Annotated in this window: 46 protein-coding genes and 2 tRNA genes (2 of these 48 running past the window's edge); 12 read left to right on the top strand and 36 right to left on the bottom strand. The window is 63.9% G+C overall.

The genetic code is table 11. The features are described 5' to 3' along the window. Positions 1 to 616: the end of a glucose-6-phosphate dehydrogenase gene (locus AB0N65_RS05550; protein ID WP_364158769.1), read on the top strand. The gene continues 785 nt to the left of window position 1, outside the view; 616 of the gene's 1,401 nt are visible here — the last part of the coding sequence; its start codon lies beyond the left edge, outside the window; its stop codon occupies positions 614 to 616. A gap of 105 nt (positions 617 to 721) precedes the next feature. Here AB0N65_RS05550 and AB0N65_RS05545 read toward each other — a convergent pair whose 3' ends face one another. Both AB0N65_RS05545 and AB0N65_RS05540 read right to left on the bottom strand, forming a co-directional pair. Next, entirely contained in the window at positions 722 to 1,060 is a 339-nt protein-coding gene (locus AB0N65_RS05545; protein ID WP_017199639.1) for a P-II family nitrogen regulator, read from the bottom strand. Beyond that, complete coding sequence (locus AB0N65_RS05540) at positions 1,057 to 2,388, bottom strand: ammonium transporter (RefSeq protein ID WP_364158766.1); 1,332 nt, start codon at positions 2,386 to 2,388, stop codon at positions 1,057 to 1,059. Before AB0N65_RS05540 ends, AB0N65_RS05545 begins: the two co-directional genes overlap by 4 nt. A gap of 226 nt (positions 2,389 to 2,614) precedes the next feature. On the opposite strand from AB0N65_RS05540, the gene AB0N65_RS05535 reads away from it, so the two are divergent. Then, the gene (locus AB0N65_RS05535; RefSeq protein WP_364158763.1) at positions 2,615 to 3,841 is read left to right on the top strand and encodes an MFS transporter; all 1,227 of its coding nucleotides are present in this window, start codon (positions 2,615 to 2,617) and stop codon (positions 3,839 to 3,841) included. Between the two features lie 74 nt (positions 3,842 to 3,915). Here AB0N65_RS05535 and ftsY read toward each other — a convergent pair whose 3' ends face one another. Further along, positions 3,916 to 5,124 carry a signal recognition particle-docking protein FtsY gene (gene ftsY / locus AB0N65_RS05530; protein ID WP_364158760.1) on the bottom strand — a complete coding sequence of 403 codons (1,209 nt, stop codon included), beginning with the start codon at positions 5,122 to 5,124 and terminating at the stop codon, positions 3,916 to 3,918. Positions 5,125 to 5,144: 20 nt separating this feature from the next. After that, entirely contained in the window at positions 5,145 to 8,729 is a 3,585-nt protein-coding gene (smc, locus tag AB0N65_RS05525) for a chromosome segregation protein SMC (RefSeq protein WP_364158757.1), read from the bottom strand. A 349-nt stretch (positions 8,730 to 9,078) separates the two neighbouring features. On the opposite strand from smc, the gene AB0N65_RS05520 reads away from it, so the two are divergent. Beyond that, a complete protein-coding gene (locus AB0N65_RS05520; RefSeq protein ID WP_364158755.1) occupies positions 9,079 to 13,968 on the top strand; it encodes a DUF4082 domain-containing protein in 4,890 nt (1,629 codons plus the stop codon). A gap of 89 nt (positions 13,969 to 14,057) precedes the next feature. Here the strand turns inward: AB0N65_RS05520 and AB0N65_RS05515 are convergent, their stop codons facing one another. The 8 genes from AB0N65_RS05515 to coaD all read right to left on the bottom strand — a co-directional run bounded on the left by AB0N65_RS05515 (position 14,058) and on the right by coaD (position 20,346). Beyond that, entirely contained in the window at positions 14,058 to 15,086 is a 1,029-nt protein-coding gene (locus AB0N65_RS05515; protein ID WP_364158752.1) for a hypothetical protein, read from the bottom strand. Continuing rightward, entirely contained in the window at positions 15,083 to 16,318 is a 1,236-nt protein-coding gene (locus tag AB0N65_RS05510) for an MFS transporter (protein WP_364158879.1), read from the bottom strand. Before AB0N65_RS05510 ends, AB0N65_RS05515 begins: the two co-directional genes overlap by 4 nt. An 87-nt stretch (positions 16,319 to 16,405) precedes the next feature. Then, a complete protein-coding gene (locus AB0N65_RS05505; RefSeq protein WP_364158749.1) occupies positions 16,406 to 17,203 on the bottom strand; it encodes a hypothetical protein in 798 nt (265 codons plus the stop codon). Between the two features lie 21 nt (positions 17,204 to 17,224). Further along, a complete protein-coding gene (gene mutM, locus AB0N65_RS05500; protein WP_364158747.1) occupies positions 17,225 to 18,181 on the bottom strand; it encodes a bifunctional DNA-formamidopyrimidine glycosylase/DNA-(apurinic or apyrimidinic site) lyase in 957 nt (318 codons plus the stop codon). A gap of 2 nt (positions 18,182 to 18,183) precedes the next feature. Then, positions 18,184 to 18,891, bottom strand: a complete 708-nt coding sequence (gene rnc / locus AB0N65_RS05495; RefSeq protein WP_364158745.1) for a ribonuclease III — start codon at positions 18,889 to 18,891, stop codon at positions 18,184 to 18,186. A 23-nt stretch (positions 18,892 to 18,914) separates the two neighbouring features. Then, positions 18,915 to 19,118, bottom strand: a complete 204-nt coding sequence (gene rpmF, locus AB0N65_RS05490) for a 50S ribosomal protein L32 (protein WP_011775139.1) — start codon at positions 19,116 to 19,118, stop codon at positions 18,915 to 18,917. Between the two features lie 33 nt (positions 19,119 to 19,151). Beyond that, positions 19,152 to 19,679, bottom strand: a complete 528-nt coding sequence (locus AB0N65_RS05485; RefSeq protein ID WP_364158742.1) for a DUF177 domain-containing protein — start codon at positions 19,677 to 19,679, stop codon at positions 19,152 to 19,154. A 190-nt stretch (positions 19,680 to 19,869) separates the two neighbouring features. After that, complete coding sequence (gene coaD / locus AB0N65_RS05480) at positions 19,870 to 20,346, bottom strand: pantetheine-phosphate adenylyltransferase (protein ID WP_364158739.1); 477 nt, start codon at positions 20,344 to 20,346, stop codon at positions 19,870 to 19,872. Between the two features lie 35 nt (positions 20,347 to 20,381). Here coaD and AB0N65_RS05475 point away from each other — a divergent pair, with 35 nt between their 5' ends. After that, positions 20,382 to 21,620: an aminotransferase class I/II-fold pyridoxal phosphate-dependent enzyme gene (locus AB0N65_RS05475; protein ID WP_364158736.1), complete on the top strand. Its 1,239-nt coding sequence runs from the start codon at positions 20,382 to 20,384 to the stop codon at positions 21,618 to 21,620. Then, positions 21,617 to 22,411: a fused MFS/spermidine synthase gene (locus tag AB0N65_RS05470; protein WP_364158876.1), complete on the top strand. Its 795-nt coding sequence runs from the start codon at positions 21,617 to 21,619 to the stop codon at positions 22,409 to 22,411. Before AB0N65_RS05475 ends, AB0N65_RS05470 begins: the two co-directional genes overlap by 4 nt. Positions 22,412 to 22,414: 3 nt before the next feature. Here the strand turns inward: AB0N65_RS05470 and rsmD are convergent, their stop codons facing one another. From rsmD to thiL, 4 genes are all read right to left on the bottom strand, one after another. After that, positions 22,415 to 22,981 carry a 16S rRNA (guanine(966)-N(2))-methyltransferase RsmD gene (gene rsmD, locus AB0N65_RS05465; protein ID WP_364158734.1) on the bottom strand — a complete coding sequence of 189 codons (567 nt, stop codon included), beginning with the start codon at positions 22,979 to 22,981 and terminating at the stop codon, positions 22,415 to 22,417. 63 nt (positions 22,982 to 23,044) lie between these two features. After that, on the bottom strand, positions 23,045 to 25,300 hold the full coding sequence (locus AB0N65_RS05460) for an ATP-dependent DNA helicase RecG (RefSeq protein ID WP_364158731.1): 2,256 nt from the start codon (positions 25,298 to 25,300) through the stop codon (positions 23,045 to 23,047). Continuing rightward, positions 25,290 to 26,336: a DAK2 domain-containing protein gene (locus AB0N65_RS05455; protein ID WP_364158729.1), complete on the bottom strand. Its 1,047-nt coding sequence runs from the start codon at positions 26,334 to 26,336 to the stop codon at positions 25,290 to 25,292. The genes AB0N65_RS05460 and AB0N65_RS05455 overlap by 11 nt, the downstream gene beginning before the upstream one ends. 22 nt (positions 26,337 to 26,358) lie before the next feature. Then, complete coding sequence (gene thiL, locus AB0N65_RS05450) at positions 26,359 to 27,384, bottom strand: thiamine-phosphate kinase (protein WP_364158726.1); 1,026 nt, start codon at positions 27,382 to 27,384, stop codon at positions 26,359 to 26,361. A 138-nt stretch (positions 27,385 to 27,522) separates the two neighbouring features. On the opposite strand from thiL, the gene AB0N65_RS05445 reads away from it, so the two are divergent. Further along, positions 27,523 to 28,029 carry a DUF3515 domain-containing protein gene (locus tag AB0N65_RS05445; RefSeq protein ID WP_364158723.1) on the top strand — a complete coding sequence of 169 codons (507 nt, stop codon included), beginning with the start codon at positions 27,523 to 27,525 and terminating at the stop codon, positions 28,027 to 28,029. A gap of 42 nt (positions 28,030 to 28,071) precedes the next feature. Here AB0N65_RS05445 and AB0N65_RS05440 read toward each other — a convergent pair whose 3' ends face one another. From AB0N65_RS05440 to leuC, 6 genes are all read right to left on the bottom strand, one after another. After that, the gene (locus AB0N65_RS05440; protein WP_364158720.1) at positions 28,072 to 29,211 is read right to left on the bottom strand and encodes a D-alanine--D-alanine ligase family protein; all 1,140 of its coding nucleotides are present in this window, start codon (positions 29,209 to 29,211) and stop codon (positions 28,072 to 28,074) included. After that, positions 29,211 to 30,263, bottom strand: a complete 1,053-nt coding sequence (locus AB0N65_RS05435) for an NAD(P)H-dependent glycerol-3-phosphate dehydrogenase (RefSeq protein WP_364158718.1) — start codon at positions 30,261 to 30,263, stop codon at positions 29,211 to 29,213. Before AB0N65_RS05435 ends, AB0N65_RS05440 begins: the two co-directional genes overlap by 1 nt. Next, on the bottom strand, positions 30,260 to 31,072 hold the full coding sequence (locus AB0N65_RS05430) for a lysophospholipid acyltransferase family protein (protein WP_364158715.1): 813 nt from the start codon (positions 31,070 to 31,072) through the stop codon (positions 30,260 to 30,262). The genes AB0N65_RS05435 and AB0N65_RS05430 overlap by 4 nt, the downstream gene beginning before the upstream one ends. An 11-nt stretch (positions 31,073 to 31,083) precedes the next feature. Next, positions 31,084 to 32,409, bottom strand: coding sequence for a UDP-N-acetylglucosamine 1-carboxyvinyltransferase (gene murA, locus AB0N65_RS05425; RefSeq protein WP_364158713.1), 1,326 nt, complete (start codon positions 32,407 to 32,409; stop codon positions 31,084 to 31,086). A gap of 206 nt (positions 32,410 to 32,615) precedes the next feature. Further along, positions 32,616 to 33,215 (bottom strand): 3-isopropylmalate dehydratase small subunit, encoded by a 600-nt coding sequence (gene leuD / locus AB0N65_RS05420; RefSeq protein ID WP_364158710.1) that lies wholly within the window; start codon positions 33,213 to 33,215, stop codon positions 32,616 to 32,618. A gap of 9 nt (positions 33,216 to 33,224) precedes the next feature. Next, the gene (leuC, locus tag AB0N65_RS05415) at positions 33,225 to 34,676 is read right to left on the bottom strand and encodes a 3-isopropylmalate dehydratase large subunit (RefSeq protein ID WP_364158708.1); all 1,452 of its coding nucleotides are present in this window, start codon (positions 34,674 to 34,676) and stop codon (positions 33,225 to 33,227) included. Positions 34,677 to 34,853: 177 nt separating this feature from the next. Between leuC and AB0N65_RS05410 the strand changes: the two genes are divergently transcribed. After that, complete coding sequence (locus AB0N65_RS05410; protein ID WP_014922101.1) at positions 34,854 to 35,573, top strand: IclR family transcriptional regulator; 720 nt, start codon at positions 34,854 to 34,856, stop codon at positions 35,571 to 35,573. A gap of 11 nt (positions 35,574 to 35,584) precedes the next feature. Continuing rightward, positions 35,585 to 36,127, top strand: coding sequence for a DUF1697 domain-containing protein (locus tag AB0N65_RS05405; protein WP_364158705.1), 543 nt, complete (start codon positions 35,585 to 35,587; stop codon positions 36,125 to 36,127). On the opposite strand, the gene AB0N65_RS05400 is transcribed toward AB0N65_RS05405, so the two are convergent. From AB0N65_RS05400 to AB0N65_RS05355, 10 genes are all read right to left on the bottom strand, one after another. Beyond that, the gene (locus AB0N65_RS05400) at positions 36,124 to 37,743 is read right to left on the bottom strand and encodes a GTPase (RefSeq protein ID WP_364158702.1); all 1,620 of its coding nucleotides are present in this window, start codon (positions 37,741 to 37,743) and stop codon (positions 36,124 to 36,126) included. The two genes, AB0N65_RS05405 and AB0N65_RS05400, sit on opposite strands and share 4 nt — an antisense overlap. After that, positions 37,740 to 39,467 (bottom strand): dynamin family protein, encoded by a 1,728-nt coding sequence (locus AB0N65_RS05395; RefSeq protein WP_364158873.1) that lies wholly within the window; start codon positions 39,465 to 39,467, stop codon positions 37,740 to 37,742. Before AB0N65_RS05395 ends, AB0N65_RS05400 begins: the two co-directional genes overlap by 4 nt. 152 nt (positions 39,468 to 39,619) lie before the next feature. Further along, positions 39,620 to 39,695: transfer RNA gene (locus AB0N65_RS05390), tRNA-Glu, on the bottom strand. Between the two features lie 128 nt (positions 39,696 to 39,823). After that, a tRNA-Gln gene (locus tag AB0N65_RS05385) sits at positions 39,824 to 39,895 on the bottom strand. A 126-nt stretch (positions 39,896 to 40,021) separates the two neighbouring features. Continuing rightward, the gene (locus AB0N65_RS05380) at positions 40,022 to 40,762 is read right to left on the bottom strand and encodes an HAD family hydrolase (protein ID WP_364158699.1); all 741 of its coding nucleotides are present in this window, start codon (positions 40,760 to 40,762) and stop codon (positions 40,022 to 40,024) included. Positions 40,763 to 40,778: 16 nt separating this feature from the next. Further along, on the bottom strand, positions 40,779 to 42,299 hold the full coding sequence (gene gltX, locus AB0N65_RS05375; RefSeq protein WP_364158697.1) for a glutamate--tRNA ligase: 1,521 nt from the start codon (positions 42,297 to 42,299) through the stop codon (positions 40,779 to 40,781). 114 nt (positions 42,300 to 42,413) lie between these two features. Next, complete coding sequence (locus AB0N65_RS05370; protein WP_364158694.1) at positions 42,414 to 43,190, bottom strand: fumarylacetoacetate hydrolase family protein; 777 nt, start codon at positions 43,188 to 43,190, stop codon at positions 42,414 to 42,416. A 36-nt stretch (positions 43,191 to 43,226) separates the two neighbouring features. Beyond that, a complete protein-coding gene (locus AB0N65_RS05365; RefSeq protein WP_364158692.1) occupies positions 43,227 to 44,015 on the bottom strand; it encodes an MBL fold metallo-hydrolase in 789 nt (262 codons plus the stop codon). A 229-nt stretch (positions 44,016 to 44,244) separates the two neighbouring features. Then, positions 44,245 to 45,357 carry a branched-chain amino acid aminotransferase gene (locus tag AB0N65_RS05360; protein WP_364158689.1) on the bottom strand — a complete coding sequence of 371 codons (1,113 nt, stop codon included), beginning with the start codon at positions 45,355 to 45,357 and terminating at the stop codon, positions 44,245 to 44,247. Positions 45,358 to 45,478: 121 nt separating this feature from the next. Further along, positions 45,479 to 46,531, bottom strand: a complete 1,053-nt coding sequence (locus AB0N65_RS05355; protein ID WP_364158686.1) for a 3-isopropylmalate dehydrogenase — start codon at positions 46,529 to 46,531, stop codon at positions 45,479 to 45,481. A 123-nt stretch (positions 46,532 to 46,654) separates the two neighbouring features. Between AB0N65_RS05355 and AB0N65_RS05350 the strand changes: the two genes are divergently transcribed. From AB0N65_RS05350 to AB0N65_RS05335, 4 genes are all read left to right on the top strand, one after another. Further along, positions 46,655 to 47,839: a sensor histidine kinase gene (locus AB0N65_RS05350; protein WP_364158684.1), complete on the top strand. Its 1,185-nt coding sequence runs from the start codon at positions 46,655 to 46,657 to the stop codon at positions 47,837 to 47,839. A 3-nt stretch (positions 47,840 to 47,842) separates the two neighbouring features. Beyond that, the gene (locus tag AB0N65_RS05345) at positions 47,843 to 48,556 is read left to right on the top strand and encodes a response regulator transcription factor (RefSeq protein WP_364158681.1); all 714 of its coding nucleotides are present in this window, start codon (positions 47,843 to 47,845) and stop codon (positions 48,554 to 48,556) included. Positions 48,557 to 48,656: 100 nt separating this feature from the next. Next, positions 48,657 to 49,433: an ABC transporter ATP-binding protein gene (locus AB0N65_RS05340; protein WP_364158678.1), complete on the top strand. Its 777-nt coding sequence runs from the start codon at positions 48,657 to 48,659 to the stop codon at positions 49,431 to 49,433. 3 nt (positions 49,434 to 49,436) lie between these two features. Beyond that, entirely contained in the window at positions 49,437 to 51,911 is a 2,475-nt protein-coding gene (locus AB0N65_RS05335; RefSeq protein ID WP_364158675.1) for an FtsX-like permease family protein, read from the top strand. Between the two features lie 114 nt (positions 51,912 to 52,025). Here the strand turns inward: AB0N65_RS05335 and metG are convergent, their stop codons facing one another. From metG to serA, 4 genes are all read right to left on the bottom strand, one after another. Next, on the bottom strand, positions 52,026 to 53,585 hold the full coding sequence (gene metG / locus AB0N65_RS05330; RefSeq protein ID WP_364158672.1) for a methionine--tRNA ligase: 1,560 nt from the start codon (positions 53,583 to 53,585) through the stop codon (positions 52,026 to 52,028). Positions 53,586 to 53,689: 104 nt separating this feature from the next. Continuing rightward, positions 53,690 to 54,445 (bottom strand): ATP-binding cassette domain-containing protein, encoded by a 756-nt coding sequence (locus AB0N65_RS05325; protein WP_364158669.1) that lies wholly within the window; start codon positions 54,443 to 54,445, stop codon positions 53,690 to 53,692. Then, entirely contained in the window at positions 54,442 to 57,252 is a 2,811-nt protein-coding gene (locus AB0N65_RS05320; RefSeq protein ID WP_364158666.1) for an FtsX-like permease family protein, read from the bottom strand. Before AB0N65_RS05320 ends, AB0N65_RS05325 begins: the two co-directional genes overlap by 4 nt. A gap of 210 nt (positions 57,253 to 57,462) precedes the next feature. After that, a protein-coding gene (gene serA / locus AB0N65_RS05315; protein ID WP_364158663.1) for a phosphoglycerate dehydrogenase crosses the window boundary here: on the bottom strand, positions 57,463 to 57,671 show its 3' end. It continues 1,387 nt past the right edge of the window; 209 of the gene's 1,596 nt are visible here — the last part of the coding sequence; its start codon lies beyond the right edge, outside the window; its stop codon occupies positions 57,463 to 57,465.

Here is a 57,671-nt window from a genome sequence, read left to right as displayed (position 1 = left end):
CCTGCGCGCCAGCAATATCAAGGCTCCCTACCGTGACTCCACCCGGCGGGCCCGCTACTCCTCGGGCAGGCTTGCGGACCGAATGGTGCCCGACTACACAGCGGAGGAAGGCGTCGATCCGGCGCGCAATACCGAGACCCTCGCCGAGGTCCGGGTGGACATCGACAACTGGCGGTGGAAGGACGTCCCCTTCATCCTTCGCTCCGGGAAGGCCATGGGGCGACGGCGCAAGGAAGCCGTGGTTACCTTCCGGCCAGTGCCGCATCTGCCTACCGGCTTCTCCGGAGTGGACTCACCCAACCAGCTCCGGATCGGATTCGGCCCGGATGTGCTGCGGCTTGATGTGGACGTCAATGGACCCGGCGATATCTTCACCCTGGACCGCGCAAGCCTGGTAGCCGAGCTCAGTGCGGCCGGTATGCTGCCCTACGGTGAAGTGCTGGAAGGCGTCATCACGGGAGATCCCCTGCTGTCCGTGCGGGGCGATACCGCCGAGGATTGCTGGCGGATCATCGAACCGGTCCTGCGAGCCTGGGAGCGCGGTACCGTCCCCTTGGATGAGTACGACGCCGGCAGCGCGGGGCCGGCGGGATGGCCCACCGACGGCGACGGTTAGGCAAGCGCTGCTGCCTAACCGTCGCTGTCCTCGCCCGCGGTGCGGGCGCACGCACAAGGGGCCGGATACCTGTGAGGTATCCGGCCCCTTGGGCTTGGTCAGGACCTAGATTGCGGCGGCGCCGCGTTCTCCGGTCCGGACCCGGACTGCTTCGTAGACGTCCACCGTCCAGACTTTGCCGTCACCGGCGCGGCCTGTGTTGGAGCTGGCGATCAGGACGTCCAGGATGTCGTCGGCTTGCTCATCCGTGGCAAGAACCTCGATGCGGATCTTGGGCAGCAGGTCTACGTTGTACTCGGCCCCGCGGTACACCTCGGTGTAGCCACGCTGCCGGCCGTAGCCGCTGGCCGCGCTGACCGTCAAGCCTTGGACGCCGTAGGCTTCAAGGCCTTCCCGGACTGCTTCAAGCTTTTCCGGTCGGACGATCGCTGTGATGAGCTTCATGCCTGGACACTCTCCTTGCCTGCTGCGGGGGTCTTGCCTTCTGCCGGGGTGTCCGACTTGCCGGTCACGATGTCGTGAAGCGGCTGGAAGCTGCCGCCGTGGCCACCGACGCCGAACTCGTAAGCGGTTTCAGCATGGAGGCTGAGGTCCACACCCACGTTTTCCTGCTCGGTGGAGACCCGGAAGCCCATGGTCTTGTGGATGGCGAAGGCGATGATCGCCGTCATGATCGCCGAGAAGGCAATGGCGATACCGGCTGCGGCCAACTGTGCCCACATCTGGGCCATGCCGCCGCCGTAGAAGAGGCCGCCGCCCACGCCGTCCGTGGGGAGGGCGATGAAGCCCAAGGCCACGGTGCCGATGATGCCGGACACGAGGTGGACGCCGACAACGTCCAGGGAGTCGTCGAAGCCCCAGCGGAACTTGAGGCCGACTGCCAAGGCGGAGGCTACACCAGCCACGACGCCGAGACCGAGGGCACCTACCGGGCTGACGTTGGCACAAGCCGGAGTGATGGCCACGAGGCCGGCGACAACACCGGAGGCAGCGCCGAGCGAGGTCGGGTGACCATCGCGGATGCGCTCAGTAACGAGCCAGCCGATCATGGCGGCCGCGGGGGCTGCGAGGGTGTTGATCCAGATGAGGCCGCCCTGCTCGGCAGTAGTTGCCGCGCCGCCGTTGAAGCCGAACCAGCCGAACCACAGGATTGCGGCGCCGAGCATGACGAACGGGATGTTGTGCGGGCGGTGGTTCGGGTCCTTGCCGAAGCCGCGGCGGTTACCGATGATGAGGACGAGCACCAGGGCGGCCACACCTGCGTTGATGTGGACCACCGTGCCGCCGGCGAAGTCAATGGCCGGGCCGAGTGCCTTGCCGATTGCGCCCTCGGGTCCGAACAGGCCGCCGCCCCACACCATGTATGCGAGCGGGCAGTAGACCAGCGTGACCCAGACAGGAACGAACAGGCTCCAGGCGCCGAACTTGGCACGGTCGGCAATGGCGCCGCTGATGAGTGCCACTGTAATGATGGCGAAGGTTGACGCGTAGCCGATCTTGATCAGGCCGTCGGGGGTGTCGATGCCCTCAAGGCCGAACGTGGCAAACGGGTTACCCACAATCTGCATGAACCCTTCACCAGAGCTCATGGATGCCCCCCACAGCACCCACACAACGCCGACGATGCCGATGGAGATGAAGCTCATCATCATCATGTTCAGGGCGGCCTTGGCGCGCGTCATGCCGCCGTAGAAAAATGCCAAACCGGGAGTCATGAACAGCACGAGTGCCGCCGCCACCATGACCCATACGTGACCTGCGGTAAGTTCCATGGTGCACGTTCCTCTCTTGCTAGTCCCGCGGTTAGACCGCTGTCCTGACGCCGTTTGCGTCCTGCTTAAGAGTTTTGTGCCGCTGTGTTTCACCTGCGCAGGTTTTACATTGCGGGCCGGTTACAACAACCTCCCCAACGTAAATGGTGCATATCTCCGCTGTTACAGATATGTTTCAGGCGTCACACTTCCCCGGAAAATCACAGAAAACAAGGATCCCCGCTTCATGACGCAGTCCCCCGAATCCCAATCCCTTGACGAGCCAAGGGTGCAGCCGGAGAAGGAGCCCTTGCCCCGCGACATCAAGGTGATGTTGGCAGCAGCCTTCCTGATTGCTTTGGGCTTTGGCCTGGTCGCCCCCGTGTTGCCGCAATTCGCCACGACGTTCGACGTCGGTGCCACAGCCGCGGCGGTCATTGTCAGCATCTTCGCCTTCATGCGGTTGGTGTTCGCACCAGCGGGCGGATCGCTGATCGGACGTTTTGGAGAGCCCAACGTCTACGTCACCGGGCTCCTGATAGTCGCCGTCTCAACCGCAGCCTGCGCCTTCGCCCAGGACTATTGGCAACTGCTCATCTTCCGGGGCCTCGGAGGTGCAGGATCGGTGATGTTCACAGTTGCCGCCATGGGCCTGCTCATCCGGCTCGCACCCCCGGAGCGCAGGGGACGCGTTTCAGGGGCATATGCCTCAGCCTTCTTGATCGGCAGCGTGCTGGGTCCTGTCGTGGGCGGCCTCCTGGCCGGTTTCGGGCTCCGGGTCCCGTTCCTCGCCTATGCTGCCGCCCTGCTCATCGCGGCAACGGTGGTCCGGACCATGCTCAGCGGCTCAGGGACTGCGCGGCAGGACGATGCACCAACGGCTCCCATGGCTTTGAAGGAGGCGATCGCTGATTCGGCGTACCGGGCGGCTGTGCTTTCAAGCTTCGGCAATGGCTGGGTGACGTTCGGTGTCCGAATGGCAACGATCCCGCTTTTTGCCGTGGCAGTCCTCCAGTCGCAACCCGAGACCGCGGCGTGGGCACTTGCTGTCTTCGCGGTCGGCAATGCCGTGGCTCTCACGTTCTCCGGGCGCCTGGCCGATGCCTGGGGCAGGAAACCACTCCTCATTCCCGGCCTCGTGATCACGGGCGTCGCCACCGGCGTCATCGGACTGACGGCGGACCTGCCTTGGTTCTTCGCAGCTTCCGCCGTGGCGGGTTTCGGCTCCGGCCTGCTGGGCCCGGCGCAGCAGGCCGCCGTCGCCGACGTCATTGGCCGGGGACGCTCCGGCGGCAAGGTGCTGGCCGTCTTCCAGATGGCGGCAGACACCGGCGCGATCATTGGCCCTGTGGTGGCGGGGCTGATCGCGGACCGTTTCGGCTACGGTCCCGCATTCGCCGTGACCGGCGGCGTGCTCCTGCTGACCGCTGTGGGATGGCTGCTCGCGAGGGAGCCCCTAAAACGCCAAAACTGACCGGTGGCAGGGGCTCCCCTGATGAATCAGGGCAGCCACTGCCGCCAGCCAGTTGAACGGCATGCGCCGCGGGGTTAGTTCAACAACGCGTCCACGAAGCCTTCAGCTTCAAACGGCGCAAGGTCGTCAGGACCTTCGCCCAGGCCGATAAGTTTGACCGGCACGCCGAGCGACTTCTGGATGGCGACCACGATGCCGCCCTTGGCAGTACCGTCCAGCTTGGTGAGCACGATGCCGCTGATGTTGACCACTTCCGCAAAGACACGGGCCTGGTTCAGCCCGTTCTGCCCGGTGGTGGCGTCCAAAACCAAGAGGACCTCGTCCACCTCGGCGAGCTTTTCAATGACACGCTTGACCTTGCCAAGCTCGTCCATCAACCCCGTCTTGTTCTGCAGCCGCCCTGCAGTGTCCACCATGACGACGTCGACTTCCTGGTCGATGCCCGCCTTGACGGCTTCGTATGCAACCGAGGCGGGGTCTGCGCCGTCGAGGTCCGATTTGACCGTGGGCACGCCAACCCTCTGCCCCCAGGTAGCCAGTTGCTCGGCCGCGGCGGCACGGAAGGTATCCGCCGCACCCAGCAGCACATCCTTGTCCTCAGCCACCAGCACGCGCGCGAGCTTGCCTACCGTCGTCGTCTTGCCGACGCCGTTGACACCGACAACAAGCACGACGGCGGGACGGTCACCCTTGCGTTGTACGTTCAGGGAACGGTCCATGGTGGGATCGACAAGCTTGATAAGTTCTTCCCGCAGCATGGTCTTTACATGCTCGGGATCACGGGTGCCCAAAACCTTGACCCGCTCACGCAGCGCCTCGACCAGCTGCACGGTGGGCTCCGTGCCAAGGTCTGCGAGGAGCAGCGTTTCCTCCACCTCATCCCAGACGTTCTCATCGATTTTGTCACCGGACAGGAGCGCCAGCAGGCCTTTGCCCAGGATGTTGTTCGACTTCACCAGACGGGCACGGAGGCGGTTCAGTCGGCCTTCCACGGGTGCCGGCGTTTCCACCGCGATGGTTTCCAACCCTGCGGCGTCATCCGGGACGTCAGCGCCCTCGACTGTCCCGTCAAAGGTGGGAGCCGGTGGTGCCGTGACCTCGCCGGGCCGGTCCTCCACCAGGGTTCCGCCGCCTGCTGCCGGCGACTGGAGGGGGTCGTTGGCATCCCGGGTCCCCGGGTACTTGGCCCCAGATTTGCGGGCCTTCATCAGCACCGGCACGAGTCCGCCAACCACTACGAGCGCAGCGACAATGGACAGAATTATGGGTAGGAAATCGTTCACTCCCCTACCTTCTCATAAAGCTATGCCCCGGCACCGAGCCGCTGGCTGATGACGGTGGACACTCCGTCTCCGCGCATCGTGACGCCGTACAGTGCGTCCGCCACCTCCATGGTGCGCTTTTGGTGCGTGATGACGATGAGCTGGCTGGACTCCCTCAGCTCTTCGAAGATGGTGATGAGCCGTCCAAGGTTGGTGTCATCCAAAGCGGCTTCCACCTCGTCCATGACGTAGAAAGGCGACGGCCTGGCCTTGAAGATTGCCACCAGCAGTGCCACGGCGGTGAGGGACCGCTCGCCCCCGGACAGCAACGAGAGCCTTTTGATCTTCTTGCCCGCGGGCCTTGCCTCCACTTCAATGCCCGTGGTCAGCATGTCGTCGGGGTCGGTCAGGACCAGCCGGCCTTCGCCACCCGGGAAAAGCCGCGCGAAGACGTGGTCGAACTGCTTGGATGTATCGGCAAACGCTTCGGTGAACACCTGCTGGACACGGTTGTCCACTTCCTTGATGATGTCCAGCAAGTCCTTGCGGCTGGACTTCAGGTCTTCAAGTTGGGAACTGAGGAACTGATGCCGCTCTTCCAAAGCGGCGAACTCCTCGAGGGCAAGGGGGTTGACCTTGCCCAACGCTGCGAGCTCCCGTTCGGCCTTCTTCAACCGCTTCTCCTGCTCGGCGCGGACAAAAGGAGTCCCTTCCACCAGGGGCTCTCCGTTTTCGTCCACCGGCGCGCGGAGCTCAGCCCACTTATCCGCGCTTGCCCCGACCGGCGAGGGCACCAATTGGTCCGGCCCGTAGTCGGCCACGAGTTGCTCGGCCGAAAGCCCCAGTTCCTCGATGGCACGCGCTTCGAGCGCTTCAATCCGGAGCCGTTGCTGCGCCCTGGCCATCTCGTCCTTATGCACGGAATCGGTGAGGTCCGTCAGCTCTTTCGCCAGGAGCTCGTTCGAGGACCGGACGTCCGTGAGTTCCTTCTCCAGCTCCGCACGTAGTTCCTCTGCAAGGTCACGTTCCTGCGCGGCGACGTCGACGGAGATGTCTACCCACCGAAGAACGTGCTCCACCCCGGAAGCCACAGCCGCGGCCCGTTGTGCCTGGGCCTGCCGCCTCCGGGCCCGACGGGCCGCCTCTTCGCGGGCCCGGCGTTCCGTGGCTGCTGCCCGTTCCAAGGAGGCCGCCCTGCTGCTGATGGCCCCTAACTGCTCTTCGGCAGTCCGGAGGGCGAGCCGGGCTTCCATCTCCAAGGCACGGGCAGACCTGGCCTGAAGGGCAAGCTCGTCCCGCTGGTCCGTGGACGGTTCATCGTCCGGGGCTTCCTGCTCGGCAGCGAGACGCTCTGCCGCAACCTCAAGGTCCAGGCTGGCCTCGGCGATGTTCGCTTCCGCCCGGGCAAGTGACGACTCGAGCCGTTCGCTCTCCCCCACTGCGCTTCGCAGGACAGAGTTCACGTGTCCAAGGCGCTCCGCTACTGCGGCCAATCGGGCATCCGATTCATGGAGCTTTTCCAAGGCAGCGTCGGCCCGGTCCCGCGCTTCAGCGCGGCGGGCTTCTGCGCGGGCCAGGGCGAACCGTCCGCGTTCGATTGCCGCGGTGACCTCCTGGAGGCGGGCCACGGCGTCGTCCACAGCTGCTTGGATTTCCAACAGCGACGGCGCCGTTGCCGAGCCGCCCAGCACAGTCAGCGCGGTGAAGACGTCCCCGTCGCGGGTCACCGCCGTTACCCCGGGAAAGTCGGTCATGAGGCCTGCCGCGGTGATGGCGTCGTCGACGACGGCGGTCCCCGCCAGGAGGGCAAGGGCGCCTTGGGCAGCGGGGTCCGTCACCCTGACGACCTCCCGCGTCCATCGACAGCCTGCCGGAAGATCCGGCGAGGCCGGACTCGCGCTGTCAGGGGACGAACCGGTGGCCAGAAGCAGTGCCGCCCGGCCGGCGTCGTCGTCTTTCAGTAGCTGGATCGCGGAAACGGCGCCCTCGGCGTCCGCAACCACAAGCGCTTCAGATGCGGACCCGAGCGCAGCAGCCACCGCCGTCTCGAAACCCTGCTCGACGGCCAACATCCCGGCGAGCGGACCGAGCACCCCCTCAACGTCTTCCCTGAGCAGGCGTTCCGAACCGTCCTTGCGGTTCAGGCCCAGCTGAAGGGCGTCCCGACGGGCAGTGAGGGCATCGCGCTCCCGCAGCGCCTCCCGTTCAGCGGACTTGAGTTCCTCGATCTCGGCGAGGACCGCATCCAGAACGTCGTTTGCTTCCTCATACTCTGCGTCGAGGCCCTCTTCCCCGTCCTCCACTCCCGCAACCTGGGCTTCGAGTGCAGTGAATTCGCCCTGTGCCTGGCGGCGCCGGTCATTACCGGCCGCCAAGGACTCCCGAAGGCGCCCGCGTTCGGCTTCCGCTGCCTCCACACGGGACCGGGCGGCAGCAACCTGCCCGGCGAGCCTGGCCAAGCCCTCACGGCGATCGGCAGCCGCCCTCAGCATCGCCGTCAGGCGTTTGTCTTCCGCGGCCGCGAGCGCCTCGGCAGCGTCCTTCGCCACCGTGGCCTCCAGGAGCCCTGCCTGCTTGGCAAGGATGTCGTGCTCGAGGGCGGCTTGTTCCTCACGGACTTTTGCGGCCTGGCGCTCCAGCTGGTCGGGGTCGCGTCCGGAATGCTGGGCGGCTTCGGCAGAGCCAAGGAGCCGGCGGCGCTCTGCCGCCAGGGAGCCCAGCGAGCGCAAGCGTTCCCGGCCCGCTGAGAGCTGATACCAATTCTCGCGGGCAGCATTGAGGCGGGGTGTCGCTTCGGCGGCCCGATGCTCCAAAGCGGCTTGGTGACGGCGGCCCCGTCCGAGCTCGGATTCGACGATGTGGCGGCGTTCCTTGAGTGCGGCTTCGTCGGCTACATCCTGTTCAAGCGCGGTGGTGAGCTGGACGAGGTCGTCGGCGAGGAGCCGCGCACGCGCGTCCCGGACATCGAACTGGACTGTCTGGGCACGGCGCGCAATTTCCGCCTGCTTACCCAAGGGGGTCAGCTGGCGGCGGATCTCTGCCGTGAGGTCACCCAGCCTGGCCAGGTTGGCCTGCATCGCTTCCAGTTTCCGGACCGTCTTTTCCTTGCGGCGGCGATGCTTGAGGATTCCCGCGGCTTCCTCGATGAAGCCGCGGCGATCCTCCGGTGTGGCGTGCAGGACCCGGTCGAGTTGCCCCTGGCCGACAATGACGTGCATCTCACGGCCCAGTCCGGAATCGGACAACAACTCCTGGATGTCCAAAAGCCGGCAGGGCGCACCGTTAATGGCGTATTCGGAGCCTCCCGTGCGGAACAGCGTGCGGGAGATCGTCACTTCGCTGTATTCGATGGGAAGGGCGTTGTCCGCGTTATCGATGGTCAGGGAGACGTGGGCGCGTCCCAAGGGCGGCCGGCCGGAGGTGCCTGCGAAGATGACGTCTTCCATTTTGCCGCCACGAAGCGTCTTGGCGCCTTGTTCCCCCATGACCCAGGCCAGGGCATCCACCACGTTGGATTTGCCTGAACCGTTCGGTCCGACAACGGCGGTGACTCCGGGCTCAAAGTCGAACGTCGTGGCCGACGCAAACGACTTGAATCCGCGGACAGTCAAACTTTTCAAATGCAAGGCGCTTCGGTTCTCCTGGGTGGCCTGGTGCTTTATTCTCCTAAATCTAACGCTGTTTGCGGCGAAACCTTGGATCCGTTGCCGGAAAGCCTTGCGGGGCAGCAACGCCCACCCCTACACTCCTGCCAAGGGTTACTTGGCGGAATCGTTCCGGTGATCCGGCTTTCGCCTGATTGGTCTTTTGGTGGAGCCGGGTCCGGTCCAGATGTTCGGAACGACCAACCATGTACGTGACCCTGATGGTCCACAACTGAAGATCTTGGTTTGACCCTGGCTGGGGAGCGGCAAGCAGGGACCGTGCGAGAGCGCGGACCCACACTCGCAATGGCGTACCAACCCAGGAGTTCCGATGCCCGGTCTTTCAGCCACCCGGCCCCAGCTACTCGCCAAGGGCTTCCTTGTGCCCTTGGTGGTTGCCATGGTTGCGGCGTTATTGCCTTTGACTGCGCCGGCAGCCTTCGCGGCCGGACCATGCGACCCCGTGGTGAATCCGGTGGTCTGCGAAAATTCGAAACCCGGCAGCCCGCCGTCGGAGTGGGATATCAGCGGCGCCGGTGATGCCGGGATCCAGGGCTTTTCCACGGAAATCAGCGTCAACGCAGGGCAACCGATCCGTTTCAAGATCGACACCAACGCCACCAACTACAAGATCGCGATCTACCGCACAGGCTGGTACGGCGGCAACGGTGCCCGCAAGATAGCCGACGTCACGCCGTCGGTATTGCGGCAGAACCAGCCGCAGTGCATCCGCGACGTAGCTACGGAACTCTATGACTGCGGGAACTGGGCCGTTTCCGCCACCTGGCAAGTACCGGCGACCGCGGTGTCCGGCGTCTATATTGCTCTCCTCACCCGTCCCGATACGGGAGACCAGAGCCACATCACCTTCATCGTGAGGTCGGACGGCAGCCGCTCGGACATCGTCTTCCAGACGTCCGATACGACGTGGCAGGCGTACAACGGCTACGGAGGCTCCAACTTCTACCAAGGTGCGGCAAACGGCAGGGCCTACAAGCTCAGTTACAACCGCCCCATGGACACCCGGGGCGGAATTGGAGGGCGGGACTTCTACTTCGCCAATGAGTACCCGATGGTGCGGTTCCTGGAGCAGAACGGTTACGACGTCAGCTACATCAGCGGCCTGGATACAGACCGCAACGGAGCCCAGTTGCTCAACCACAAAATCTTCCTCTCCGTGGGCCACGATGAATACTGGTCAGGCGCGCAGCGGGCGAACGTCACTGCGGCGCGGGACGCCGGCGTCAATCTGCAGTTCCTGTCCGGCAACGAGATGTACTGGCGGACACGCTTCGAGCCCTCCCCTGTTGACGGGGGCGCCGGCCGGACCCTGACCTCATACAAGGAGACGTGGGCCCACAGCAAGATCGATCCGAGCCCGCAATGGACGGGAACATGGCGTGACCCGCGCTTCGCTTCGCAGAGCAATGGAGGCGGGCTGCCGGAAAACGGGCTGACCGGAACCCTCTACATGTCCAACTACACCGATCTTCCGGTCACTGTTTCGGCGGAGGAAGGCAAAACGCGGCTTTGGCGCAACACATCATTGGCGTCCATGCCTGCAGGCTCATCGGCCGCGCTTGCCCCTCACACAGTGGGCTATGAATCCAATGAAGACCTGGACAACGGCTTCCGCCCTGCCGGGCTGATCCGGCTATCCACCACCGTGGGCAACGTCGATCAGTATCTTCAGGACTTTGGAAACACCGTTAAACCCGGTACCACCAAGCACCATGTGACTCTTTACCGCGCGGCCAGCGGCGCCTTGGTATTCTCCGCCGGCAGCGTCCAATGGACATGGGGCCTTGACCAGGTGCACGACGGCGGAGGGGCTCCGGCCGACTCCCGCATGCGTCAGGCCCAGGCGAACCTTCTGGCGGATATGGGGGCCCAACCCGCTTCAAGGGCAGCAGGGATAGCGGCCGTCACTGCCAGCAGCGACCGTACGGGCCCCACGGTATCCATTTCCACTCCGGCCAATGGTGCCACCATAGCCCACGGCACGAACGTCACCGTCAGCGGCACGGCCGTGGACACAGGCGGGGTAGTGGCCGGCGTCGAGGTTTCCACAGACGGTGGTACCACCTGGCACCCGGCCCAAGGCAAGCAAAACTGGACTTACAGCTATATCCAGAAGGGCCTTGCCGCAGCATCGGTGCAAGTGCGGGCCATTGATGACAGCGCCAACATCGGCCAGGCGTCCACACGCACTCTTTCGTTGAACGGCCCGTACAGCATTTTCGGCCAAACAGTTCCCGCAATTCCGGACTCCGGCGACGGTGGATCCTACGAAATGGGGCTCAGGTTCACGCCCAGCGTGGATGGATTCATCACGGGCGTGCGCTTCTACAAGAGCGCGGCCAATACGGGCACGCATACCGGCTCCCTCTGGAGCGCCACCGGCGAGCGCCTGGCCACAGCCACTTTCACGAACGAAACCCCGACCGGCTGGCAGCAAGTGCTGTTCAACCAAGCGGTACCCGTGGCTGCGGGGGTGAAGTACACGGTGTCCTACTACGCCCCGAACGGTCACTACGCAGCCAAGGAACACCAGTGGGCCTACTCCGGTTCCACCGATGCCCCGCTGAAGGTCGCCGGCGGCTTTGGAGCCGAACCGGCAGGCGTGTACAGCGGTTCCGGGTTCCCGATCGCCAGCTACAACGGGGGCAACTACTTCGTCGACGCCCTCTTCAGCACCGTCGATACGACCCCCATGACGGTGTCGGGGCATACCCCGTTCCCCTCGTCCTCGAGCGTCAACGTGAACACCAAAGTCAGTGCAGTGTTCTCCAAGCCCGTCACGGCCTCCAGTGTTCAACTCACGCTCCGCTCTTCGGCGGGTACTGTGGCCGGAACCACCGTTTATGACCCCGCCACACGCAGGGCAACATTCACCCCGTCCGCGGCCTTGGCTTTCAGCACCCAGTACACCGCCACCTTGGCCGGAACGGACTCGATCGGTGGCGCGGTTACAGCGGGCGGAACCTGGTCATTTACGACGGCGGCCACCTTGCCGGTGCCGGGCGACTGCCCGTGCAGCCTTTTCGATGACAGTGTGACGCCCGGAATCGCGGAGATCCGCGACGGCGTACCTTTGACGCTCGGCGTACGTTTCTCGAGCGTGCGGGCCGGCGAAGTCACCGGTGTCCGCTTCTACAAGTCGGCCGGCAACACCGGCACGCACAATGGCGCCCTCTACACGGCCACGGGTCAGCAACTGGCGACCGTCGGTTTCACGAATGAGAGCGCGACCGGCTGGCAGACAGCCATGTTCAGCCAGCCTGTGCACATTGACGCGAACACAGAATACGTCGTGTCCTACACTTCACTGACGGGCACCTATTCCGCCACGATCAATGGCTTCGGTTCGGGCATGAGTGTCGGGCCGTTGCGGGCAAGCTCGGATGCCGGCATGTACACGTACAGCGGCGGCTTCCCGGGTACCCGTTCCAATGCAAGTTACCTGGTTGACGTCATCGCCATGATTCCGCCGCCTGCCTTCATCGCAAGCGCGCAGTCTCCGTTGCCCAACTCTTCCAGCGTTCCGTTGGACACGGGCCTGAGTGCGGTGTTGTCCGAGGCAGCTACGGCCTCGAGCGTCACGTTCAATTTGAAGGCCACGGGAGGTGCCGCCGTAGCTGGTTCCATGAGCTACAACGAGCAAACGCGCACGGTATCCTTCACGCCTTCTGCTCCGCTGGCGGCTGGAACGGCCTACACGGCGACGGTCACGGCAACCTCCGCGAAGGGCCAGCAGTTGTCGGATGGCGGCACGTGGTCCTTCACCACGGTTCCGGCGCCACGGACCCCTGGCACGTGCCCGTGCACGCTCTTCCAGGACAGCGTGGTTCCGACCACCGCGGAAGTGGACGACGGCGTGCCCCTCACCTTGGGCGTACGGTTCTCAAGTGAGACTGCCGGCCAGGTCACCGGTGTCCGCTTCTACAAGTCGGCCGGCAACACGGGAACCCACACCGGCTCCCTCTACACAGGCGCCGGACAGCTGCTGGCTACGGTCACCTTCACCAATGAGACAAGTATGGGCTGGCAGACGGCCACCTTCAGCCAACCAGTGAATATCACGGCCGACACAGAGTACGTGGTTGCCTACAGGACACCCACCGGAAAGTACTCATATACGGCGGGCGGATTCGGTGAAGGACTCAGCAGCGGGCCCCTCAGCGCAGGCTCGGACGCCGGCTCCTTCTCCTACAGCGGAGACTTCCCGAACTCGCCGTCCACAGCCAACTACCTTGTGGACCTGGTGCTGACGGTACCGGAACCAACGCTCACAGTGACCGCCCAGGTCCCGGCTCCGGGAGCCACTGGAATAGCCACGGACGTCAAGCCTTCGGTGACATTCTCCGCAGCGATCCGCCCGGGCGCGACCTTCAGTCTGACCACCAATGGGACAAGTGTTGCCGGCACGGCCGCCTTGTCCGCCGATGGCAGGACACTAACCTTCACGCCGGCGTCCCCGTTGCCCGGCACTACGGCGGTGTCCGCCAGTGTGGCCAACGTGGTGTCGCAACAGGGCCAGACCCTGCTGCCCATCAACTGGCAGTTCACGACGGGCAGCCAGACCATGCAACAGTCCACCATCTTCGGGAACCTGCAGCCGCAGATAGCCTCGGCCAGTGAGACCAAGGCAGTGGAACTCGGCACGGCCTTCAGTGTTTCGCAGCCCGGCAACGTGACAGGCATACGTTTCTACAAGGGAACAGGCAACACCGGAACCCACGTCGGGTCATTGTGGAACAGCGCCGGCACCCGCCTCGCCCAAGTGACATTCTCCAATGAGACTGCCACCGGCTGGCAAACCGCGACCCTGTCCACACCGGTGGCACTGTCAACGGGCCAGACCTACATAGTGTCGTACCGGGCACCCAACGGCAGGTACTCCTACACCGCTGGCTTCTTTAACCAGACGTGGACCAGCGGGGTCTTCACGGCCAGCGGACCCAACAATGGCCTGTACCGGTATGGGGCTTCGGGGTCGATGCCCACGAACTCCTGGAACGCAACCAACTACTTTGTTGATGTCGTGTTCTCCACCGCACCGTCACAAACGCAGGCTCAAACCCAGACACAGACAGCTACCGCAACACCCACGGCTACGGCAACACCGACCGCAACGGCTTCGCCGAGTCCCTCACCGAGCCCGTCACCCACATCAACGCAATCGGGCGGGCTGCTCTGCGGGCTGCTGGGAACCTGCTGACCCGCACCGTCCTCCAAGACTGCCGGCGCCCGGCCCCCTGAACTCCAGGGCCGGGCGCCGGCATGGCGTTTGGCCCGGGGAGCATTGGCTTAGCGGACCACGCTGGGTGACCAGGCGTGCCGGATGAAAAGGCCCGGCTTCGACGACGGGTCGGTTCCCAGCTTCCAAATATTGCTGTCTCCGGCAGTGGCCTCATCCACCAAGCCGTAAAGCACGCTGTGGTTGTCCAGCCACTCGATCTGGTCATCGACGCTGCGATCCTCCGAGAGAACCGTCTCATGGCCCGTCGCCAGGTCAAGAATGGCGACTTTCCAATGCGCGGCCAGCGGACCGCCGTCGTTCTTTTTGTACGCAATCCGGGTTCCGTCGGGTGAGATGGAAGGACACTCCACATTGTCGTGAATGGCGGTCAATGTCCTCGCCGACAAGCTTCCGCGGACCAACCAAATGCGCCCCGACGATGCCGCCGTAGCGTAGAAGACATCGCTCTGCCCGGGCGCGAACGTCACGCCCCAAATATTTCTGTCCGTGGCCAGCAACCGTTCACCGTTGACCATGAGGGCGAAGTCCTCCAGGTTGCCCGTGCTACCGGCGGGCAAGCTGATTTCGGTAGCCGTGGAAAAACCCGACGTCGCATACGAGTGCCCCGTGACAAAGACCGTGGTGGCGATCATGGACCCGTCCTCGCTGATCCGCGTCCGGCTCGGGATGCCCGGCAGGGGCCAGGTTCGTTCCTGCTCCCAGTTGCGGTTCAGGACGGCAACCTCGAATGCCGTTACGAGCCCCCTGTTGGTCTTGAGGCATACCACTGTGGCAGCCGTGCCATAGACGCGGTCGCACGCCTGGTCACTAACAGCCCGGTCACCGTCGGGCTGGGAGACGGGCACCGTGGCCGCGTTGCCATAGCCCTGCCCGCCCGCCGTATTCCGGAAGAGGACGAACGGAACGTCAGGCAGCGACTGGCCCGCCGTCACGCCAACCGACGGGGCCGCTGTACGGCTCTCTTCGAAGCGCTGGTAGGCATTCACGGCATAGACGCCGGCCGCGGCGAGGACCAGCGCGGTGACCGCAAGGAGGATACCCCACCGAAGCTTCCCGTCCGTGAGCGTGCTGCTCATACGCCGGCCCGCCGGGGCCGTGCCCCCGGCAGAATGAAGATGACGGCCACCACGGCTGCAGCCAGCAAGCACCCTGCCAGGACCATGGCGGTGGAAGCCCCGACCGCGTACCAGAGCACCCCGAATCCAGCCGAAGCCGTCATCCTGCTCAACGCAACCACCGTTTGCGCCGAGGCGATGCCCATGGCGAGTTTTCCTTGCGGGGTCAACTGGCTGGCCAATGCGGCCAGCACTCCGTCAGTGGCGGCATAAAACATGCCAAGGAGCACCAGGCATCCGGCAATGCTCCAGAGCCCGCCCCAAGGTGCTGCTGCCAGGAAATAGCAGGCAAGCAGCCCAACATGACCGCCGACAAATACCGGGACCTTACCCACGCGGTCAGCCAGCCTGCCAAGAGGGATCGCCAACACAAGGAACACTACGTTGGTAGCCACGAAGAGCAACGGAAACCACTGCACGGCAAAGGAATCCCGTGCCTGCAGCACAAGGTAAATGAAACCGTCGCCAATGGTCAGCAGTCCAAGGATCCCGGCTGCGACGAGCAGCTTGCCCAGCCCCGGCTCCTTCAAATGGCTCCACGAAAAGGCGAACAGCTTCCGCCGTCCTGCGTCCCCGGTCCTTTCCTGGCTCTTGGACCGGCTCCTGTCCCTCAGGCCCGGCGCCTGCAGGTCCGGCACCACCAGCGCAAGGACCGCCACCCCAATCACTGCGAAGGCCAAGGACACCACAAAGACGGTGCTGAAGCCATTGGGAATCATGAGCAATACAACGAAGGCAATCATGGGCCCGGCGGCCGCACCGATGTTGTCCAGCATCCTGTGGACACCAAACGACCGGGCAAGATGCTCCGGCTGGGCCGACACCGTGATCAGTGCATCCCGTGGCGCGGTCCGGATCCCCTTGCCAATACGGTCTCCCGTCACGATGGCGGCGATGGCCCAAAAGCCTCCTGCGAACAGGAAGCCGATCCTCGCCAGCATCGACAAGCCATAGCCCGCCAACGCAATCCTTTTGGGATGGCCCGTGCGATCCGCAGCCCAGCCGGCGGCGATCCGCACGATTGCGCTGGCGCCTTGGTTGATGCCGTCGATGAAACCGAATGCGATGGTGGAAAGGCCAAGGAAACCGGTCACGTACAGCGGAAGGATCGCAGTCACGGATTCGGAGGAAACATCCGTGACCATACTGACAATGCCCAGCCACAAAATCACCGGGGACAAACGAAACGGCACTTCGCTCGATAGTGCCGCTGCGGCGCCGGAGGATTTGTCCCGTTTACCGCCGTTACGATCCGAAAGGGAAATATACATGCATGGCCCCTAGTCCGCCGCCGTGCGCAGGCTGCCCAACAACTGAAAGCGTGAGCTTCCGGTTCCGGTCAGGGACACCGAAACCGTCACCGTGTCCGCCCCGCGGACAAACCTCTGGGCCACCGATCCCTCGGGAGCCGAAGCGTCCTCGGACCAGAAACCGTGGCCGGTCAATGACTGGCGGAAGTCGGCCAGGACATCGGCCTGGGATTTATTGACTATCCCGTCTGCCGTCAACTGCAGGATGTCCCCCGACACCGAGATGCTGGTGGATCCCACCGTGGTCCCCTGCGGCAGGGTAAGGATGTCTCCCGGCCAGCCATCCACCACTTCACCCCGCGCGCTGCCGGCGGCAGGCAACCCACCGGTGATGAGGGGAGCCGGAGACGACGGGGCGGGCAGCCCGGTGGGCGTCGAGGTCACGGGCGGCAGGACTTCGAGCGGCTTGGCAGTGGAGGTCGCGCCGTCGCTTCCTTCCGGTGTGGTGCCGGCAGTAGCCCCCGGCGTCGGGCTGCCGGACGCAGTCGCTTCCGCGTCGCCCGTAGCGGTTCCGGTTGAAGCATCGGATGTCGGGGACGAAGATGCCGGACTTTGGGCGGAAGTGCTCCCCTGCCTCGCGAGCTGGTCGAAAATCACGGCGGCGGCAGCGATCACCAGAGCCAGGCACAGCCCAATGATCACCAACCGCCGCGCCGTCATGGCATGTCCAGGGAAACCGCGGCCCTGCGAACCAAGCTTTTCATGGGGACAGTCTGCCAGTTGCCACCCCGGATGCGGAACAGTTTGGGTGGCACGGAAATTGCCCACCACTGCATTGTTCCCCGGCTGTTACCAGCGTCCGTTGCGGGGCCTGGGCTGGCACACAGGACAGGTGTAGGAAGAGCGGTTCATGAACTGCTCCCGCTTGATGATGCTGTGCAGCCCTGACGATTCGCATCGGCTGCACAATTCACCGGCGCGACCATAGGCATTGAGCGAACGGGCAAAGTAGCCGGAGTCTCCGTTGACATTGACATACAGGGAATCGAAGCTCGTTCCCCCTGCCGCCAATGCTGCATCCATGACGTCTTTCACAGCGTCCACGAGACGTCCAGCGTCGCCTCGCCGCAACTTGTCGGTAGGCCGGGCGTAATGCAGGCGCGCGCGCCACAGTGCCTCGTCGGCGTAGATGTTGCCGATCCCGGAAATGACACCTTGGTCCAGCAACGCCCGCTTCAGGCCGGTTTTCCGACTTTTTAGCTTCCGGTAGAAGGCATCGAAGGAAAAGCAGGGATCCAGTGGGTCACGAGCGATGTGGGATGCTTCCTCTGCGATCTCCGGCAAAGGTGTCTCGCCCAGGCCGCCCGGTCCATTGTCAGTAGTGGGGACCAGCGACGTGACGAACAATCCCCCAAAGATGCGCTGGTCCACAAAGCGCAACTGCTCCGGCATGCCTTCGGCCTCGCTGAGGCGGATCCTGACCTTGAGGTGCTTCTCGTCCGGCACGTCAGGGTCCTGCATGAGGAGTTGCCCGCTCATTCCCAGGTGCGCCATGAGCGCCACCCTCGGAAGAGGCTCGTGATGGCTTTGGCTGCCATCCATCCCGAGGGGCATCCACAGGAACTTGCCGCGTCGGACCACGTCCAGGACCGTGGCTTGCTCGAGGTTCCCGATGAAGTCCTCAACACCAAGCCCGTGCCGGCGGATGGAGCGAGGGTCAAGGACCTCGACCCCGGTAATGGTGCGGCCCAGGACCCAACGGGACAGCCCGCGGCGGACTACTTCTACTTCGGGAAGTTCAGGCATGCCTAGGCGGAAGGTCCGGCAGGAGCCTGGTCCAACGCCGTGAGGGCACGCCAGGCGTCGGCCGCCGCTTCCTGCTCGGCTTCTTTCTTGGAGTGGCCGGAACCGCGGCCATAGGGGGTTCCACCGATATTGAGCACGGCCTCGAATGTTCGGGCGTGGTCCGGTCCCGAGCCCTCAACCGCATAGTGGATGGCACCGAGTTGGCGGCTGGCTGTGAGTTCCTGGATGCTGGTTTTCCAGTCGGTGCCGGCTCCAAGGGCTCCTGCATCCTTCAGGAGCGGGCCAACGAGGCGCATCACGAGTTGACGCGCGGTTTCCATGTCATTGGAAAGGTAGGTCGCACCAATCAGCGCTTCCATGGTGTCGGCAAGGATGGAGGCCTTGTTCTTGCCGTCAGTGAGCTTCTCGCCCTGGCCCAGGTAGATGAACTCTCCCACGCCGAGCTCCCGGCCAATGCCCGCAAGGGCCCGGGTGCTAACCACTGCGGAACGCCGCTTGGCAAGCTCCCCCTCCGGCAGCTCCGGGTGCTCCCTGTACAGCGAATCAGTCACCGAAAAACCCAAAATGGAGTCGCCGAGGAACTCCAGGCGCTCATTGGTGGGAATCCCGCCATTCTCGTACGCGTACGAGCGATGCGTGAGAGCAAGACGAAGCGTCTCGGTGTCAATGGAGACACCGAGACGCTTCAGAAGCTCTTCAGTTGAAGACATCCTTGGTCAGCCTTTGCGGCAGATTAGGCGTCTGCGACCTTGCGGCCCTTGTATTCAAGGAACAGCGCGGTGCCGGCGGAGTCGGTAACGACCTTTGCCTGGTGCGGCAGGCTGTAGGTAACCTGACCGTTCTCGATGGTCTTGACCAAGTTGGGGGCAGTTGCCTTCCACTGGGCACGGCGGGCGCGTGTGTTTGCGCGAGACATTTTCCGCTTGGGAACAGCCACGGCTATCTCATTTCTCTCTTAGTCCAACACTTACTAATCAGTTTGCCGGTCAGTCTTAGCCAGATCAGCTAGGGCAGCCCAGCGAGGGTCAATGACCTCGTGGTGGTGCCCCGGCTCGTCTTCCAGGCGCACTCCACATTCGGAGCAAAGGCCCTGGCAGTCTTCCCGGCACACCGGCTGGAACGGCAGCATGGTTACAACTGCGTCCCGCAACACCGGCTCAAGATCGATTAGATCGTGCTCGACTCGACGTTGCTCTTCATCGTCTTCTTCGTCCGAAAGCTCAACACCTTCATAGAAGAAAAGTTCTTGCACATTGACCTCAAGGTCATACGCAAGGGGATCCAGGCATCGACCGCATTCGCCGGTTACTTCGACAACCGCGGATCCGGATACCAGAATTCCTTCGTGTACGGCCTCAAGCCGAAGATCCAGCTCGACATCCGAGCCTTCCTTCACGCCAATGAGTGCCACACCAAGGTCACTTGGTGCAGGTACATGCTCGTTGAGCGTCCGCATGGTCCCGGGGCTGCGCCCAAGGTCCTTGACAACCAGCGCCAAGGGCGAACTTGCATCTCGCTTAATGAGAACTCCTGTAGAACATATGACCGACGTACCATCTTAGCCTGATCGCACTGGAGGACTCAAACCGGGGGCGGGCACACAAAAAGCCCGACGGCGTTGGTTTGAACCTTTCCGCATCAAGCGTGCGAGGTACCTGACAAGGTTACCCCTTGCGCGGCATTTCCGTTTAAGGCTCGCCCGCGAGGAGGCGTTTCAGCACGGATTTGGGAACGAAGTCGGAGATATCGCCGCCGAGGACGTTGACCTCCTTGATCAGGGTGGATGAAAGGTGGACGTAGTGGGCCTCAGCCGGAAGGAAGACAGTCTCCACGCCGGAAAGCTGGCGGTTCATGGTGGCCATCGGCAACTCATAGTCGAAATCGGAGGACGACCGGAGGCCCTTCACGATCGCCGAAACTCCGCGGTGCCGGCAATATTCAGCCAGCAGCCCCTCCCCCATTGGCTCAACAATGATGCCGCGCAGGGACGCCAACGTCTCGCGTGCCATTTCCATGCGGTCTTCCAGGCTGAACCGATACTTCTTGGCATAGTTGGTGGACACTGCCACGATGACTTCATCGAACAGGCCGGCCGCCCGGGCGATGACTTCGAGATGTCCGTTGTGAATGGGGTCAAAGGATCCGGGGCATACCGCACGTCTCATGACACGAACCTACCCCAAAGCTTTGCCGGGATACCATGGCTGACATGTCATCCGCAGGCAGCACTGAACCACTGACCGCCACCAGTCCCTGGCAACGCGCAGCCACCGGAGCGAACCTGCTGTCCAGCGACGGAAACCTCGGAGTGACCATCTTCGAGGAGATGACCACGCTGGCCAACTCAACCGGTGCCATCAACCTCGGCCAGGGCTTCCCGGACGAGGACGGACCCGCTGAGATCAAGGCCGCAGCACAGGCCGCCATCGCAGGCGGAGCCAATCAGTATGCGCCCGGCAAAGGCATTCCTGAGCTGCGGGAAGCCATCTCCGGGCATCAGCGCCGCTTCTACGGACTAACCCCCGACCCCCAAACGGAAGTCGTTGTTACCACCGGCGCGACGGAAGCCATCGCAGCCTCACTCCTGGCTTTTGTTCAACCCGGTGATGAGGTCCTCACGTTTGAACCTTTCTATGACTCATACGGGGCGATCATCGCCATGGCCGGGGCCAAGCACGTCACCGCACCGCTGCTTGCCCCGGACTTCCTACCCGACGCCAAAACCCTGGAGGACGCTTTCACGAGCCGCACCAAAGTGGTGCTCATGAACAATCCGCACAATCCAACGGGAGCGGTCTTCCCCCGGGAAGTCCTCGCCAAAGTGGTGGAGCTGGCCATTAAGCATGACGCGATCATCGTCAGCGATGAAGTTTACGAACACCTGACTTTCGGTGTCCCGCACGTGCCCATTGCTTCCTTGCCTGGAGCCGCCGATCGGACTATCACGATTTCGTCGGCCGGCAAGACCTTCTCCTTCACTGGATGGAAGGTTGGCTGGCTCAGCGGTCCTGTTCACCTGGTGGCGGCCGCCCGGACCGTCAAACAATTCCTCACCTACAGTTCCGGCACGCCTTTCCAGGCTGCGATCGCCGTTGGACTCGCGCTCCCCGATGATTTTTTCACTGATATCGCCGCCACGCTCCGGAACAAGCGCGACATCCTTTCCGAAGGTCTGCGCCAGGCAGGCTTCGGAGTGTATTCACCCAGCGGCACCTACTTCATCAACGTTGATACGGCTCCGCTGGGTATCAGCGACTCGGTGGATCTGGCACGCAGATTGCCCGGGCTCGTGGGAGTTGCTGCGATCCCGCTGCCTGTTTTCTGCCATCCCGAAGGCGCACAGCGAACCCGCAGCCTCCTGCGGTTTGCCTTCTGCAAGAGAGCCGAAGTACTGGAACAGGCCGCCGGGCGCCTGGCCAAGCTCAAGGACATGCTCTGAAACACAGCGGCTCCGGCCACCATCACGCCACCCGGTTCCTGCGCACCACGGGACAGCACGCAACCATCCTGCCGGACACGCTTGTTGAGGGCAGCTTCATCCTGAGCATCGGCGGGGCCGAGCAATCCCACGTCAATCTGGCAGACCCAGCCGATATCTTCTATGAGTACCTCCGCCGGATAGGGCACGTGGTGGATCTCGCAGCAGCACCGGGCGAACCGCTCAGCGTGCTCCACCTCGGAGCGGGCGCGCTGACCTTGGCACGCTACATCCAGGCGACGCGTCCCGGGTCTGAGCAGTACGCAGTGGAACTCGAACGGGAACTCCTCGACTTTGTCCTGCAAAAACTGCCCCTTCCTGAAGGCACCCGGCTGCACACGCACATCGGCGACGCGCGCGAAGCGCTGGCCGAACTTCCCCCACAGGTGACATTCGACGTCGTCATCCTTGACATCTTCTCCGGGCCTGAGGCCCCGGCCCACATTGCCTGTACCGGGTTTTACGAAGAAGCCGCAGCACGGCTGCGGCCCTCCGGAGTGTTGATCGTCAACGTGGGCGACGAACCAGGGCTCACGCTGGTGCAAAGCCAAGCCACTGCCATGCGGCAGGTCATGCGCGACGTTGCCGCGTTCGCAGAGACAGGCATGTTCTCCCGCCGGTACCCGGGCAACATCATCCTTGTGGGGACCCGTACTCCCTGGCCTGCGGAATGGACCACCGAACTGCTGGCGCGGGGACCGCACCCTGCCACGGTCCTGGCCGGCGTCGATCTGGACAAGCTTTCGGGATAAGAGCTAGGCGGGCTCGGCAAACCACAGCCTGGTCTCGCCGTACTTCTTATCTGCGAAGCATTCCAACGTCTCCGGCCACGAAGGCTCCGCACTCCTGGAGGACCTTTCCACCACCACGACGGCGCCTTCATCCAGATGCGGCGCCAACTTGGCCAGGACGGCACCCAGGGCCGGTTCCTCCAACGGGTAGGGCGGATCCAGGAAGACAAGGTCCCACACGGCTTCGCCACCGGCGCGTTCAAGGAAGGATTCCACCTTGGAACGGTGGACAGATACCTTCTTGCTGCCCAGGACCTGGTTCACCATGTCCGAGTTCCGCTGGCACACATCGCTGGCCTTCGCGTCGAACTCCACCAGATCCACGCTGCGTGCTCCGCGGCTCGCGCTCTCGATCCCCAAGGATCCTGAGCCGGCATAAAGGTCCAGCACCCGGGCATCATCAACCACCGCCAAGGATTCCAGCCGTGAAAACAGTGCTTCCTTAACCCTGTCCGTCGTTGGGCGCGTGGCAGTACCGGGCACGCTGGCCAGCGGATTGCCACCGGCGACTCCGGCAATGACACGGCTCATAAGTGGCCTCCGCCGTGGTGCGGGGTCGGGTGCCGGGGCGGGGCCGCGTCCTGCAGGGATTGGCTAACCGCGTTCAAGGAACGCCTCCTTTTCGGGGTTCAGGTACTCGTCGATCGCGGCCGCCAGGAAGGGCTGCTGGTGCAACCCGGGATCTTCGGCCACCAAATCCTGTGCGTCCGCACGTGCCCGGGCAATGAGGTCCTCATGTTCCAAAACCCTCAGCAGCTTCAGGGTGGAACGCCCACCGGACTGGGAAGCGCCCAGGATGTCACCCTCGCGCCGGAGTTTGAGGTCCTCCTGCGAGAGCTCGAAACCGTCGGTGGTGGATGCCACCGCATCCAAACGGCGGCGGCTCGGGTGGCCGGGCTCCAAGGTGGTAACAAGCAAGCAAGTTCCCGGAAGGCCGCCGCGGCCAACACGTCCCCGCAGCTGGTGGAGCTGGGAGATCCCAAAACGGTCAGCGTCCAGGATCACCATCAGTGTGGCGTTGTGGACATCCACCCCCACCTCGATGACCGTGGTGGAGACCAGCAGCTTGGTCTGGTTTGCCGCGAAAGATGCCATGGTTTCGGACTTCACCACGGGGTCCTGCCGGCCGTGAAGGGGCGCCACCGGGACGCCCGCAAGCGCCGGCTCCTCCGCAAGGAGTTCGACGACGCTTGTCACCGAGGCGAGTTCGCGGGCGGAGCCTTCTTCCGCAAGACCGGCGTCGCCCGGTTCCGCCTCGCCGGGACTGAAGTCGCCGTCGTCGTCCGACCCGATCTTCGGGCATACAACGTAAACCTGGTGGCCCGCGTCGACTTCTTCCCGCGACCGTTTCCAGATGCGGTCAGCCCAGCCAGGGTTCTCGGCCAACCCCACCACATGCGTTGAAATGGGGGCACGCCCCGCGGGCAGCTCATCCAGGATGGATGTCTCGAGGTCGCCGAAGACCGTCATCGCAACCGTGCGCGGAATGGGCGTGGCTGTCATGACCAGGAGGTGCGGTGGCCGCTGCGCCTTGGCGCGCAAGGCATCCCGCTGCTCCACACCGAAGCGGTGTTGCTCATCGACAACGATCAGCCCAAGGTCAAGGAAGCTCGTCTTATCGCTCAACAGCGCATGCGTGCCTATCACGATCCCGGCGTTGCCTGATGCGGCGTCAAGCATTGCCTGCTTTCGTGCAGCCGTCGGCATGGAACCCGTGAGGAGGGTGACTTGGACGCCGTCTTCACCGGCATCGCCGCCAAGCATGCCAGCCCCGCCAAACAGATGGTCCCGGGCCAGCGTTCCGAGCGTCCTGCGGATGGAGTCGAAATGCTGGGCGGCCAGGACTTCCGTGGGGGCAAGGAGCGCTGCCTGCCCGCCCGCATCCACTACCTGCAACATGGCACGCAGCGCCACGATCGTCTTGCCGGAGCCTACCTCGCCCTGGAGCAGCCTGTTCATGGGCGTATCCTGCGCGAGTTCCGCGGAGAGAGTCTTTCCGACGGACGACTGGCCGGCTGTCAGGGTAAATGGCAGGTTGCGATCGAACGCGGCCAGGAGGCCATCGCTGACCGGCCGACGCGCCGTGGCTTCCTCGGCAGCAAGCTGGGCACGCCGCCGCGCCAACGCAGTTTGGAGCACGAGCGCTTCCTGGTACCGGAACCGTTCCTGCGCGCGCTGCCAGTCCTTGGCGGTTTCGGGCGAATGAATCAGTCGATATGCGTCCGCCACACTCAGCAAGCGGTCCCGGCGGACAACAGAGGGCGGAAGTGGATCAGCCAACGAGTCAAGGTCCAAAGTCTGCAGCAGCGTAGTGATCACCTTATGAATGGACCAGCTGGTGACCTTGGCCGTCGCGGGATACACGGGGATGGGCATGGCGGCCAGCTTTTCCGGGTCCATGGCGCCCTCGGCTTCCGGATCCTCGTCCAGCAACAGGAAATCAGGGTTGGTCAGCCCCAAGGCGCCGCCATACCGGGTGACCTTGCCCGAGAACATGGCACGGCGCCCCGGAAGGAGTTCCGCTTTTGCCCTGAATCCGTTGAAGAAGCTCACCTTCAGGGTGCCCGGGACGTGGCTGCCGCCGGCTTCATCCGTGACCACGACGTCCGTGATGGACCCCCTTCGTGCCCGCATCTGCCGGGTGCTGTTGGACAGGACGCGTGCGATCAGTGTGACTTCCTCATCCAGGGGTAAGGCACTGATAGGCGTGAGCTCCCCGCGGCTCAAGTACCGGCGAGGAAAGTAGTTCAGCAAGGCTCCGGTGGTCTTGATGCCCAGGTGCTTCTCCAGTACCGACGCCGAGCGCTTTCCGATCCTGCGTTCGAGGGGCAGGCCCAGTTCAGTGTTCATGCCGGGACGGGCCTGGGATTGTGCCATGAGGGACCGGGTTAATCACTTCGCTGCCTGAGTCTGCGCTGGAAACAGCCAACTGGCTGACCGCGATGTCGGTAGGCTCGCCAAGTGATCGAATAAGGGCAACCGCAGGTTCGGCCTCCGGAACGTGGACGTGGACGCGCCAGCGATAGCTGGCTTCCGCCGCCGGCTCGTCGTCGTCATCGTCTGCAGCGGTACCTCCGACCTGGCTCATGATGACTGAATCACCCATTTCGTCCAGGCGTTGGCGCAGGATGGCGGCGTCCAAGGGCGAGAGGCTGATGGTGCACATGACCTCGACGCCGTCGTCTGCCGGCATATGCTCATGAATGTGCGGGTCCTGCAAATGGTACCCATGCAACCCGTCCAGGAGTTCGTCCTGGAGTTCTTCCCCGAGGACTGCTGACCGCAAGCAGTCCAGGACCAGGAGCATGCCTACGCCGCCTGCATCCACCACATGGGCCTCGTGCAGCGGGGCGAGCTGGTCCTCCGTACGGACCACGGCCTGTAAGGCAGCATCCACGACTGCGTCCAGCGCGAGGCCCAGGGCATGGTTGCTGTCGTCGCCGTTTTGGGACGCATCCACTGCTTGGGCTGCGCGCGCTGCAGCCTCAAGGACGGAAAGCATGGTGCCGGAAACCGGTTCGCTCAGCGCCGACCACGCGCGGATCTGGGCACGGTTGAGCGCCGTTGCCAGCAGCGGTGCGCTGAGCCGCGTTTTTCCAACCAGGGGTTCAGCCGCTGCGCACAGGAAAACGGCGAAGAGAGTACCGGAGTTGCCCCGGGCCTGTTCAATGGCAGCTTGGCCGGCGCGCGCCAGGACGGCCCCGACATCGTTGCCCGATTCCGCGGGTTCAGGAGAGCTGCCGCCGACGGCGGACACGGCCGCGCGGGCGGTGAGGTAGAGGTTGGTGCCGGTATCGCCATCCGCCACGGGGAAGATGTTGATCGCATTGAGGCGATCGCTGTGGTTGCCGAGGACCACCTCGGTTTTGCTGAGCCAACGTTTCATGGCGTGTGCATTTGCGGCGATCTTAGTCTGCAAAATGATCCCATCCCACGGTGTCAGCAGCTTGCCCGGCAATCCGGACGCCGCTGCCTTCTGACTGGGCAACGGCCTGAACCGAGCCTATCGCAGTGAAGCCCTCCGGCAACTGAATTCCTGCCGGGAAAGTAGCCAGCAACCCGTGGTCCTCACCCCCGCCCAGAACCCACGGCATGGCGTCGGTAGCGAGCCGCATGGCCGCGGGCACCAAGGGTCCGGCGAATCGTTGGAGGGCAGCAGGATCCAGGTCCACTACGACGTTGCCGGCTGCCGCGAGACGGCCGCCGTCGCGAAGCAATCCGTCCGAGACATCCATCATCGCGGTGGCTCCCGAGCCTGCTGCCAGCGGTCCCGCGGCCAGGGGCGGCTCGGGCCGGCACTGGCTGTTGACGAGCGCCCGCAGCTCCGGATCGAGGTCAGCCAGGGGGATGTCGCTTTCCAGCAGGGCGAGCCCTGCAGCAGCCCGGCCGAGCGTCCCGGCCACGGCAACGACGTCGCCGGGCTTCGCACCCGAACGCAGTACCGGCGGCCTTCCGTTGAGGGTCCCGACGACGGCGACGGTCACCGCTATCTCGCGACCACGGCCAAGGTCTCCCCCGGCAACGGAACAGTCCGGCGCGCCCAACCCGACGATTCCCGCCGTGAGTCCGTCGGCGAAGTCTTCAACCCATTGCACAGGCGTCGCAGGAGGCATGGTCAAGCTCACCACCAAGGAAGTAGCCCTGCCACCCATGGCATTGATGTCGCTCAGGTTCTGCGCAGCGGCCTTCCAGCCGACGTCGAAACCCGACGTCCTGTAGCCGTTGTTCCACCGCAAACGGAAATCCTGGTCCTGGGTTTGCGTGTCGATGGAAATCAGTGTGCGCCCGTCCGGGGCTGCCACGAGTGCCGCATCATCTCCCGGGCCCAGCAGGATGTTGGGACCGTGGTTCAGGCGGGGAAAGATCCGGGCAAGGAGCTCAGCCTCGGAAAGATGGGCGACGGTCAGCTGGTCCGTGAGATCTTCGATTGGCATTTCTTCTGCGGGCACGGCTCTACGCTATCGCGACACAGCGACAGAATAATGCGCATCGACTCTGCGGGCGGAAATGGCGACCATGTGCCCCTGGCAACTGGAATCCCCTTGCGCCCCGCCCCGGGATAGGCTTGACTGATGCACCGAAAGACCCTTCGCCGGACCAGTGTTGCCCTTCTCATGGTCGCGGCGTCTGCCTTGACACTCTCGGCCTGTGCCCCCGCCGTTGACGTGCCCGCCGCATCCGACGCCGCCAATCCGGCTTGCGCGCCCATGATGGTGGCGCTGCCAGACACCATTGGGGATGCCGCACTGCGCAAGACGAACAGCCAAGCCACCGCCGCCTGGGGGGACCCTTCCCAGATCATCCTTCGGTGCGGAGTCAATGTTCCCGGCCCGACCACTGACCGCTGCGTGAGTGTCAACGATGTCGATTGGGTCATCAAGGAAGGCGACCCCGTGTGGACGCTCACCACGTTCGGTCGCGAGCCGGCCACTGAGATCCTTATCGACCCCGTGAAGCTGGAAGCTGCCAACATCAGTTCGGCTACGGTTCTTGCCGAACTTTCGAACGCCGCCGGCAAGATCAAGGCAAGCCGCCAGTGCGTCGGCCAGGAAGACCTCCAGAACATCCCCGGTAGCTAGGGTGCGGCAGCTGGCCAGGAATTCGCCGGGGACCGGGATGCGTCAGCGCAGGCCGGTTTTCCGGGTCAACGCCAAATGGATGAGTTCGTCGATCAACTCCGGGTAGCTCAGGCCTGAGGCTGCCCACATCTGCGGGTACATGCTCTTGGGGGTGAAGCCAGGCATTGTGTTGATTTCGTTGATGATGACCTCGCCGGCGGGGGTATAGAAGAAGTCCACGCGGCTCAGCCCTTCCGCGCCGACGGCATCAAAGGCCACGGCTGCAAGCTCGCGCACACGGGCGATCGCCTCTGCGGGCAGGTCGGCCGGGCAACTGAGTGCTGCTGCGCCGTCTTCTACGTACTTCGCAGCGAAGTCATAGAACTGGTGTTCGCCCTCTGCCACGACGATTTCACCCGGCATCGACGTTCGGGGCGCGTCCGTACCACGGCCTTGCAGCACCGCGCATTCAATTTCGCGACCCACGATGCCGGCCTCAATAACCAGTTTGAGGTCATGGCGGCGGGCTTCCTCGATCGCCGCATCCAGGCCGTCCAGGGAATCGACCTTCGAGATGCCCATCGATGATCCTGCACGGGCGGGCTTCACGAAGACAGGAAAGCCCAGCTTGTCCACGCGCTTACGAACGGCCTCGGCGTCCGTCAGCCATTCCCGGTCGGTGACGGCGATGTAGGGGCCCACTGCCAGGCCCGCCGCTTCGAAGACCACCTTCATGAAATGCTTGTCCATTCCGACGGCCGACGCCAGAACTCCGGCACCCACGTAGCGGGTATCGGAGAGCTCCAGGAGGCCCTGGATCGTTCCGTCCTCACCCCACGGTCCATGAAGCAAAGGGAACACAACGTCCACGGACCCAAGTTCCTGCGGTACGGAATTCGGTTCGGTGACGATGAGCTGGTGCTCACCGCCGATTTCAGCCAGGGTGACGGTCCGGTCCGACGCCGCCACCTCAGGCAGGGCGGAAGAGCTCAAGGACCATTGGCTGGTATCCCCGGAGGTCAGTACCCACTGCCCTGACTTCGCGATGCCGATCGGCACGACGTCGTACTTGCTCTTGTCGATGGCTCCCATGACCCCCGCTGCGGTGACGCAGCTGACAGCATGCTCGCTCGAACGCCCGCCGAACAGGACGGCCACCCGGGGGCGGCGTCCGGTGGCGGGAGTAGTTTCTTCGGTCACCATCAGTAGCTGCCTTCGGACTTCAGTGCCCGGGCCAGCAGGCGCGGCCCCAGGTCATCAACGGACATTTTGCCTTCAAGGACTGCCACTACAGCGGCCGTGATCGGCATTTCAACATTCAGCTTGCCGGCCAGCTCATGCACAGCCGGTCCGGACTTTATACCTTCGGCGGTCTGCGTCATCTGTTTCGCCACCTGCTCAAGGGTGAGGCCTTCGCCCAGTAGCCTTCCTGCCGTATGGTTCCGGGACAGCGCGGACGAGCACGTAGCCACGAGGTCCCCCAGTCCCGCAAGCCCGGCCATGGTGTGGGCTTCCCCTCCCAAGGCCAAGGCGAGCCGCGACGTCTCGGCAAGGCCCCGGGTAATCACGGAAGCCTTGGTGTTGTCGCCCATTTGCCGGCCCTCGCAAATGCCCACTGCCAAGGCAATGACGTTCTTGACGATTCCGCCGATCTCGACCCCAACCACGTCTGTGCTGGTGTAGGGCCTGAAGTACGGAGCGGTGCAACACAGGGCGACGGCGGCGGCGGTATCGGCTTCGCTGCACGCAACCACTGAAGCCGTGGGCTGTTCCCGCGCGATTTCCATGGCGAGGTTCGGGCCGGAGACAACCACCACGCGCGAGGACGGGATGCCCAGTTCCTGGGCAATGACTTCGCTCATCCGTGCGTCTGTACCGAGCTCCAGTCCTTTCATGAGCGAAACCACCACGGCGTCCGGCGCCAGCAGGCGTTTCCATTCACTCAGCTGGGGCCTCAGTGACTGGGCAGGTACGGCGAGAACGACGAGGCCGGCGTCCCGCAGGACCTCGGCGACGTCCAGCGACGCCGTGACAGCTGTGGGAAGCTCTATGTCCTTCAAATACTGTTCATTGCGGTGGATCGTGTTGATCTGGTCGACCACCTCCTTGCGGCGGCCCCAGATCCGGATGGTGCGCTCGACGCCTGTGGCTGCAGCAGCATCGGCCAGGATCTTGGCAAAAGTGGTTCCCCATGAACCCGCGCCAAGGACAGCAACAGTGTCCGGAACAGGGACGCGGCCCTCGGTAACCGTCATTTGCCGGACTCCGCTTCCTGGTCAAGCGATCCGTCATCAGCGGCGGAGCTCTCGCCCTTCACCTGATGCGATCCACGCTCAACGAAGCGGCCATGCTTGGCTTGGTTGTAATTTGCGGGGTCCCAGCGTTCCGCGGGTGCTTCCTCGCCGCGGAGGGTAGCCAGGAGTTCAGTGACAGCATCCATGATGACGTCGGTTGCCTCGGACAGCGTAGTACGGTCCATGGGACGGTCGGCGAATGCGCTCAGGTCCACGGGCTCGCCCACGAGGACCCTGACGGTCTTGCGGGGGAAGATATGGAACCGCTTGGCGTATCGCGGAAATACCTCGTGCGCACCCCAGTGGGCCATCGGAACCACTGGCGCCCCGGTCTTCAGCGCCAACCGGGCCGCCCCCGTATGGCCCTTCATGGGCCACAGATCAGGATCGCGCGTCAGCGTTCCCTCCGGGTAGATGATGATGGCGCCCCCGGCGTCCACCACCTCCTGGGCGACTTGCAGCGAGCGGTTCGCCCCCGCCGTCGAGCGTTCCACCGGAATCTGCTTGGTGGCGCGCAGCAAGGCGCCCAGCACGGGCGCCCTGAAGAGGCCGGACTTGGCAAGGAAATGCGGTGCACGCCTCTGGTTGTAGAGCATGTGGCCGATCACGATGGGGTCGATCTCGGTGCAATGGTTGGGTGCTGCGATGAAACCGCCGGCGGGAAGCTTCTCCGTGCCTTCCCATTTCTTGGACATCAAGATGTTCATTAATGGACGGGCAATGCCCGCAAGGAGCACGAACGTGGCACGGCTCTTGGCCGATTCCTTCAAAGGGTCCCCCGCTACTTGGTGGTGGTGATGTCGAAATCGGCGCCCAGGCCGGCAAGCTTTTCCGTGAAGCGCTCGTAACCGCGGTTGATGATATCGATGCCTGTGACCCGGGACGTTCCGGTCGCGGCCAAGGCAGCGATGAGGTGGCTGAAGCCGCCACGGAGATCAGGAATGTCGATCTCCGTCCCCCGGAGCGGCGTGGGTCCGGAAATCACTGCCGAGTGGAGGAAGTTCCGCTGCCCGAAGCGGCAAGGCACGCTGCCCAGGCATTCGCGGTGCACCTGGATGTTGGCCCCCATGCGGGCAAGTGCCTCCGTGAACCCGAAGCGGTTCTCGTAGACGGTCTCGTGCACGATGGACACGCCTTCGGCCTGGGTCAGAGCGACCACCAACGGCTGCTGCCAGTCGGTCATGAAACCGGGGTGGACGTCGGTCTCGAGAACCAACGGAGTGAGCTTCCCGCCCGGATGGTAGAAGCGGATGCCATCATCCCCGATGTCCATCCCGCCACCCACCTTGCGGTAGGTATTCAGGAACGTCATCATGTCGCGCTGCGAAGCACCCTCAACGAAGATATCGCCACGGGTCACCAACGCCGCCGACGCCCAGGACGCGGTCTCGTTGCGGTCCGGAAGAGCACGATGATTGTAACCGCCGAGGTCCTTGACCCCCTCAATGCGGATAGTGCGGTCCGTTTGGACGCTGATGATGGCGCCCATCTTCTGCAGCACGGCAATGAGGTCGATGACTTCGGGCTCGGTGGCGGCACCGCTGAGCTCCGTGATGCCCTCCGCGCGGGTGGCACTGAGGAGGACCTGCTCCGTTGCACCGACGGACGGATACGGCAGGGAAATCTTGGCACCATGCAGGCCGTGCGGAGCGGAAATGTGGATGCCACCGGGACGCTTCTCCACCACTGCGCCGAACTGGCGCAGGACGTTCAGGTGGTAATCGATCGGCCGGTCGCCGATCTTGCACCCACCGAGGTCCGGGATGAAAGCCTCACCGATCGCGTGGATCAGCGGGCCGCACAAAAGAATCGGGATCCTGGAGTCGCCGGCGTGCGCATCAATGGCAGTGCTGGACGCGGTCTTGGCTTCCTTGGGATCAAGGGTGAGGTCGCCCGTGGCCGGGTCCTTCACAACGGTGACACCATGGAGCTGCAGCAGGCTGGTAACTACCTCTACGTCCTTGATTTCCGGCACGTTCCGCAAAACCGATGGTTCGCTGCCCAGCAGGGCGGCCACCATGGCCTTGGGCACAAGGTTCTTGGCACCGCGAACGGTCACTCGCCCTGTCAACGGGACGCCACCGCGGATTGTCAGAACACTACTCATCTATACCGGTTTCCTCACGACTACTCGCCCCCCAAACTAACAAAGGCTCCAGCTAAGCATAGAAGCTCGCGTTACCGAACCGAAATGCAGCCACCCCGTGGCGGGCACATTCCGCGTCGGAAATCCGCCCACGAAAAAGGACCGGGAGGCCCGTTCGAAAGGGCCTCCCGGTCCGTATTCAGCACTACGGCAGTTGCTGCGGTACGTCAGCTTTTCGCCGGAAGCGTCTTCGGCTTGAAGGACGGCCGCGTGGCCTCGTACGCCGTGATGTCTTCCTCGTGCTGCAGGGTCAGCCCGATGTCGTCCAGGCCTTCCAGCAGGCGCCAGCGAGTGTAGTCGTCGATGTCGAAGGGTGCCACCACGTTGCCGCATTCAACCGTCTTGGAGACCAGGTCCACCTTGACCTCGGTGCCCGGGTTGTTCTCGAGAACCTTCCAGATGAGTTCAATATCATCCTGTGCAACCTGGGCAGCCAGGAGGCCCTGCTTACCCGAGTTGCCGCGGAAGATATCGGCGAAACGCGACGACAGGACGGCCTTGAAGCCGTAGTCCTTGAGCGCCCAGACAGCGTGCTCACGGGAGGAACCGGTACCGAAGTCAGGGCCGGCCACCAGGACGGACCCGGCGTTGAAGGGTTCCTGGTTCAAAATGAAGGACTCATCCTTGCGCCACGCGGCGAAGAGTGCGTCCTCGAAGCCGGTGCGGGTTATGCGCTTGAGGTACACGGCGGGGATGATCTGGTCGGTGTCTACGTTGCTCTGGCGCAGCGGAACACCAATGCCAGTGTGCGTGGTGAATTTTTCCATGGGGTCCTCCTAGACTGCGATGCCGGTCAGCGTGCCCGCGGACGCGGACTCGAGGTCCGACGGCGAGCTCAGCGTGCCGCGGACTGCCGTGGCTGCTGCCACCACGGGCGAGACCAAGTGTGTGCGGCCGCCCTTGCCCTGGCGGCCCTCGAAGTTGCGGTTGGATGTGGAGGCGCAACGCTCTCCCGGCTCCAACTGGTCCGGGTTCATGCCCAAGCACATGGAGCAACCGGCAAAGCGCCACTCTGCGCCAAAGTCCTTGAAGACCTTGTCCAGTCCTTCAGCTTCGGCTTCCAGGCGCACGCGGGCGGAGCCTGGAACGACGAGCATCCGGACTTTAGGATCCTTCTCGCGCCCCCGGATGATGTCGGCGGCGGCCCGCAGGTCCTCAATACGCGAGTTGGTGCAGGAGCCCAGGAAGACAGTGTCCACGCGGATGTCCTTCATGGGAGTGCCTGCCTCCAAGCCCATGTACTGCAGGGCCCGCTCCGCAGCGAGCTTGGCGTTCTCGTCACCGAAGTCCTCCGGGGACGGAACCTTGGCGGAGAGGGACACACCCTGCCCGGGGTTGGTTCCCCAGGTCACGAACGGTTCCAGCGTGTTGGCATCGAGGTCCACTTCGACGTCGAACGTTGCATCGGCATCGGTATGAAGCGTATTCCAGTACTCGACAGCGGCGTCCCAGTCGGCGCCCTCCGGCGCATGCGGGCGTCCCTGCATGTAGTCGTACGTGGTCTGGTCCGGAGCGACCATGCCGGCGCGGGCACCGGCTTCGATGGACATGTTGCAAATAGTCATGCGGGCGTCCATGGACAGTGCACGGATTGCTGAGCCCCGGTATTCCAGGACGTACCCCTGCCCCCCGCCGGTACCGATCTTCGCGATGACGGCCAGGATGATGTCCTTGGCGGTAACTCCCGGGCGCAGCGTACCTTCGACATTGATGGCCATGGTCTTGAACGGCTTCAGGGACAACGTCTGCGTGGCCATGACGTGCTCAACCTCGGAGGTGCCGATGCCCATCGCCAGTGCGCCGAATGCGCCGTGCGTGGAGGTGTGCGAGTCCCCGCACACCACGGTCATGCCCGGCTGCGTCAGGCCCAACTGGGGACCCACCACGTGGACGATGCCCTGTTCCTTGTCGCCGAGCGAGTGCAGGCGGACGCCGAACTCCTTGCAGTTGGCGCGCAGGGTCTCAATCTGCGTGCGGCTGGTGAGGTCGGCAATGGGCTTGTCGATGTCCAGCGTGGGAGTGTTGTGGTCCTCTGTCGCAATGGTGAGGTCCGTGCGGCGCAGTTGGCGACCCGCCAGGCGCAAACCCTCGAATGCCTGCGGCGAGGTGACTTCGTGGACCAGGTGCAGGTCGATGAAGAGAAGGTCGGGCTGGGCATTGGCTCCTTCGCCTTCACCCTTGCGCACTACGTGCGCGTCCCAGACTTTCTCGGCCAGTGTCTTTCCCACGGCCTTGCTCCCTTCACTGCGGTTGGTTGTTCCTGTGAACTGTTTGAACAGTTCGGTGTCTTGCTGTTTAGTGCGTGGCGTCCGGCGAACCGTCCTTCTCCAACTGAAGCAGGACGTCGGCAAAATAGGCCAGTGAAACAACTTGCATCTCAGATATTGAGACGGCAATATCATTACATGGACAATTCTAGTGGAGTCGGAGTCATCGATAAAGCGGCCCAGGTGCTTGACGCACTTGAGGCAGGACCAACCACGCTGGCTCAACTCGTTGCGGCTACGGGACTCGCCCGACCCACGGTCCACAGGCTCGCACTGGCACTGGTCCACCACCGTTTGGTGAGCCGTGACATCCAAGGCCGCTTCGTCCTTGGCAGCCGCCTTGTGGAGCTCGCCTCTGCTGCCGGCGAGGACCGGCTCATCGCCTCCGCAGGGCCTGTACTGATCCAACTCCGCGACGCCACAGGTGAGAGCGCGCAGATATTCCGCCGCCAGGGCGACTGGCGCGTGTGCGTGGCCTCCGCCGAACGCCCCATCGGCCTGCGCGACACGATTCCCGTGGGCACACAGTTGTCGATGAAGGCCGGCTCTGCTGCCCAGGTCCTGCTCGCGTGGGAGGACCACGACCGCCTCCTTGAGGGACTTCAAAACGCCCGCTTTACGCCCACCGTTCTGGCGGGAGTACGACGGCGGGGCTGGGGTCAGAGCCTCGGGGAACGCGAGCCCGGGGTCGCCTCGGTTTCGGCCCCCGTGCGCGGACCCTCCGGTCGGGTCATCGCCGCAGTGTCCATCTCAGGTCCCATCGAGCGGCTCACCCGCCAGCCCGGCAGGCTGCATGCGGAAGTGGTCTGCAACGCGGCACGTGTGCTCACCGAAGCCCTGCGCAAGAACAACGACTGACCGGCAGCCTCATGGACAGCTACGCGGTCTTCCTCAGGGGCATCAACGTCGGTGGCATCAACATCAAGATGGCCGACCTCAAGACCGCCCTGAAAGCCTGCCCGTTCTCCGGGGTCAAGACGCTCCTGGCCAGCGGAAATGTCGTGCTGCAGAGCGAACTTGATGCCAAGCACGTGAAGACGGAATTCGAAAAGTGCTTACGGAAATCCTTTGGCTACGACGCATGGGTGGTGGTCCTCACGGCTGCACGTGTGGCTCAATTGGTGGACGCTTGCCCTTACCCTGCAGACGACAAGTCCACGCACAGCTACATCACCCTGGCCTCGGACCCAGCGATGCTGGACGAGTTGTTCGAGGCGGGCGAGGCACTCGGCGGTGTGGACCAGGTACGGCTGGGACCTGAAGCTTCAGCATGGTTGGCCCCGGCCGGCGGAACGCTGGACAGCCCGTTCAGCAAGTTGTCGGCGAAGGCACGCTACAAGGCAAGCACCACCACGCGTAACCTGCGCACGCTGATCAAGGTCAGGGACGCCGCCGCGGATCTCCAGAGCTAGGCCGTACGTGCATCTTTGAGCGCAGCATTGAAGGCCCGCAGCCGGGTGATCTCCACGTCCACCGGCTCCACAATACGTTTCTCGGCGACACTGGCCACGGCAGCTTTCAGCCTTCGCGCCGCGCCCTTGGCACGCATCCGGGCCGCCCAACCGCTGATGATCCTCCCGATGACTGCCAACAGGACGCCCAGCACGACGCCACCGGCCACCATGAGCGTCGGCCACGGCCACCCTTCCGTCCGGGGAACATCCGGTACGGGCAACTGAAAGTAGCCCAGGGCGGCAAGGACACCCAGCCACCCGAGGCCCCCGACGGCCAACAACAGCGCGACCCACTGCAGGGTATTGAAAAGCAGCCACCAAACCGGGCGCTGGGAAGCCTTGAGGTCCGTCCCCGCAATAGCCTGGTCCAAGGCATCCGGCAATTGTTCGCGACCCTCCCGTGCCACCCCGCGGATGGACGCCCGCCACGGGCCGGGAGCTCCTTCGGAAGCTTCGTCTGCGAAGTCCCTGACCGCAGCGTCCGTGCGGGCGCGCTCGGGTGCGCCGGCCGCCGGCAGGGACGTCCTGTTCAGTTCCGGCCGGGTATCCTGCCGTCCCAGGTTCAATCGGCGCAGCGGATCAGGGCTGAAGCGCAGGAGCCACCTCGTCACCGGCCACCCGGTCCTGCGGGCCGACTCGCGCTTATACGAGCGCGCAACAGCATCCACGACCACCGGGACGTTTGCCGCCGTCGCCAACTCGGACGCCAGCTTCGCCTTCGCAGTCGCCGCGACGCCGCGCGCCTCGCCTTCACCGGAGGCTTCGGCCAGCCTGGCGGCCGCTGCAGCGACGTCGGCAGACAGGCGCTTCGTGGCAGCTTCCCGCTGGACCACGACGCGTCGGATGGCTGTACGGACACCGCCAACGCCCTCGCCCGTCAGTGCCGAGGCGCCCAGCACGCTGACGGCGCCCAGGCCGTCACGCTCCAAGATGCCTTCCAAGGAGGCCAGAACAGCGGGAGTATCTGCAGGGCTCAGTTTGTCGATTTGGTTCAGGACAACCAAAGTGACCGCGCCATGCGAGGCCATGGGCTGCAGGAAATCATTGTGCACGGCCGCGTCGGCATACTTTTGCGGATCCAGCACCCACACCAGGACGTCCACCATCCCGGCCAACCGCTGCACGATCTGTCGGTTTTCCAGCTTGGTTGAGTCGAAATCCGGCAAGTCCAGGAGGAGCAGGCCGGTTTCTTCCCCTGCCAATCCGGGTACTTCCGGCAATCCATGCCTCTCCTGGACGCCCAGCCAGTCCAGGAGAGGCCCGCTCCCTTCCTCGCCCCAAATGCCTGCCAGGGGTGCGGACGTGGTAGGCCTACGGGCCGCAGCCGTTGCCAGGTTGCTGGCGGAGACAGCGTTGAACAGGGACGACTTACCGCTCCCTGTTGCGCCGAAGAAGCCCACCACTGTGTGGCCACCGGACAGTGAACGTCGGGACGTTGCGCGCTCCAGGACCTCATACACGGACTGCAGGTCCGGCTCGGGCAGCACTCCTTCCCCCAACTCACGTGCAGTATTCAGTGATTCGAGCCTCCGCTGCAGCCGCGAAGACTCCCTGACCTGGCTATGGCGGCTCATGCAGTGCCTGCCAGGCGGCTCAGTGCTTGCGAGTGATCCTTGAGTCCGCTGCCGCCGTGGGGCTCTGCGGCCTCAAGCCGGGTGAGGAAACGGTCCCGTTCCTCGTCCAGGAGCCGCTGGCACGTCGTGTGCAGATCGTCGCGCGCCTGCTGCGCCAGCCGGCGCACCGCATCTTCGCCGAATACCGCCTCCAGGAGTCTTTGGCCCACTACTGCAGTTCCACCTGCAATTCCCAACTCCAGCCCGCTCAGTCCCGCGGTCATGGAGAACACCACCACCATGAGGGCCGCGCCAAGGCCATTGACGCCGAACGACAACCACCGGGCCTGGGTGCGCTTCCCCTGGCCTTGGGTCCGGATGAGTTCCATGAGACCCTCCTGCCACGAGCGGATGCCGGCGGCCGACTTCACCTCGAACCCCGCGCTGGTCCCCGAGAGATCATCGGCCGCCAGCAGTCCCCGCCCGGCTGCGTCAGAACGCCAGCGCCGGTCAACGTTTTCCGCGGCATTGGCGGCTTCGTCAACAATCACTGCCTGCAGCCCGCTTTCGATCGCAGTCTCAACCTTTACTGCAGGCATTGGCTCACCCCTGAAGAAGGCACCCAGCCGATCCCGGAACCGTCCAATATTCTGCTCCACTGACCTGAAGAACTCGCCCGTGCCCACAAAGTCCTGCCATCGGGCCAGCACCTCCCCCCGCAGAAGGGCGCCGTCTTTGGTGGCATCGAGGATGCGGGTCAAAGCTTCCTCGTACTCGCGCACGCAGGTTGTGCGCAGCGCGCGGGCGGCGGCTTCCTGTTCTTCGGCAGCTACGGCAATAGCATCAAAGCGGACGCTGACCGCCCTGATGGCTCCGTGCAACGTACGCCGTGCAACGTCGGCCCGCCCCGACGCGTCCGCCGCGAGTTCCACCAGCCATTCATGCAGTCCCCCAACCGCTTCGGCCGGCAGCATCCCTACCGCGTCCAAGGTGGTTTCAGGCACGACGAAAAGCTCTGCAGTTCCGAGTCCCTGCCGGTCCAGCATCGCCTTGAGGTCCGTCGTGACTTCTTCCTCAGCCGCCTGTGGAACGCGGTCCAGGACCACGGACACTGTAATGTCGCGCGATGCTGCGTCCAGGAGGAGTCGCCACGGCACAGCGTCCGCATATCTGTTGGCTGTGGTGACGAATACCCAGAGGTCCGCGGCTGCCAGCAATTGTCCGGCAAGCCGCCGGTTATCGTCGGATATTGAGTCGATATCGGGGGCATCCAGAATTGCTACCCCTTGTGGAACCCGCTCATGGCCCACCAAAACCAGGGACGATACCGCATGGGCATTGGGAGCGGCACCGGCTTGGTTGGCCGGGACCGGACCGGCCGATACAAATCCCCGGATCCGCTCCAGGTTCGGCAGGATGCGCTGCCCCTCGAACCACTCTGCATCCTGGGGGTGGTGGAGCAGGATCGGCTGGCGGGTGGTCGGCCGGATGGCACCGGCCCGTGTTACGGGATACCCGACCAGCGCATTGACCAGCGTTGACTTTCCTGCACCGGTGGAACCTCCGACGACGGCCAGCAGCGGTGCGTCGAGGCTGCGGTAGCGGGGAAGAACGTAGTCGTCGAGTTGGGCCAATGTCTCCCTGACCCACCGGCGGGCTTCTTCCGCTTCCGGCAATGCCAGTGGCAAGACAGTCTTTGCCAATTCCGCCCGCGCTGCTTCGAGTGTAGTGACGGCGTGGTCCAACGCCTGGTTCCGGACGGGGCCTGTCCCGCCGTTCGTCGGCTCGTCGTGTGCGCTCACAGTTTCATCATGCCAGCCCGATGGAGGGAAGCGTGGGAGCCCCGGAGCACGCAAAAAAAGAAATCCCCCGGAACATACTGTTCCGGGGGATTTGTTGGTGACCCCAGCGGGATTCGAACCCGCGTTACCGCCGTGAGAGGGCGGCGTACTAGGCCGCTATACGATGGGGCCTTGCACTTTCTTGATTACCGTTTCCGGCGATCAAAGCTGAATGAGTATTTCACACATTCTGCTCTCATCCAAATCGGCGAGCGATCAGGATTTTTCTGAATTCCGCGGAATTCCGCGGTAATTCAGAGCTGGGATACCAGGACTCGAACCTAGAATGACGGTACCAGAAACCGTAGTGTTGCCAATTACACCATATCCCAAAGTGACTTTCGGACCGGAGTTCGTCACCGCGGTTTCCCTCGGTTTTTCCCTCCGTGCCCCTCAGCACGAGTAATTACTCTACCCGAGACTTTTGACCTGCACAAATCGGAGAGGCGTTACCTGTGTCACACGCAAACAGGATCCGGGTTCGCTTCCGAGGCCAGCAGTTTGGAGAGCGAGTCCACCTGTGGGCCGATGAAGCCCGGAACAGTTTCCCCTGTCCTGTTCAGCCATACTCCCAGCAGACCGGCCGCGGTGGAACCTTCTGCGTCAAGGAGCCTGTTGTCGCCCACGTAGAGCGTCTCCCCGGGTGTTGTCCCGAGCAGGCGGACTCCTTCGAGGTAGATCGCGGGGTCCGGTTTCGGGACACCCACGGTATCCGTTCCCACCAGGATCCTGATCCTGGACAGTCCTGCCCCGTCCAGCTTCGCCCGCTGGTAGTCGTGAACGTTGTTGCTGACTGCGCCGTAGGGAATGCCGGCGGCATCAAGGGCATCCAAAACACCGGCAACATCCTCGAAGGCGCGGACGTAGGCCGTCTGCCGCTGATGGTATTCGGCAACCCAGGCCTGTGACTCCTCGCCATCAGCAAGTTCCACGCCGAAATGGCCCAATGCCGCCCGGCCCCGCAGAAGCCGTTGTTCATTGAACGTCAATTCCCCGGCCAGGTAACGATCGTAGAAGTGCGTGGTTTCGTGCGTGAAGATCCGTCCGAACTTCGCCCACCCGGCCTGGTCGAGGCCGGGCAGGAGATGTTCGCTGACGTCACGCAAGGCCGTTGTCATGGCGTACTCAAGGTCTACCAGTGTGTCGTCGATATCGAACAGAACCCCGCGAACGGAGCCGAAGATGCTTGAGATGGCCATGCCTGCCGCCTTGGAGTCAGCCGCGGAAAGCGCGGAGTCGGGTGAGCGAGGAATCCTTGCCCAGGATGACCATGGATTCGAACAGCGGCGGGGAAATGCGGCGGCCGGAAATGGCGGTCCGCACGGGACCGAAGGCCATACGGGGCTTGATTCCAAGGTCCTCCACCAGCGCCTGCTTAAGGGCTGTCTGGATGTTTTCGGCTGTCCACTCCTTGAGCGGCTCAAGGGCAGCAAGGGCTGCGTCAAGGACTTCGTCCTGATTGGCAGGAAGACCCTTGCGGGCGTCGTCGGCTACGTCGATTGCGTCATCTGCTTTGAACAGGAACGCGAGCATCTCAGGAGCCTCGCCCAGCAAGGCGATACGCTCCTGGACCAAGGGAGCTGCCTCGGCGAGGATCTCCTCCTGGCGGGGCGTCAGGATCTCCCCCACGAATCCCGCGGCACGCAGGTACGGTACCAGCCGCTCCTTGAAGTCGTCCGCCTCCAACATGCGCACATGCGTTCCGTTGATGGCTTCTGCCTTCTTCAGGTCAAAGCGCGCAGGGTTGCCCAGGACATCGTGGATGTCGAAGTTGGCGACGAGCTGCTCCACGGTGAAAATGTCCTCGTCGGCGCTGAGGGACCAGCCCAGCAGCGAGAGGTAGTTGAGCAGGCCTTCCCTGATGAAGCCACGCTCACGGTGCAGGAACAGGCTTGACTCGGGGTCACGCTTGGAAAGCTTCTTGTTGCCTTGGCCCATGACGTACGGCAGGTGCCCGAACTCCGGCATGTACTCTGCGACGCCGATCGCGTAGAGCGCGCGGTACAGGGCAATCTGGCGGGGCGTCGAGCTGAGCAGGTCTTCACCGCGCAACACGTGGGTGATTCCCATGAGTGCGTCGTCCACCGGGTTGACCAGGGTGTAAAGCGGCGCACCGTTCGCGCGGACTACTGCGAAGTCAGGAACGGAGCCGGCTTTGAACGTGATCTCACCGCGAACGAGGTCGGTGAAGGTGATGTCTTCGTCCGGCATGCGCAGGCGCAGTACAGCTTCCCGGCCCTCCGCCTTGTACTGTGCCAGCTGTTCTTCCGTGAGGTGGCGGTCAAAACCGTCATAGCCCAGTTTGGGGTCGCGTCCGGCGGCCTTGTGCCGCGCTTCGATTTCATCGGGTGTGGAGTAGGACTCGTAGACATGTCCACCGGCCTTGAGCCTGGCAATGACGTCCTGGTAGATGTCGCTGCGCTGCGATTGCCGGTAAGGCTCGTGGGGTCCGCCCACCTCGACGCCCTCGTCCCAGTCGATGCCGAGCCACTTCAGGGCGTCGAGCAACTGGTGGTAGCTTTCCTCGCTGTCGCGGGCTGAGTCAGTGTCTTCGATGCGGAAGATCAGCTTGCCACCCGTGTGGCGGGCATAGGCCCAGTTGAACAGGGCGGTGCGGATCAAACCAACGTGCGGCGTTCCCGTGGGTGACGGGCAGAAACGGACGCGGACCGGAGTCTCGGCGTTGACGGCAGGAATGGCGCTGGAGGCAGCGTTCGACGCAGAAGCAGTAGTCATAGTGCTTCAACTTTACCGCTTGAATCCAGCCCGCTTTCGCCGCGGGACGCGCTCGACGCCGGCACCCAAGGCGAGTACCGGCGTCGGACTTGCGCTGGTGGTTGGCTGTACCGGCTAGCGCCGGACGGCCGGGTTCGACAGCCGGCCGATGCCCTCGATCTCGACCTCGATGCGGTCGCCCTCGTTAAGGAGGCCGACGCCGGCCGGAGTTCCGGTCATGATGACGTCCCCCGGAAGGAGCGTGAAGGCATGGGAAACGATGGACACGAGTTCCCGGACACCGCGGATCATCTGCGTGGTGTTGCCGTCCTGGCGAAGGTCCCCGTTGAGCCGGGCCTGGATTGCGACGTCGTCAGGGTCGAGCTCTGTCTCAATCCACGGGCCGAGCGGGGCCGAGGTGTCGAACCCCTTGGCACGGGCCCACTGAAGGTCGGTCTTCTGGACGTCACGCGCCGTGAGGTCGTTTCCGCAGGTGTATCCAAAGATCACATCATCCACGCGCTCCTCCGGGACGTCCTTGCAGATCCTTCCGATAATGACGCACAGCTCGGCTTCGAAAGAGATCTCCTCGGAGAACTCAGGAAGAACGATGGGATCGTTCGGGCCGATGACCGACGTGTTCGGCTTCAGGAAAAGCAGGGGGTGCTGGGGAACCTCGTTGCCGAGTTCGGCAGCGTGCTCGGCAAAATTCCGGCCAACACCGATCACCTTGCTGCGCGGAATGATGGGCGCGAGGAGCCGCACGTCCTCGAGCTTGTGCTTGACGTGGGTACGTTCGACGCCATTGAAGAAGGGGTCGCCGTTGATGACAGTGATTTCCTCACTGCCGGGCTCACCTTCGACAACGCCATAGAGGGGATCAGAGTCAACTACAAACCGGGCGATACGCATGGGTTCAAGCCTACCGTCCGGCGAACGGGGTTCCAGTTAGCTGCGCAGGTAGTCCAACTGCGCGGCGACAGACGTTTCCGCGGCCCACCTGACGGATGGATCGACGTCGGCGTAAACCACGTCGGTCACCTGGGCGACAGTCGCGTCGCCTCCCACCTGCGCGAGTGCGGCCCGGATTTGATCAAGCCGCTGCTCACGGTGCTCACGGTACTCACGGCATTTCTCCTCCAACGAGGCGAGCACGGGTCCATGGGCCGGCAGCAAGGTTGCCGGGCCGAGTGCTTCCAACCGGTCAAGGCTGGTCAGGTAATCCCCCAGCCTGCCATCGGGATAGTCCAGCACGGTGGTTCCGCGCCCGAGGATCGTGTCGCCGGTGAGTACTGAACCGTTTGGCCCGTCCCCGGGAAGGTGGAAGCACAATGAATCCGAAGTGTGTCCTGGTGTAGCCAGCACACGGATTTCGACACCCCCGGCTGCCAAGACGTCACCGTCACGTAGCGGCTCGCCGCCGTGGCAGTGCTCTGCCATCGCCGCGCGGACGGGTGCCCCGGTCAGCTCATGGAATCGTGCCGACGCCTCGGTATGGTCGGCGTGCCTATGCGTGATAAGTACGACGTCGACCACTCCTGACGCTGCCAGCGCGGCCAGGTGCCGCTCGTCTTGCGGACCCGGGTCCACGATGGCCACGTGGGCGGAACCCGGTGCACCGATGATGTAGGAGTTGGTGCCGTCCAGGCTCATCGGCCCTGGATTGGGGGCCAACCGGAAGCGCGTCAGCTCACTGGCTTGCTGGAGTTCGGACGGAACTGCGTCGTTGGAAGTCACCCCTCCATCTTGGCACCCCTCGGACGCTCGCTCACCAATGACCCCCTCCAGGCCAACCCTCTCGCACCTCCCGGCCGCCGGTGAGAGAGCGACCGGGAAAAACCGCCCATTCGTGAGAGAGCGACCGGGAAAAACCGCCCATTGGTGAGAGAGGGCTGGGAACGACAGCGGCCCTCCCGCTTGGATACCAAGGTGAGGGCCGCCGTCGTACGTTTGAAAAGTCCGGTGACTACACCAGCCGGGTCAGCCAACCATGACGGTCTTCCACCGTGCCGGTCTGGATGCCGAGGAGTTGCTCACGGATGGCCATGGTGGTCTCGCCGGCTTTGGCGTCGGCGGAGCCGATGAATTCCGTAGCATCCTTCAGGACGCCGATCGGAGTGATCACCGCTGCCGTGCCGCAGGCAAAGACTTCGGCAATTTCGCCGGAGGCAACGCCATCGCGCCACTCGTCAAGGGTGATCTTCCGCTCTGAGACCTGGCGTCCCATGTCCCTGGCCACCTGAATAACCGACATGCGCGTGACGCCCTCAAGGATGGTGCCGCTGAGGGCGGGGGTCACCAGCGAACCGTCCTTCATGACGAAGAAGACGTTCATCCCGCCGAGTTCTTCAACGGCGTCGTCGTTGAAGTGGTCCAGGAAGAGTACCTGCTTGCAGCCGTTGGCTTCGGCTTCCTGCTGGGCGATCAGCGAGGCTGCGTAGTTCCCCCCGCACTTGGCGGCACCGGTTCCGCCGCGTCCGGCGCGGGCGTACTCGCGGGAGATCCAGATGGACACAGGCTTGAGCTCACCGCCGAAGTAGTTTCCTGCGGGCGACGCGATGACGCGGAATGAGACCTCGCGGGCAGCGCGAACACCCAGGAAGGCCTCGGTGGCGATCATGAACGGGCGCAGGTACAGGGCTTCGCCGTCTCCGGACGGGACCCATTCCTTGTCAGCCTGGACCAGTTCGCGGATGGCGCCAAGGAAGTACTCCTCGGGCAGTTCCGGGAGCGCAAGACGGCGGGCCGACTTGTTCAGGCGCGCCGCGTTGGCCTCCGGGCGGAACGTCCACACTGAGCCGTCGGCGTGGCGGTATGCCTTCAGGCCTTCAAAGATTTCCTGGCCGTAATGCAGCACCGCGGCCGACGGATCCAGGGAAATGGGTCCGTAGGGCTCAATCCGTGCATTCTGCCAACCGCCCTTGCCCTCGGCGTCGACCTTATAGTCGACGACGGCGGTGTGGTCGGTGAAGTAGTCGCCGAAGCCCGGGTTCGCCAGGACGGCTGCACGCTCCTCAGCAGACTTCGGGTTGGCCGAAAGCTGCTGGCTGAATTCGACGCCATGGGCAGTCTGAGTCATGTTTCCTCCACAGTCAGCTACCTGGCAGGGCGAACCGGGCCCCCGACAATGGGGGTGGTTCAGCGATGGACCAGGGAAGCAGGTAAATAATTCAAGACAAGCTTACGCCTGAGTAATTGGCCTAAAGTGCGGCCGCGATGGCGTCGCCGATCGCAGCGGTGCTGCGCGGTTCACCGGTGCGGCTTTCGACGTCGGCAACCACTGCCGCTTCGATCCTGCGGGCCGCCGAGGTGTACCCCAGATGGTCCAGCAACAGCACTGCAGACAGGATCGCAGCAGTGGGGTCTGCCTTCTGCTGGCCTGCGATGTCCGGGGCGGAACCATGGACGGGTTCGAACATGGACGGCGCCGTACGGTCCATGTTGATGTTTCCCGACGCTGCGAGCCCGATGCCGCCGGTGACGGCTGCAGCGAGGTCGGTCAGGATGTCGCCAAAGAGATTGTCGGTGACGATCACGTCGAAGCGGGAGGGATCCGTGACCATGAAGATGGTGGCCGCATCGATGTGCAGGTAGTCATGCGTGACCTCGGGGTATTCCTTTGCCACGGCCTCGACTGTGCGCTTCCACAAGTGTCCCGCAAAGACCAGGACGTTGTGCTTGTGGACCAGCGTGACGTGTTTGCGGGGGCGTTCATTCGCCCGACGGAATGCGTCGCGGACAACGCGTTCCACTCCGTGGGCAGTGTTGAGCGATACTTCAGTGGCCACTTCATGCGGCGTTCCACCACGCAGCGTGCCGCCGTTGCCAACGTAGGGACCCTCCGTGCCTTCACGAACGACGATGAAATCGATGGTTCCGGGGTCGGCCAGCGGACTGCCTACGGTGCCGTACAACCGGGACGGACGCAGGTTCACGAAGTGGTCCAGGCTGAAGCGGAGCTTGAGCAGCATCTCGCGCTCGATGATGCCTGAGGGGATCCGGGTATCGCCGGGGGCGGCTCCCACTGCCCCGAAGAGGATGGCGTCGCGGGTGCGCAGGTCGTCCAGGACCTCGTCCGGGAGCGTCTCGCCCGTTTCAAGCCAGTGCTGTGCCCCAAGCTTGTAATGCGTCTGCTCCAAGGAAACGCCTTCGGCAGCGACGGCTTTTTCGAGGACCTTGACGGCTTCGGCGATGACCTCGGGGCCGATGCCGTCGCCAGGGATGACAGCCAGATTGATGGACGATGCACTCATAGGTATATCTAGCCAAGCAATCCACATCGTGGTCAAAATCGTCTCACTCTTCGAACAACGCCCCGAAGGGAGTCAGACCAGGGCATGACGACCCGGCCAGTTGCCAGCGCATAGAGTCTTAGCGTGGATAGAAGGCACGCGATATACGAATGGTTCCGCATCAACCGCTTCAAAGTGGACCTGGCGGCCACCCTTCTGCTGATCCTGGTCTTCGGTCCCGTCTACCTTCTGGCCGACAGGCCGGTCCTCTTCCTTCTGTCGTGTGCCCTTCTCATGCCTTTGGCATGGCGACGGACCCGTCCCGTGGAGGCGGCCGGCGTCGTGGTTTTCGTCTGCCTCGTTCAATGGGCCATCGGCGAACAGCCCGTAGCCGGCCAGGTTGCGGTCCCCCTCATCATTTACGCCACGGCTGCCTACGGACCCGTCTGGGCCAGCCGGACAGTGTTGTTGCTGGGCCTGCTCGGCGGCGTCATGCTGACGACCCGCGAGTATTCCGGCACCGCGGAATCCGGCATCATGGGGCTGACCATCGGAGCCCTGTATACGGTCCTGATCTGGATGCTTGTCCTGGTGAGCTGGACCCTTGGCGACCTCACCCGCGTCCGGAGGCTGCAGTTGCAGGCCCTCGAGGACAGGGCACGGCGGCTTGAGGTTGAGCACCTGCAAGAGCGCCAACTGGCCGCCGCCGACGAACGCTCCCACATTGCCCGGGAGATGCACGATATCGTGGCGCATTCATTGTCCGTGATCATCACCCAGGCCGATGGCGCCCGCTATGCGGCAGCGACCAAGCCCGAACTCGCCACTGGAGCCTTGGCCACCATTGCAGCAACGGGCCGGGATTCACTTGCCGAAATGCGCAGGCTCCTCGGCGTGCTCCGATCCAACGACGATGCCCCCACGAGGCCCCAGCCGGGGTTGGCGGATCTCGACGAACTCCTTCTCGGCTTCCGGGCCGCCACGCTCCAAGTCGCTTTTGAACAGACAGGGATGCCGCGCCGCAAACTCCCTGCCGGAGCGGAGCTAACGGCGTACCGGATCATCCAGGAGGCCCTCACCAACGTCATCAAGCACGCCGGCCCGAAGGCGACAGCCAGCGTTTCGCTGACCTGGCAGAATCGCGGACTGCAGCTGGACATCGTCGACGACGGCCGGGGCGCCGCAGCCGATCCGCCCGCGCCGGGTGGCGGAAACGGCCTGCGCGGCATGGCCGAGCGCATCTCCCTCTACGATGGTTCCTTGACCGCAAGCCCGGAACAGGGCGGCGGATTCCGCGTGTCCGCTTTCATCCCGTATTCGGAGGCCTGATCCATGCCTGACCTTCCCGCGCCCATCCGCGTGGCACTCGTCGATGACCAGCACTTGGTCCGTTCGGGGTTCGGCATGCTCATCAACTCCCAGCCTGACCTCGAGGTGGTGGCCGAGGCCGGCAATGGTATCGAGGCCATCCAAGCCCTTGCAGGCACCACCGCGGACGTTGTCCTGATGGATGTCCGCATGCCCGGCATGGACGGTATTGAAGCCACGCGCCGCATCCTGGAACAAGCTGCCGCCCAGCCGCCAGGGTCCCGGCGGGCGGACGTGAAAATCGTGGTCCTCACCACCTTCGACCTGGATGAATATGCCCTCGCTGCCATTCAGGCCGGAGCCAGCGGCTTCCTCCTCAAGGACGCCCCGCCCGAAGAACTCCTCGAGGCGATCCGTACTGTCTATCGGGGGGACGCTGTGATCGCACCGTCCACCACGCGCCGGCTGCTGGACCATGTCGCTCCCCTGCTGAGGACCCAGGCTCCGCAAAAGAGCGAACACGCAGCCGCCGTGGAACGCCTGACCGCGCGCGAACGCGAAGTGTTCCAGCTCATCGCCCAAGGCCAGTCCAACCCGGAGATAGCTGCCGGTTTGTTCCTGTCGGAGGCCACCGTCAAAACGCATGTTGGCCATATCCTCGCCAAGCTTGGGGCCCGGGACCGGGTACAGGTTGTGGTCATAGCGTACGAAACCGGCGTCGTAGCTCCGGGGACGTAAGGCCCGCGCCGGCTTGTCAGACCACGGTATGAGGCCACGCCGCCCAGGATGGTTCTCCGGCCCGATCCGGGAGGCTTGTCCCGGAACATAGCGTGAAACCATGACAACTTTCACGCCCCTCCCCCACCATTCCGGAACCGACGCCGCCCAAACGCGTCCCGCCGTCGAAGCTTTCGCGCTCACCAAGAGTTACGGCCGGGCTGACACACGGGTGAAGGCCCTGAATGAGGTGTCCGTCCGTTTCGAGGCCGGAAAGTTCACGGCCATCATGGGCCCTTCGGGGTCCGGCAAGTCGACGCTCATGCATTGCCTGGCAGGGCTGGACACTGCAGATTCCGGCCGCATCGTCCTGGGTGGCACGGAACTCACCGGCCTCAACGACCGCCAACTCACCGCGCTCCGCCGTGAGCGGATCGGCTTCGTCTTCCAGGCGTTCAACCTGGTGCCCACCTTGACGGCCGAGCAAAACATTACGCTTCCGCTTGCATTGGCAGGAACAGCGGTCGACGCCGGATGGCTGGATACCGTAGTAACCACCCTTGGGTTGAAGGACCGGTTGAAGCACCGCCCGCATGAGTTGTCCGGGGGGCAGCAGCAGCGTGTCGCTGTCGCCAGGGCGCTGCTGACACGACCGGACGTCGTCTTCGGAGACGAGCCCACAGGCAACCTTGACTCAAAGGCCGGCGGCGAGGTGCTCTCCCTCCTGCGCCGCAGCAGCCAGGAGATGGGCCAGACCATCATCATGGTGACCCACGATCCCGTCGCGGCGAGCTACGCCGACCGCGTGGTGCTCATGAGCGACGGAGACCTTGTGGGCGGGATCGACCAGCCGACGGCCGAATCCGTACTCGTCGCCCTCGGCAAGTTGGGGGCCTGAGGCGTGCTGCGTGTTGCCCTTTCACAACTAACAACGCATTTCCGACGCTTCGTTGCGATTGGCCTCGCGGTGCTGTTGTCCGTCATGTTCCTGTCCGCCACGCTCATGGTCGGCGCAAGCACTACTGCGTCCCTCGGGGCCAGCATCGGTGAGGCCTACCGGAATGCTGATTTGGTGGCCACCTCGAAAAACGGGGAAGCCTTCAGCCAAGCCGCCGTGGACGCTGCAGTCTCCGCGCCGGCCGTCGAAGGGAGCTACGCCGAACGGTCAACCTATGTCACCTTCACGGCAGGCGGCGGCGAGCAATACGGCAAGGTGCGCAATGTGGCCCACGGCTCGCTCGAGGGCGCTGTCCTGTCCTCGGGATCGCTGCCTGCACAGCCTTACGATGTGGCACTGGACGTCAAAAGCGCCGATCACCTCGGGCTCGCCGTGGGCAGCACGCTTGAACTGCACGGCGAAGGCCCGGTCAAGAACGCAAGCGTGACCATCACGGGGCTCATCAAGGCCACGAACGATCCTTTCTCCTCGTCAGCCGCGCAACTGGTTGCTTCGGAACCGGTCCTCAACGCCGTCCAGGACGCAGGGTCCGGCTACTCCGGCCTGCAGTTCACCCTCAGGCCTGGTGAGGACGTAAACGCTGCCAAGGAGTACATCGCCCACCGGATGGAGGCCGCAGGCGCCGTGGAGCCCGTCCTGGAAACCGCGCAGGAGAAGGTCACGTCCACTGTGGCGATGTTGAGTGCCGGCCAAGACCAGCTCACCGTTGTCCTGCTCGCCTTCGCGGGGGTGGCGATACTGGTGTCAACCTTGGTGGTGGCCAATACGTTTTCCGTACTGGTTGCCCAGCGGACCCGGGAACTAGCGCTCCTGCGTTGCCTTGGAGCCGGTCGGTCGCAGATCCGGGGTTCGGTCATGGTGGAAGCGTTCATCGTGGGGTCCATCGCCTCGGTGTTTGGAGTCCTCGCCGCCGTCGGCTTGATGTCCGGGCTGATCGCGTGGGCAAAGACACAGCCTGAACAAGCATTTGCAACCCTGGCGGTGCCGCCATCGGCCGTCGCCATCGGGCTCCTGGCGGGAACTTTGCTGACCGTCGCCGCGGCGCTGGTCCCCGCGAAGGCGGCAACCGCCGTCGCACCTCTTGCGGCGCTGCGGCCCGCCGACGATGCTTCCGTACGCAACCGACGTGGCAAAATCCGCCTTGTCCTGGGTTTGCCCGCCTTCCTGGGCGGCGCGGCGCTGCTGGTGCTGGGAAGCATGAACGTCTCCCTTCCGGTTGCATTGATCGGCGGGGCGGCGTCGTTCATTGGAATCCTGCTGTGCGCCACGCTGTTCATCCCTGGCGTCGTGGCTGTCGCCGGCCGCCTCGCTGCCCCGGCCGGTGTGCCCGGCAGGCTTGCCGCAGTCAACGCGACCCGGAATCCTGCAAGGACGTCCGCCACTGCCGCTGCCCTGCTGATCGGCGTCACCTTGGTGTCGCTGATGATGACAGGCGCAGCGACATCCAGGCAGGCGTTCAACGATACCTTGGCCGAAAATTATCCCGTGGACCTGGCCGCACCAACCGCCCTTGCCGACGCCGGCGGAAAGGATCCCGCCGCGGCGCTTGAGCGCATCGCATCGCTCTCCGGCGTCAGCGAGGCAACCCTGTTGCAGCCCGTCGGTACCCTCAAGGGAGATTCGACATCGAGCGGCGGCGCTACCATCTACTCAATCCCCGCCTCCCAGGCAGCGTCCATACTCCGCGACACCAAGCTCCAGCCGGTTCCCGGCGTTGTTTATCTGCCTGAGGATTCACCGGAAGGCCCTGCAAACATCACGACGGCGGCAGGAACGGTGACGCTCGACGCCAAGGTGCTGCGCACCCGCCATGTCGCGGCCTTCGTGGAAGCAGCCAGCATCCCGCCCGTCGCGCTCCCCGGCGAGCCCGGAATGGTGTGGGTGAAGCTTGATGATTCGGTATCCGGCGATCAGGTGCAGGCCATCCAGAAGGACATTGCCTCAGCGCTGGGCATCCACGAACGCGCAGTCAGCGGTGCGGTGATCGAACGCGTGACATTCAACAGCATCATCGATGTCCTGCTGCTGGTGGTCACTGGACTCCTGGGTGTTGCGGTGGTGATTGCCCTGATCGGTGTGGCCAATACCCTTTCCCTGTCGGTCCTGGAACGGACGCGCGAAAACTCGCTCCTACGCGCACTCGGGCTGACCAAGGGGCAACTGCGGGGGATGCTGGCCATCGAAGCGGTGCTTGTGGCCGGTGTAGCAGCCGTGATCGGAGCAGCCCTGGGCATCTTTTACGGCTGGCTCGGTGCACAATCTGCGCTTGGCGGCGTGGCTGACGTCGTCCCGGCGGTGCCGTGGCTTCAACTTGCGGCGGTGTTCGGCGTGGCGGTAGTCGCGGGGTTGCTTGCCTCGGTCGTTCCCGCCCGGCGTGCGGCCCGTCTTTCCCCGGTTGAGGGCCTGGCCACCGCCTGACGCTCTGTCACCAAACGCCCCTTAAAGCGCATCGCTCGCTCACTTCCGCCGGCCGGGCCGACGGGAAGTGAGCGAGCGATTGGCGTATAAGGGTGTTTGGTGAGAGAGCGTTGGCTAGGCCTCGACGGGTTCCTCATAGCGGGGGAAGACCGGGGCGGGTGCCGGAAGCTCCGTGCCCGGTACGATCGGCGTGCCGATGGCAGCAAAGTTCCTGGCTTCGCCTTCAGGCTGGCCGAGCACGTCAAGGAGTTTGGCGGACGACGACGGCATGACGGGTTGGGCGAGGATCGCCACGATCCGGACGACCTCCAAGGTGACGTAAAGGACCGTGTTCATGCGCTCAACGTCCGTCTTCCGCAACACCCACGGGGCTTGCTCAGCGAAGTAGGCGTTGGTGTCACCCAGCACGGCCCAGATGGCCTCGAGGGCGCGGCTGAACTCCTGCTTGTCAAACGCGCCGCGGGCCGTCTCCAGCAACGCGCCGGCTTGGGCCAGGAGCGCGTTGTCCTCAGCGGTGAATGCGCCGGGGACGGGAACCCTGCCCTCGCAGTTCTTTGCGACCATGGACAGCGAACGCTGGGCCAGGTTGCCGAAATTGTTGGCAAGGTCGGAGTTCATGCGGCCCACGATCGCCTCATGGTTGTAGCTGCCATCAGCGCCGAACGGGACCTCCCGGAGGAAGAAGAAGCGGCACTGGTCCAGGCCATATTGGGCAACGAAGTCCTGCGGTGCCACGACGTTGCCCAAGGACTTGGACATTTTCACGCCGTTGTTGGTCAGGAAGCCGTGGATCATGACCCGCTTGGGCAACTCGAGTCCGGCGCTCATGAGGAACGCAGGCCAGTAGATGGCGTGGAAGCGGGAGATGTCCTTGCCGATGACGTGGACGTCGGCAGGCCAGAACTTCTTGAAGGATTCAGAATCGACGTCCGGGTAGCCGGCACCCGTCAGGTAGTTCGTCAAGGCGTCCACCCAGACGTACATGACGTGCTTCTCATCGCCGGGAACCGGAACACCCCAGTCGAACGTGGTGCGGCTGATGGACAGGTCCTCGAGGCCGCGCTTGACGAAGCTGATGACCTCGTTGAAACGCGACTGCGGTGCACCGAAGTCGGGCTGCTCCTCGTACAACGCAAGGAGTTTCTCCTGATACGCGGACAGGCGGAAGAAGTAGCTCTCCTCGGCCGTCCACGTCACAAGGGTGTCCGTCTCCTTGGAGTAGCGGAGTCCGTCTTCCTTCACCACGGTGTCGTCTTCGACGTAATACGCTTCGTCGCGGACCGAGTACCAGCCCTCGTACTTGGACAGGTAAATGTCACCGTTGGCTTCCATCTTCTTCCAGATGGCCTGCGAGGCGGCGTAGTGGTCAGGGTCGGTGGTGCGGATGAAGCGGTCGTGGGAAATACCCAGGTCCCGGCTCATTTGCTTGAAGGCGGCCGAGTTGCGGTCCGCCAACTGCTTGGCGGTGATGCCCTCCTTCTCAGCGGACTGCTGCATCTTGAGTCCGTGTTCATCGGTACCCGTCATAAAAAACACTTCATGACCATCAAGGCGCTTGAAACGCGCCATGGCGTCGGTTGCGATGACCTCATAAGCGTGGCCGATGTGCGGCACGCCGTTGGGGTAGCTGATGGCCGTAGTGATGTAGAACGGGGATTTCTCTGCAGACGTCACTCTAAGAAGTTACCTTTTTTTCGGATGGGATGACTGGACCGGCCGCATGTGACGGCCGGTCCAGTCAGTGCCGGGGCCAACCGGCGAAGCGTAGGTTCCGCGAGCTAGTTCAACTCAGTGAGGGTGTCGCTCAGGCGGACCAGTTCGTGATCGTGCGATGCCACCAGGACAGCAATGCCATCGCTTGTGGTGTCCTTCAGGATGCCGATGATGCGGTTGGCTGCCGCACGATCGAGGCTCGCGGTGGGTTCATCAACCACCAGCACGCGGGTGCCGAGGATGAGGGCCCGGGCGATGGCCACGCGTTGCCGTTCACCACCGGAAAGCTGTGCGGGGCGGTGCCGCATGCGGCGGCCAAGTCCCACCAGGTCCAGAAGGTCCTTCGCCATCTCGGTGCGCTGTTCCACCTCACCGTCCGGAACAGCCGGGAGGAGCACGTTTTCCAGCGCACTCATGCCGTCGATCAGGGCGCCGCCCTGGTCAACGTATCCGATCAGCGCACGGCGACGATCGGCGATCTCGTCATCGCCCATCGATTCCAGCGAGTGGCCTTCCCAAAAGACCTTGCCCGACGTCGGCAGCGTAAGTCCCGCGCTGACGGTCAGGATACTTGTCTTGCCGGAGCCGCTTCGGCCGGCGATACAGTGCATCTCGCCTGCGTGCAGCGTGAGGTTGAAGTCGTCCACGACGTCGACTTCCTCGGCTCCGCCCTTATCGCCGCCATAGTGGATGGTGACGCGGCTGAGTTCCAGGGGCGTGGCGTGGTCGGCAGCCTTAACGATGGTGTTGGCGCGCGTCTGCAGCGACTCGTCCGTGGATTCCGGGGTCGCCTTCAGCTCTTGGTTCAGGTTCTCGGTCATTTGACTACTTTCGTTGCAATCGGAATCCAGCAAATTACGGCCAACAGCCCGGCGAGCCCGGCCCACAATGCCGCGTACGGAGCCAGGAGCAGTCCCAGCCCGAGGGCGCCGAGGACTCCCAAAGGCAGAGCTACGGTGCCTACCAGCGCATTTTCGAAGAAGCGGACCTGCCCCAGCATGTCCGGGTTCCAACCCATGGCACGCAGGGTGGCCAGGTACTCGCGTTTGGCATGCAACTCGAAGCGGCCTGTCACCAATGTCAGCAACAAGCCAACCACCACGCCGAACACGGCGAGGATCACGCTCGGCAGGGCAATGCTTGCGGCAGCCAAGCCGCTCAAGGCGCTCGCGCCGGCAGCCCGGGGAATGTCTATGAGCAGGGCGATGAGGGCTCCTACGGCAGCACCGAAGACACCCACGGCAACAGCCAGGGAGACGGAGTTGAACCTGTTGGTGGTCAGCTGCCTGTTGGCAAACGTCAAGGGTGAGTCCACCGTGACCAGGCGTTCGTCGTGCTGCGGCTCCTGGTCGATCACGACGCGGTGGCGCAGCTGCTGCGCAGCCAGCAGGGCCGCACCCACGTAGATCACCAGCATTGTCACGGAGACGATCACCGTGGCCAGGTTCCAGCTGAGCAAGCTAAGGACGACTCCTGCTGCTGCGAGGGCGGCCGCTCCCACGGCAAACTCTTCCAGGACCCAGGATCTGATGCGCTTCTGGGTCCACCCCATTGCCCTGAGGATGCCGGCCTCACTCCTGCGCTGGCGGATGTAGCTGACCGTCGACGCACCCACGAGCAGAGTGGCGCCGAGAAGGGTCAGGAAGAGGAGGGTGACGTTCGTGCCCGTCAGCGAACCGGAAACGGCGTCAGCCGCATCCTGCCGTACCCAGGACTGCTGGACGGTGCCCAGCGGAGATTCCTTGCCGGCGTCGTCTTTGCTGTAACCGGGAACGAAGATATTGGCGTCTTCGCGGGCGGAGCCGGCCACGATGGTGGCTTCGAGGCCGAGCTCACGGATCTGCGAGGCAAGCTTCTCAACCTCCGGCTGGGCCTGCTTCCAGCTACCGGTCGCGGCAGCGCGGACGCGGACGGCGTCGATGACGTTGGCGTTGGAGTCGTAGCCGCGGGCTGCAGCGAGACCGTAGTAGTCGGTGATGGCGCCTGCTGACTGGCTGACGAGTCCGGTGGCGCTCAGGGACGGCTTCAGCACCGTGCCATCGACGTCCTTGCCCTCTGCGTCCTTGCTCAAAGTCAGGGGCGCGGGGTCGTAGCCGCCGAGGGGCAGCTTGTTGACATCGCCGGCTGCCGCCTGGACATCCGCCGGGTCAAAAGTGCCGTAGACCATGGGCATCGGCGTAGCGGGCTTCTTGCCGGTCTCCAGGTCTTCACGGTAGGAGCGCTCATCCACCGGCTTCCGCTGCGTCTGGTCAACGGGCGCCCCGAACGAGGACTTCTCCGGAAGACGGTTGACCGTCACCCAGTCCCCCGGCGTCGCCGTCTTGTCCGAAGCGCCGTTGGACGCTTCATCGCCTTCCTTGTACTGCGGCGCAGCCGCGAACGCCGTGCTCCACGTTGCCGGGTTGTAAAGACCCTGGCTGAAGGAAGCCGTGCTTCCAAGCAACTGGCTGTGGTCAGTGGAACCGGGCCATTCAAGGGCGAAGGGCGCCTTGGAGACGAAAGGCAGGTAATCCTTGTCCAAGGAACGGGTTACCGTGCCAACCTCGTTGACTACCTTGCCGCCCGCATCGATCTCCTCGATCTTGACGGAGTACTTCAAATCAAGGGAAGTACCCGAACGAACGATCAGCGGGATGGCCTGGGAGTCGTCGGTCAGGAGTCCGTCACGCTTGGCCTGCTGGTATTGGGTCATCAGCGGCGCCCAGTACTTCAGCTTCACGCCGAGGAAATCGGGACCTTCTTCCAACTGCTCCATGCTGAGGCCCGTGGTGAAGAGGCTCTCGAAGTGGCGGCCGATCGCACCGGCGTTACGGGCATCGGCGGGAGGAGCCTTTTCCAGCGGCGCCAGGAAGTCGCCCGCGGAACCCAGCAGCGCGCGCTCGGCAGCAGGGTCTACGGCGACGACGGACTCGGTCACCTCGGGCGCCAGCGGCAGCGCCACGGAAAGATTGAAGAGATTGTGCTCGGAGCCAAGGGCCGGAGCAGGGAACTTGATGCCCGTTTCGCCGTCCGGGCCCGCGATGCGGACGTTGGTTCCACCGGCGGTCTTCTCCTGGATCAGGCGGCCCTTGCCGAGGGTTCCTTCGGCGCTGGTCTTGAACAGCGTCTGCTCGTTGACGCCGTCAGAGCTCGTGGCCGAGGCTGTCAGGCGGTACTTCTTGGGGGTGTCGGACAGAACCGATTCAGCTGCAGGCCACTTGCTGGAGTCCATCGCGGAGGGGTCCCCGGCCGTGACGGCACCGGCCAGCCCGGCGTTGTACCCGAGGTAGTCCATGGCGTTCAGGCGCGGAGCTTCGAGGTTCTGGGAAACACGGGATACAAGGCTGATGGGAGCGGCCACGGCCGTCTGGCCCATGCCCCGGATCTCTTCCAGCTGCTCGAAGCTGATCCCGCCTTGGCCGTTGGCGATTTCCGGCTGGATCAGCGCACCGCCGTCGCCGTCCTCTGACTGGTCCGGCTTCGCCTGGACCAGGATGTCGTAAAGACCCCGGGAATTCTCATCCACGGTCCTGTTCAGAGCTGCCTGCGACTGGCTCTGGACGAGGACGGACAAGCACATCGCGACGATCAAAATGGCCGCGGTCAGCAGCAGCACACGGCTTCTGATGAACCTTTGGACGGCGTTCATTGGGCTCCCTGAACCTTGATTGCGGGCGCGCACACATGGACCGGGATTTCACGTAGGACACAAAGTAATCCCGGGCTGAATGTGCAAAAAGTAGTGGCCGGCCTGCTGCCGGGTCCGAATCCCGGACCCAGCCATTGTAAGCAGACCGGCCACACACTTACGTGTCAGAGGCGTGTCTCCGGCACGTGGACTCGGCGGATGGAATCAGCCCTAGTCCTCCAGGTCTACTTCCCGGACCATTTCCGCACCAATGCCTGCCTTGATGGCCTCGAGGACCTGCTGGGGCACTGAGCTGTCGATCGTGAGCAGGGCGAGCACCTGGCCGCCCTCGGTCTGGCGTGCCACCTGCATGCCGCCGATGTTGATGTTGTTCATGCCCAGGATGTGTCCGATGGTACCGATGACGCCGGGGCGGTCCG

It is taken from the genome of Paenarthrobacter sp. NPDC089322, assembly GCF_040684895.1.
Classification (GTDB): domain Bacteria; phylum Actinomycetota; class Actinomycetes; order Actinomycetales; family Micrococcaceae; genus Arthrobacter.
Note: the sequence above shows the minus strand (reverse complement) of the source record. Positions and strands in the feature narration are given on the sequence as shown.

Coding starts and splice junctions, on each gene's coding strand:
- coaD (WP_364158739.1), bottom strand. CDS start 20,346: ATGAGACGTGCGGTATGCCCCGGATCCTTTGACCCCATTCACAACGGA.
- AB0N65_RS05320 (WP_364158666.1), bottom strand. CDS start 57,252: ATGAACGCCGTCCAAAGGTTCATCAGAAGCCGTGTGCTGCTGCTGACC.
- AB0N65_RS05540 (WP_364158766.1), bottom strand. CDS start 2,388: ATGGAACTTACCGCAGGTCACGTATGGGTCATGGTGGCGGCGGCACTC.
- AB0N65_RS05435 (WP_364158718.1), bottom strand. CDS start 30,263: ATGACGGTTACCGAGGGCCGCGTCCCTGTTCCGGACACTGTTGCTGTC.
- AB0N65_RS05325 (WP_364158669.1), bottom strand. CDS start 54,445: ATGACCGAGAACCTGAACCAAGAGCTGAAGGCGACCCCGGAATCCACG.
- AB0N65_RS05355 (WP_364158686.1), bottom strand. CDS start 46,531: ATGAGTGCATCGTCCATCAATCTGGCTGTCATCCCTGGCGACGGCATC.
- AB0N65_RS05440 (WP_364158720.1), bottom strand. CDS start 29,211: ATGGTGACCGAAGAAACTACTCCCGCCACCGGACGCCGCCCCCGGGTG.
- AB0N65_RS05455 (WP_364158729.1), bottom strand. CDS start 26,336: ATGAAACGTTGGCTCAGCAAAACCGAGGTGGTCCTCGGCAACCACAGC.
- rnc (WP_364158745.1), bottom strand. CDS start 18,891: ATGTCTTCAACTGAAGAGCTTCTGAAGCGTCTCGGTGTCTCCATTGAC.
- AB0N65_RS05345 (WP_364158681.1), top strand. CDS start 47,843: ATGCCTGACCTTCCCGCGCCCATCCGCGTGGCACTCGTCGATGACCAG.
- mutM (WP_364158747.1), bottom strand. CDS start 18,181: ATGCCTGAACTTCCCGAAGTAGAAGTAGTCCGCCGCGGGCTGTCCCGT.
- murA (WP_364158713.1), bottom strand. CDS start 32,409: ATGAGTAGTGTTCTGACAATCCGCGGTGGCGTCCCGTTGACAGGGCGA.
- AB0N65_RS05545 (WP_017199639.1), bottom strand. CDS start 1,060: ATGAAGCTCATCACAGCGATCGTCCGACCGGAAAAGCTTGAAGCAGTC.
- thiL (WP_364158726.1), bottom strand. CDS start 27,384: ATGCCAATCGAAGATCTCACGGACCAGCTGACCGTCGCCCATCTTTCC.
- AB0N65_RS05340 (WP_364158678.1), top strand. CDS start 48,657: ATGACAACTTTCACGCCCCTCCCCCACCATTCCGGAACCGACGCCGCC.
- AB0N65_RS05460 (WP_364158731.1), bottom strand. CDS start 25,300: ATGAACACTGAACTGGGCCTGCCCCTCGAACGCAGGATCGGAAAGCGC.
- AB0N65_RS05400 (WP_364158702.1), bottom strand. CDS start 37,743: ATGAGCCGCCATAGCCAGGTCAGGGAGTCTTCGCGGCTGCAGCGGAGG.
- AB0N65_RS05410 (WP_014922101.1), top strand. CDS start 34,854: ATGGACAATTCTAGTGGAGTCGGAGTCATCGATAAAGCGGCCCAGGTG.
- gltX (WP_364158697.1), bottom strand. CDS start 42,299: ATGACTACTGCTTCTGCGTCGAACGCTGCCTCCAGCGCCATTCCTGCC.
- AB0N65_RS05380 (WP_364158699.1), bottom strand. CDS start 40,762: ATGGCCATCTCAAGCATCTTCGGCTCCGTTCGCGGGGTTCTGTTCGAT.
- AB0N65_RS05520 (WP_364158755.1), top strand. CDS start 9,079: ATGCCCGGTCTTTCAGCCACCCGGCCCCAGCTACTCGCCAAGGGCTTC.
- rsmD (WP_364158734.1), bottom strand. CDS start 22,981: ATGAGCCGTGTCATTGCCGGAGTCGCCGGTGGCAATCCGCTGGCCAGC.
- AB0N65_RS05535 (WP_364158763.1), top strand. CDS start 2,615: ATGACGCAGTCCCCCGAATCCCAATCCCTTGACGAGCCAAGGGTGCAG.
- leuD (WP_364158710.1), bottom strand. CDS start 33,215: ATGGAAAAATTCACCACGCACACTGGCATTGGTGTTCCGCTGCGCCAG.
- AB0N65_RS05370 (WP_364158694.1), bottom strand. CDS start 43,190: ATGCGTATCGCCCGGTTTGTAGTTGACTCTGATCCCCTCTATGGCGTT.
- AB0N65_RS05445 (WP_364158723.1), top strand. CDS start 27,523: ATGCACCGAAAGACCCTTCGCCGGACCAGTGTTGCCCTTCTCATGGTC.
- AB0N65_RS05475 (WP_364158736.1), top strand. CDS start 20,382: ATGGCTGACATGTCATCCGCAGGCAGCACTGAACCACTGACCGCCACC.
- AB0N65_RS05405 (WP_364158705.1), top strand. CDS start 35,585: ATGGACAGCTACGCGGTCTTCCTCAGGGGCATCAACGTCGGTGGCATC.
- AB0N65_RS05360 (WP_364158689.1), bottom strand. CDS start 45,357: ATGACTCAGACTGCCCATGGCGTCGAATTCAGCCAGCAGCTTTCGGCC.
- AB0N65_RS05515 (WP_364158752.1), bottom strand. CDS start 15,086: ATGAGCAGCACGCTCACGGACGGGAAGCTTCGGTGGGGTATCCTCCTT.